At 66.9% G+C, this 45,478-nt stretch carries 31 protein-coding genes and 2 pseudogenes; 19 read left to right on the forward strand and 14 right to left on the reverse strand.

Translation table 11 applies throughout. The features are described 5' to 3' along the window. The 3 genes from AB4Y92_RS23950 to AB4Y92_RS23960 all read right to left on the reverse strand — a co-directional run. Positions 1 to 1,595: pseudouridine synthase (locus AB4Y92_RS23950; RefSeq protein ID WP_441821903.1), on the reverse strand; the 1,595-nt coding region annotated here is incomplete at its 3' end. Then, positions 1,592 to 2,593 (reverse strand): SMC-Scp complex subunit ScpB, encoded by a 1,002-nt coding sequence (gene scpB / locus AB4Y92_RS23955; protein WP_441821904.1) that lies wholly within the window; start codon positions 2,591 to 2,593, stop codon positions 1,592 to 1,594. The genes scpB and AB4Y92_RS23950, both read right to left, overlap by 4 nt. A gap of 177 nt (positions 2,594 to 2,770) precedes the next feature. After that, a complete protein-coding gene (locus AB4Y92_RS23960) occupies positions 2,771 to 3,691 on the reverse strand; it encodes a segregation and condensation protein A (protein ID WP_441821905.1) in 921 nt (306 codons plus the stop codon). A gap of 706 nt (positions 3,692 to 4,397) precedes the next feature. Between AB4Y92_RS23960 and AB4Y92_RS23965 the strand changes: the two genes are divergently transcribed. The 10 genes from AB4Y92_RS23965 (at position 4,398) to AB4Y92_RS24010 (ending at position 16,384) form a co-directional block, all read left to right on the forward strand. Then, on the forward strand, positions 4,398 to 4,982 hold the full coding sequence (locus AB4Y92_RS23965) for a hypothetical protein (RefSeq protein WP_441821906.1): 585 nt from the start codon (positions 4,398 to 4,400) through the stop codon (positions 4,980 to 4,982). Between the two features lie 24 nt (positions 4,983 to 5,006). Continuing rightward, on the forward strand, positions 5,007 to 6,338 hold the full coding sequence (locus AB4Y92_RS23970; protein ID WP_441821907.1) for an XVIPCD domain-containing protein: 1,332 nt from the start codon (positions 5,007 to 5,009) through the stop codon (positions 6,336 to 6,338). A 152-nt stretch (positions 6,339 to 6,490) separates the two neighbouring features. Continuing rightward, positions 6,491 to 6,790, forward strand: a complete 300-nt coding sequence (locus AB4Y92_RS23975) for a YciI family protein (RefSeq protein WP_441821908.1) — start codon at positions 6,491 to 6,493, stop codon at positions 6,788 to 6,790. Then, on the forward strand, positions 6,787 to 7,083 hold the full coding sequence (locus AB4Y92_RS23980; protein WP_235114552.1) for a BolA family protein: 297 nt from the start codon (positions 6,787 to 6,789) through the stop codon (positions 7,081 to 7,083). The genes AB4Y92_RS23975 and AB4Y92_RS23980 overlap by 4 nt, the downstream gene beginning before the upstream one ends. 189 nt (positions 7,084 to 7,272) lie before the next feature. Then, positions 7,273 to 8,328, forward strand: a complete 1,056-nt coding sequence (locus AB4Y92_RS23985) for a LacI family DNA-binding transcriptional regulator (protein ID WP_441821909.1) — start codon at positions 7,273 to 7,275, stop codon at positions 8,326 to 8,328. Between the two features lie 201 nt (positions 8,329 to 8,529). Continuing rightward, positions 8,530 to 11,457 carry a TonB-dependent receptor gene (locus AB4Y92_RS23990; RefSeq protein ID WP_441821928.1) on the forward strand — a complete coding sequence of 976 codons (2,928 nt, stop codon included), beginning with the start codon at positions 8,530 to 8,532 and terminating at the stop codon, positions 11,455 to 11,457. A gap of 122 nt (positions 11,458 to 11,579) precedes the next feature. Continuing rightward, complete coding sequence (locus AB4Y92_RS23995; RefSeq protein ID WP_441821910.1) at positions 11,580 to 13,241, forward strand: glucoamylase family protein; 1,662 nt, start codon at positions 11,580 to 11,582, stop codon at positions 13,239 to 13,241. 4 nt (positions 13,242 to 13,245) lie between these two features. After that, positions 13,246 to 14,676, forward strand: coding sequence for a sugar ABC transporter substrate-binding protein (locus AB4Y92_RS24000; RefSeq protein WP_441821911.1), 1,431 nt, complete (start codon positions 13,246 to 13,248; stop codon positions 14,674 to 14,676). Beyond that, positions 14,673 to 15,551: a carbohydrate ABC transporter permease gene (locus tag AB4Y92_RS24005; RefSeq protein WP_057943143.1), complete on the forward strand. Its 879-nt coding sequence runs from the start codon at positions 14,673 to 14,675 to the stop codon at positions 15,549 to 15,551. Before AB4Y92_RS24000 ends, AB4Y92_RS24005 begins: the two co-directional genes overlap by 4 nt. Next, positions 15,548 to 16,384, forward strand: a complete 837-nt coding sequence (locus tag AB4Y92_RS24010) for a carbohydrate ABC transporter permease (RefSeq protein WP_441821912.1) — start codon at positions 15,548 to 15,550, stop codon at positions 16,382 to 16,384. The genes AB4Y92_RS24005 and AB4Y92_RS24010 overlap by 4 nt, the downstream gene beginning before the upstream one ends. Positions 16,385 to 16,436: 52 nt before the next feature. On the opposite strand, the pseudogene AB4Y92_RS24015 reads toward AB4Y92_RS24010, so the two are convergent. Next, positions 16,437 to 16,526 (reverse strand): annotated as a pseudogene (locus AB4Y92_RS24015) (DUF6053 domain-containing protein); the annotation flags it as partial. A 127-nt stretch (positions 16,527 to 16,653) separates the two neighbouring features. Between AB4Y92_RS24015 and AB4Y92_RS24020 the strand changes: the two are divergent. Next, positions 16,654 to 19,860, forward strand: coding sequence for a discoidin domain-containing protein (locus AB4Y92_RS24020; RefSeq protein WP_441821929.1), 3,207 nt, complete (start codon positions 16,654 to 16,656; stop codon positions 19,858 to 19,860). 48 nt (positions 19,861 to 19,908) lie between these two features. On the opposite strand, the gene pgl is transcribed toward AB4Y92_RS24020, so the two are convergent. The 4 genes from pgl to AB4Y92_RS24040 all read right to left on the reverse strand — a co-directional run bounded on the left by pgl (position 19,909) and on the right by AB4Y92_RS24040 (position 25,147). Further along, positions 19,909 to 20,655 carry a 6-phosphogluconolactonase gene (gene pgl, locus AB4Y92_RS24025; RefSeq protein WP_441821913.1) on the reverse strand — a complete coding sequence of 249 codons (747 nt, stop codon included), beginning with the start codon at positions 20,653 to 20,655 and terminating at the stop codon, positions 19,909 to 19,911. Positions 20,656 to 20,886: 231 nt separating this feature from the next. Next, positions 20,887 to 21,870: a glucokinase gene (glk, locus tag AB4Y92_RS24030; RefSeq protein ID WP_441821914.1), complete on the reverse strand. Its 984-nt coding sequence runs from the start codon at positions 21,868 to 21,870 to the stop codon at positions 20,887 to 20,889. Beyond that, on the reverse strand, positions 21,867 to 23,306 hold the full coding sequence (gene zwf, locus AB4Y92_RS24035; protein ID WP_441821915.1) for a glucose-6-phosphate dehydrogenase: 1,440 nt from the start codon (positions 23,304 to 23,306) through the stop codon (positions 21,867 to 21,869). The genes glk and zwf overlap by 4 nt, the downstream gene beginning before the upstream one ends. A gap of 452 nt (positions 23,307 to 23,758) precedes the next feature. Further along, positions 23,759 to 25,147 (reverse strand): GH1 family beta-glucosidase, encoded by a 1,389-nt coding sequence (locus AB4Y92_RS24040; protein ID WP_441821916.1) that lies wholly within the window; start codon positions 25,145 to 25,147, stop codon positions 23,759 to 23,761. Positions 25,148 to 25,307: 160 nt separating this feature from the next. Between AB4Y92_RS24040 and AB4Y92_RS24045 the strand changes: the two genes are divergently transcribed. The 6 genes from AB4Y92_RS24045 (at position 25,308) to nudK (ending at position 31,161) form a co-directional block, all read left to right on the forward strand. After that, complete coding sequence (locus AB4Y92_RS24045) at positions 25,308 to 26,402, forward strand: ABC transporter ATP-binding protein (RefSeq protein ID WP_441821917.1); 1,095 nt, start codon at positions 25,308 to 25,310, stop codon at positions 26,400 to 26,402. 389 nt (positions 26,403 to 26,791) lie between these two features. Beyond that, positions 26,792 to 27,331, forward strand: a complete 540-nt coding sequence (locus AB4Y92_RS24050) for a hypothetical protein (protein WP_441821918.1) — start codon at positions 26,792 to 26,794, stop codon at positions 27,329 to 27,331. 67 nt (positions 27,332 to 27,398) lie between these two features. Continuing rightward, positions 27,399 to 28,832, forward strand: coding sequence for a phospholipase effector Tle1 domain-containing protein (locus AB4Y92_RS24055; protein WP_441821919.1), 1,434 nt, complete (start codon positions 27,399 to 27,401; stop codon positions 28,830 to 28,832). Between the two features lie 20 nt (positions 28,833 to 28,852). Beyond that, positions 28,853 to 29,419, forward strand: coding sequence for a hypothetical protein (locus tag AB4Y92_RS24060; RefSeq protein WP_441821920.1), 567 nt, complete (start codon positions 28,853 to 28,855; stop codon positions 29,417 to 29,419). A 64-nt stretch (positions 29,420 to 29,483) separates the two neighbouring features. Continuing rightward, positions 29,484 to 30,521: an SDR family oxidoreductase gene (locus AB4Y92_RS24065; protein ID WP_441821921.1), complete on the forward strand. Its 1,038-nt coding sequence runs from the start codon at positions 29,484 to 29,486 to the stop codon at positions 30,519 to 30,521. A 64-nt stretch (positions 30,522 to 30,585) separates the two neighbouring features. Further along, a complete protein-coding gene (gene nudK, locus AB4Y92_RS24070; RefSeq protein ID WP_441821922.1) occupies positions 30,586 to 31,161 on the forward strand; it encodes a GDP-mannose pyrophosphatase NudK in 576 nt (191 codons plus the stop codon). A gap of 42 nt (positions 31,162 to 31,203) precedes the next feature. On the opposite strand, the gene AB4Y92_RS24075 is transcribed toward nudK, so the two are convergent. The 5 genes from AB4Y92_RS24075 to AB4Y92_RS24095 all read right to left on the reverse strand — a co-directional run bounded on the left by AB4Y92_RS24075 (position 31,204) and on the right by AB4Y92_RS24095 (position 40,271). Continuing rightward, complete coding sequence (locus AB4Y92_RS24075; RefSeq protein ID WP_441821923.1) at positions 31,204 to 32,460, reverse strand: MFS transporter; 1,257 nt, start codon at positions 32,458 to 32,460, stop codon at positions 31,204 to 31,206. 287 nt (positions 32,461 to 32,747) lie between these two features. Beyond that, positions 32,748 to 35,132: a TonB-dependent receptor gene (locus tag AB4Y92_RS24080; RefSeq protein ID WP_441821930.1), complete on the reverse strand. Its 2,385-nt coding sequence runs from the start codon at positions 35,130 to 35,132 to the stop codon at positions 32,748 to 32,750. Between the two features lie 137 nt (positions 35,133 to 35,269). After that, the gene (pgmB, locus tag AB4Y92_RS24085; protein WP_441821924.1) at positions 35,270 to 38,296 is read right to left on the reverse strand and encodes a beta-phosphoglucomutase; all 3,027 of its coding nucleotides are present in this window, start codon (positions 38,294 to 38,296) and stop codon (positions 35,270 to 35,272) included. A gap of 560 nt (positions 38,297 to 38,856) precedes the next feature. Further along, entirely contained in the window at positions 38,857 to 39,138 is a 282-nt protein-coding gene (locus tag AB4Y92_RS24090; RefSeq protein WP_441821925.1) for a hypothetical protein, read from the reverse strand. Positions 39,139 to 39,257: 119 nt separating this feature from the next. Then, a complete protein-coding gene (locus AB4Y92_RS24095; RefSeq protein ID WP_441821926.1) occupies positions 39,258 to 40,271 on the reverse strand; it encodes a LacI family DNA-binding transcriptional regulator in 1,014 nt (337 codons plus the stop codon). Positions 40,272 to 40,611: 340 nt separating this feature from the next. Between AB4Y92_RS24095 and smc the strand changes: the two genes are divergently transcribed. Beyond that, on the forward strand, positions 40,612 to 44,115 hold the full coding sequence (gene smc / locus AB4Y92_RS24100) for a chromosome segregation protein SMC (protein ID WP_441821927.1): 3,504 nt from the start codon (positions 40,612 to 40,614) through the stop codon (positions 44,113 to 44,115). A 184-nt stretch (positions 44,116 to 44,299) separates the two neighbouring features. After that, positions 44,300 to 45,067, forward strand: coding sequence for a cell division protein ZipA (gene zipA / locus AB4Y92_RS24105; protein ID WP_057943128.1), 768 nt, complete (start codon positions 44,300 to 44,302; stop codon positions 45,065 to 45,067). A gap of 289 nt (positions 45,068 to 45,356) precedes the next feature. Here the strand turns inward: zipA and AB4Y92_RS24110 are convergent. After that, a pseudogene (locus AB4Y92_RS24110) lies at positions 45,357 to 45,478 on the reverse strand (IS1595 family transposase); the annotation flags it as partial.

A 45,478-nucleotide genomic window follows, 5' to 3' on the forward strand; every position in this document is an offset into this window, starting at 1 on the left:
CCGTTCGGGCGGGCGGTGTTGCCGCCCGGACGCGGGGCGCCGCCGGGGCGTCCGCCGGGCTTGCCGCCGGCCGGACGCGGCGCGTTGCCGCGCGCGGGGCGTTCGCTGCCGTAAGGATTGAAGCCCGGGTTGGCGTGATCGGACGGGAAGCTCGGGGCGTTGCCCGGGTGGCCGTAGGGACGCGTGCTGCGCTGGCCCTGACCTTGACCCTGGCCTTGGCCCTGACCGCCGCCGCCGCGGCGTTCGCCGTAGGGGCCGTTGCCGGTGCTGTTGCCGTTGCGATCGCCGCCGAAACCGCCGCCTTGCGGACGGCCGCGACCGGCGCCGGCACCGGCGCCCGGACCGCGATTGCCGCCGGCGCCGCCGCCGGGCTTGCCGGCGTAGGGCTTCTTGGCGCGGCCGTCGGGATTGCGATGGCCGCTGGGGCCGGTTTCGACGCCTTCGGGCACGTACCAGGTGCGGAACGCGGCCGGATTGCCGTCGGGCAGGGGCTTGACGCCCTTTTCCTTGCGCTGCTTGAACGGCTTCTGCGACTGGCGGGCGGCGGCTTCGCCGCTGACGGTCAGGCCGCCGGGCTTGCGCGGACCGCCGCGGCCGCGACCGCCGCGATCTTCGCGGACGTGGTCGAAGCGGCGCAGTTCGCGGCCTTCATCGGCGGTGTTGTGGCCGCTGACGTAGCCGGCCGAGCGCTCGCCGCCGGACAGGTGCACGGTGGACTTGGCCGCCTTGCGCTGGCCGATCACCGGCTGCAAGGTCAGCGCCGACGGGGTGCCGTCTTCCAGGCCCAGTTCGGTGCGCAGGGCATCGACCTTGTCGTTGACCAGTTCCTGCGACTGGCCGCGCAGCAGTTCGCGCGGCAGCGAAACGGTGCCGTAGCGGATGCGCTTGAGCCGGCTGACCTGGCAGCCCTGCGATTCCCACAGGCGGCGCACTTCGCGATTGCGGCCTTCCTTCACCACGACGCGGAACCAGTCGTGCGAGTCGGTGCCGCCGATGCGTTCGATCTCGTCGAACTTGGCCGGGCCGTCTTCCAGCGAGACGCCGCGGGCGAGGCGATCGACGAGGTTGTCCGGCACCGTCTCCTGGCCTTCGGGAGCGCGCACGCGGCAGACGTACTCGCGCTCGACCTCGAAGGAGGGATGCATCAGCGCATTGGCCAATTCACCGTCGGTGGTCAGCAGCAACAGACCGGTGGTGTTGATGTCGAGACGGCCGATCGCGATCCAGCGCGCGCCCTTGAGCGCGGGCAGGGAATCGAAAATGGTCGGACGGCCTTCGGGGTCTTCGCGGGTGGTGACCTCGCCTTCGGGCTTGTTGTACATCAGCACGCGAGACGGTTCGGTCAGCGCGCTGGCGACGAAGCTGCGGCCGTCCAGCTCGATCTTGTCGCCGCCCTTGATGCTCATGCCGATCTGCGCGGTCTCGCCGTTGACCTTGACCAGGCCGTCGGCGATGCGCTGCTCCAGCGCCCGGCGCGAGCCCAGGCCGGCTTGCGCGAGCACTTTGTGCAAGCGTTCTTCCAAGCGCGGCGCTTCGGGGGCCGTGCTGTCGCCGCTGCGCTTCAATGAGAGCTTGCGGGGTTTTTCGTCAGTCATTTCTGTTGCTCCGGCTGGTCGTCTTCGGACTCAGCCTCAAGTTCCGGAACGGTCGTCGTCTCGACGGCGTGTTGGTCTTGCTCGTGATCGTTCGCGTCCGCCGCGCGCTCGCCCGGCGCGGCTTCGGGGTCGTCCGAAAGGACGGTTTGTTCGGTGTGTTCGGTGTCGTCTTCGCTGTCGGCGGTTGCGCCGGCGGCTTCGGATTCGGTGGGTGCTTCATCGCCGGCTTCGGCATCGGCCGGAGCGTTTTCGGCGGCGGCGATTTCTTCATCGCCGTAGTCGTCGTCGTTGACTTCGCCGCGCTTGCCGGCCGGTTCGTCGGCGTGGCGGGCGGCGGTTTGCGCATCGGCGTCGCCGGTTTCGGAATCGCCCGGCGCCTGCTCGTCGCCGCCGTCGGCGTCTTCGTTACCGTGGCCGATGCCGCCGGCGGCGATCGCTTCGCCGCCGAACGAGAGCTGCGGTTCGAGCTCGCCGATGTCCTTGAGTTCCGACAGCGGCGGCAGTTCGTCCAGGCGCTTGAGGCCGAAGTAGTCGAGGAAGGCCTTGGTGGTGCCGAACAGGGCCGGCTTGCCGGGCACGTCGCGGTGGCCGACGACGCGGATCCACTCGCGCTCTTCCAGCGCCTTGATGATGTTGCTGCTGACCGCGACACCGCGGACCTGTTCAATCTCGCCGCGGGTGATCGGCTGGCGGTAGGCGATCAGGGCCAGGGTCTCGAGCGTGGCCCGGGTGTAGCGGGTCTGGCGCTCGGTCCACAGGCGCGCGACCCAGGGATGGACGTCGGCCTGGACCTGGAAGCGGAAGCCCGAGGCCAGTTCGACCAGTTCCACGCCGCGCTCGGCGCAGCCTTCGGCCAGCGTCTGCAGCGCGGTTTCCACGCTGTCGGCCGGGGCCGGCTGGTCTTCCGGGAACAGCGCGTGCAGCTGCGCCAGCGTCAGCGGCTGGTTGGCCGCGAGCAGGGCGGCTTCGACGATGCGGGTGACTAGGTGTTGGTCCATGTAACCGGGATTCGGGAATGGGGATTCGGGATTCGTAAGGGCGTGTAGCGGTTCAACCGTAGCGGAGAGCGGCGCGGCGCGATCGCCCCCGCGGCCGCGGATTTCGGAGACTGACTGACAGCGATGGCGCGCCGGGCGCTTGCAAGGTCCGGGTCGCGGACGGTCCGGCGCAGGCGCTCACAGGGCGCGATCGTCGTTGGCGGCGTCGTCGAACTCGCTGCTGAGCTCGATCTCGTCGGGGTCCTTCATCAGCGCCAGCGACTTGACGTAGATCGGCGCCAGCGGCCCGTCCTGCAGGATCTCGATCAACTGCTCCTTGGCCAGGGTCAGCAGCCCCAGGAAGGTCACCACCACGCCGAGCCGGCCTTCCTCGACCGTGAACAGCGTTTCGAAGCGGTGGAACACGCCGTCGTTCATGCGCGTGAGCAACTCGCCCATGCGCTGGCGCACGCTCAGCGCGTCGCGCTTGATCGCATGCTGGGTGTACAGCTCGGCGCGCTTGAACACGTCGTGCAGGGCCAGCAGCATTTCCTTCAACTCCACCGGCGGCGGCAGCTTCACCGAGGCCCGGTCCGGCACGTAGGCCTGCACCGGCACGGTGTCGCGGTCCTGGCGGGGCAGGCTGTCGATGTCTTCGGCGGCCTTCTTGAAGCGCTCGTACTCCTGCAGGCGGCGGACCAGTTCGGCGCGGGGGTCTTCCTCGATGCCTTCCTCGTTCGGCGCGCGCGGCAGCAGCATCCGCGATTTGATCTCGGCCAGGATCGCGGCCATGACCAGGTATTCGGCGGCCAGCTCGAAACGCATCTCGTGCATGGCCTGGATGTAATCGACGTATTGCCGGGTGATCTCGGCGACCGGGATGTCCAGGATGTCCAGGTTCTGCCGGCGGATCAGGTACAGCAGCAGGTCCAGCGGGCCTTCGAAGGCTTCGAGAATGACTTCCAGCGCGTCCGGCGGGATGTACAGATCCTGCGGGATCTGCAGCACCGGCTGGCCGTGGACCACCGCCAGCGGCATTTCCTGCTGCTGAGGCGTCGTCGGGCCGGGTAAGTGCCCCGTAGCGGGTTCGGTCGCGGCGGGCGCGGGGTCGTTGGTCATTCGGAACCGGCCCCTCCGGGCCGTGGGCACTGCAGTTGCAAGGATGCGTACGGCACAAGGCCGCATCGGGAATGCCGGACCGGTTGCGTACCAACCGGAATCGGAGCGTCCCTACGGGTGCTACGAACCACTCATTAAAGGCGTGTGCTTGGCCCGAACGATCCCGGCCTGCGCGACACGCGGGGCGTGGCGGCTAAGGCGTCGAGGGTTGCGGGCGCGGGCCGGTGGACTGCAGCGATGCAAGCGTACTGGCGCACCGATGGTGTGCGGGAGAGTACGGGTGCGGACGTGGCGACGGTGTGGGGTTCCGGTCGCGACGGGTTTGCTGCATCCGGCCTGACGGCAATTGAGGTTTAGGGTAAGGGCTGGGGGCGGCAGTGTCCAGCACCGGTATGAATGCCGGGTGGGGCGCGGTTCCCGGTTCAGACAAGCCGGGCCGCCCGCGCGCCGGTCCGGCCGGGTCGCCGGCGGCGGCTGGGCGGGGCGGATTAGTGCAATTGATCGGCGCGGCCGGGACACATTGCCCGGGGTTCGATCGCCTGCGGCGATCGGATTCGGTGGTCCGGCACATTGCAGGTGCCGTGCGGAGCGGGAACTCGCGGGCGATATCGCCAGGCCGTCCGCGCCGCTAAACTGCCGCGAGGGACTTTCATCCGCCTATATGGAATCGGGGATACAGATGAATCAAGCAAGGATCGCGGCCAGTTTGCTGGTCGTCGTGTTGTCGGCCTGCAAGGCCTCGGCTCCGGCCGAGAGCGCCGCTGCGGCGCCCGCCGCTACCCCGGCAGCCGCGCCGGCTCAGGCCGCCGCCGTCTCTCAGAGCGCTGCGCCGGCGGAAGCGAGCAAGCCGCAGCCCGCGGTTGCGACGGGCAAGATCGAGTTGACCGAAGGCGCGTGCAACAAGACCGAAGACGATTTCTGGTCGTTCTTCCAGGATTACGTGAACCGCGAGGACGTGCGCGCCCGCTACACCGCGCCGACCATCGAGATCCGCAGCTACGCAGACCCCAAGAAAGTGCTCGGCAGCGAGGCCGTGCAAGGCAACGGAGCGTTCAAAATCGGATTGGTCGACAATATGTGGTCCTACATCGAGCCTTCGCGTGCGGACGATGACACGCCCTACGATCGGGTCGAGCTGGACCTGCGCAACCAGGGCGATTTCATGCGCATGAATTTCTCGAAAGCCGAATATGCGCCGAACGACGATCTGATCAAGAAATTCGGCGCCCCGGGCGCCTATGTATTCCAGCACAAGGACAATTGCTGGCAATTGGTCCAAGAGCTGCGCTGACATTCATCCACAAGGAGAAGTGCGATGCCTAAGTACACGATTGTCGAATCCGTCGACAAGAAAAACACGATCGAACACATCCACGATCTGGGCGACATCGAGCGCCACCATCCCAGCCGCGGCAACGAATCCGGCCGCGTCTATGGAACGGTGAACGGCGAACGCGAAGAGTTGTTGGGCAACTACGCCGGCAAGGCGACGGTGTCCCGCGACGGCGATCACTATGTGTCGAAGGACTTTATCCTGCAGTCGGGCAGCATGAAGAGCGTGCCCGTTCCGGCGGTGGCCAACGGCTATATCGGCAAGATCGATCCGGCCAACGGCATCGTGCAGTTGTACGACAAGCCGGCCACCGATCCCAGCCGCGAGATGATCGCCCAGTACCGTCATCTGGATCTGCGCGGGACCAAGCTGGAAGTCGGCGACAAGGTCGAATACGGCCAGCCGCTGGCGCCGCAAGGCGGCTTCAACAAGGGCAATCCGAAAGCCTTCGGCGAGCACGTGCATATCGACATCAACACCGGTTACCTGCCGCAGATGGATCGTTACATCCGCGACATGGACAACGGCACGATCAGCACGGACAAGCGTCCCCCGCATTCGGAAAGCCTCACCGCCCCGGCCAAGGTGACCGATGTTTCCGGCAAGGGCACCGTCACCCATACCGGTCCCGGCGGCGGCGCGCATCACGACAAGCCGCATGCCGCCCCCATGGCCGACGGCACCCTGCGCAAGGACGAGCACGGCCCGGAAGTGAAGGCGCTGCAGGAAAAGCTCAGCCAGCTCGGTTACAAGGATGCCGACGGCAAGCCGCTGGTCGCCGACGGCAAGTTCGGCCAGCGCACCAAGGACGCGGTCGAAGCCTTCCAGCGCGATCACCATCTGAAGGAAGACGGCATCGCCGGCAAGGACACGCTGAATGCGTTGAAGACCGCGCAGCCCAAGCATGCCGACGCCGAGCCGACCCGTTCGGCCGATCCGGCGACGCGCGGGCCGCTGCTGTCGGACGCCGCGCATCCGGACAACGCGATGTACAAGCAGGCGGTCGGCGGGCTGGAAAAGCTCGGCGGCTTCAAGAACCATCAGGAGCTCGAACGCGCCGCGGCCACGCTGACCTACGACGCCCGCGTCAGCGGCCTGACCAAGATCGATCACGTGGTGCCCAACGCCAGCGGCACCGGCCTGTTCGCGGTGCAGGGCGGGCTCAACGATCCCAGCCACCAGCGCGCCTTCGTCGATCGCGCCCAGGCGACCCAGCAGAGCGTCGAGCAATCGACCCAGAAGCTGCAGCAGGATGCGCCGAAAGTGGCCGAGCCCGCGCAGGCTCAGCAGCAGGCGCGCTCGATGGTGGCGTAAGGCCCCCATTGCGCTGAGCTCGGCACGACGGCCCGCATCATTGATGCGGGCCGTCTTGTTTTCGCCAATCACCGCAAGCGGCATCGCCGTGCGCCGCGCGGCCGCCGCTACAATGCGCGTTCCCTACGTAGCTACGAAGTCGAGGCTTGGCCATGTGGTATCTGATCGAAGGTTATGACGTCGCCGACGCGCTGCCCAAGCGTGGCGAGGCGCGTCCCGCGCACCTGGCGCGCCTGCACGAACTGCGCGATCAGGGCCGCCTGCTGCTGGCCGGCCCGTGCCCGGCGATCGACGCGGAAGACCCGGGTCCGGCCGGTTTCAGCGGCAGCCTGATCGTGGCCGAGTTCGAATCCCTGGACGCCGCGCGCGTGTGGGCCGACGCCGATCCGTATGTCGCCGCCGGCGTGTATTCGCGCGTGGACGTGCGGCCGTTCCGCAAGGTCCTGCCGTGAGCGCAGGCCCGTTGCCGCGCGAGCAGCGCGTGGAAGCGATCCGCGTCGCCATCGAAGCGGCGCTGGCGCCGTCCGCGCTGGAGATCGAGGACGAAAGCCATCGCCACGCCGGCCACGCCGGCGCCCAGGACGGGCGAGGGCACTTCCGCGTCGCGGTGGTCAGCGACGCGTTCGCAGGTTTAAGCCCGATCGCGCGCCATCGCGCCGTGTACGCCGCGGTCGGCGATCTGATGAACACCGACATCCACGCCCTGGCGATCAGCGCGAAGACGCCGGACGAAGCCGCGCGCTGAAGCCGCCGTTGCGATGCGCGCGACCGGCGTTGCGATGAGCTGCGTCGTTGCGCACTGCAGCATGATTCGCCGGGCGAATTCGGCGACGCTGACGGCCTAACCGGTTTTCATAACAAGCGCTTTACACTCGTTCCTGAAAACGTTTACAGTCGTCCCACTTTCCAACCGCGAGGGGCGGCCAGGACAGTGGTGAGCGTGACGATCAAAGATGTCGCCCGCGCGGCCCAAGTGTCGGTGGCGACCGTATCGCGGACCTTGAACGGCCACGGCAACGTGGCCGAGGACGTGCGTCGGCGCGTGCTGGCCGTCGCCAACGACCTGCGCTACACCCCGCATGCCGCCGCGCGCAGTCTGAGCAGCCGGCGCACCCAGACCCTGGGCGTGGTGCTGCCGGATCTGCACGGCGAATTCTTCTCCGAACTGGTGCGCGGCGTCGATCAGGTCGCGCGCGAACACCGGCTGCATCTGCTGGTGTCGAGCTACCACGGCCGTCCCGACGAGCAGGTCGCCGCCTTGCGCGCCATGCGCGGGCGCGTCGATGGCCTGCTGGTGATGTCGCCGTACGCCGCCGCGCATGCCTCCATCGTCGAGGAACTGGCGCCGGCGCTGCCGATCGTGCTGATCAACGCGCAAAGCGACGCGCCCGACGTGCTGTCGCTGAGCGTGGACAACTACGGCGGCGCGCAGGCGATGGTCGAGTACCTGATCGCCAGCGGCCATCGCCGCATCGCCTTCATCGCCGGCCCGGAAGACAATTTCGACGCCCACGAACGCCTGCGCGGCTATCGCGAGGCGCTCGCGAGGCTGCTGCCGGATGCGAGCGAATGGGTGCTGCCCGGCGCATTCGACGAAGCCTCCGGCCATGCCGCGGGGCAGGCCTTGCTCAGCGCCGCGCAACGGCCCGACGCGGTGTTCGCGGCCAACGACATGATGGCCCTGGGCTGCCTGTTTTCATTGGTGCAGGCCGGCTTGAACGTGCCGGGCGACATCGCCGTGACCGGGTTCGACGACATCCCGCTCGCGCGCTACGTCCACCCGACGCTCACGACCATGCGGGTCAATATCGCCCAGCTGGGAGCGCGCGCGGCGCGCTTGCTGATCACGCGCCTGGGCGTGGATTCCAATGCGCCCGACGCGCAGCAACACGAAGTGCGGGAAGACGAGGTAAAGCAGCGGCGCAGCGAACCGCTGCGGCCGGAATTGATCGTGCGCGAGTCGGGAGTACGCCGGGGGGGCGGTGCCTGATCGCGTCGAAAAAAAATTTGGTCGCGCGTGTAAGCGATTACAGAACGAAGCCGCAACATCAATGCAACTTGCTGTACGTGCTCCTTGGAGGGAGGAACGCCGATGAACCCCAATAACAATCGACACAATCGCCGCCCCATAGCCGCTTTGCGCACCGGCGCCGGCCGCAACCTGCTGGCCTGCGCGCTGGCCAGCTGCCTGATGGTCGCCGCGCCGGCCGCGTTGGCGCAGAGCACGGCCGCGACCATCCGCGGCGTGATCAGCGGTAACGCAGGGCCCGCCGCCAACGCCAGCGTCACCGCGACCAATATCACCAGCGGCCTGAGCCGCAAGGCACAGACCGGCGCCGACGGCAACTACACCCTGGCCGGCCTGCCGCCGGGCACCTACCGCATCGAGGTCAACGCCGACGGCCAGACCAATACCCGCAACGTGACCGTGGCCGTCGGCCAGGCCGCGACGCTCAATCTGTCCACCGGCGGCGTGGCCGAGACCGCGCCGGCGGGCGAGGCGACCGATCTGGATAAGGTGACGGTGACGTCCACCGCGCTGGTCGAAACCAAGACCTCGGAAATCGCCACCTACGTCAGCAACAAGCAGATCGCCGCGTTGCCGCAGGCCTCGCGCAACTTCCTCGCCTTCGCCGATATCGTCCCGGGCGTGCAGTTCACCACCGGCACCGAAGGCTCGACCACGCTGCGCAGCGGCGCCCAGCTCAGCAACGGCATTAACGTCTATGTCGATGGCGTGGGCCAGAAGGACTACGTGCTCAAGGGCGGCATCACCGGCCAGGATTCCAGCCGCGGCAACCCGTTCCCGCAGTTGGGCATCGCCGAATACAAGGTGATCACTTCCAACTACAAGGCCGAGTACGACCAGCTCAGCAGCGCGGCGATCACCGCGGTGACCAAGTCCGGCGGCAACGACTACCACGGCAGCTTCTTCTGGGATCGCACCTCCGACCAATGGGCGTCGAAGACGGTGCGCGAGGAAAAGGGCGAGGTGCCTAAGGCCGAGCAGAAGCAAGAGCAGTACGGCGCGTCCTTCAGCGGCCCGCTGATCCAGGACAAGATGCATTTCTTCGTGACCTACGAGGCGAAGGAATACAACTCGCCGCGCGCGATCACGCCCGGCCGCAACTACCGCATCGAGGATCTGCCCGCGCAGTTCCAGGACATGGCGCGCCAGTCCATCAGCGCGCCGTTCAAGGAAGACCTGTACTTCGGCAAGATCGACTGGACCCCGGGCGACGCCCACCTGATCGAGTTCACCGCCAAGTACCGCAAGGAAGACGAGCTGACCAACATCGGCGGCGCCCGGCTCGCCGATTACGGCACGCTCAAGGCCGGCGAAGAAACCCGTCTGGACCTGCGCTACCAGTACAGCGCGGCCAACTGGCTCAACGACGCCCACCTGACCTATGAGGACACGACCTTCGGTCCGCGTCCGGCGACCCTGGCCAACGGCTTCCAGCTACGCGTGCCCAAGCAGGGCCAGGAAGCGCGGAACAACCCCGACATGGAAGAAGTGCTGTTCTTCGGCGGCGGCGGCGACTTCCAGGATAAGGGCCAGAAGGGTTACGCGCTGCAGAACGACTTCACCTGGAACGGCTGGGAAGGCCACACGATCAAGGCCGGCGTGAAGTACAAGGTGATCGACATCACTGCGATGGAGAAGCAGCCGTACTCGCCGCAGTTCCGCTACGACATCCGCAACTTCGCCACGCCCTACGAGGTGAACTTCTCCGGCACCGCCGGCGATTTCCCGCCCAGCGTGAAGTCGCGCAACAAGCAGTTCGGCATCTACCTGCAGGACGACTGGGAGGTCAACGAGCACCTGACCTTGAACCTGGGCCTGCGCTGGGATTACGAGACCACGCCGAGCTACGAGGATTTCCGCACGCCGGCCAATCTGGTCGCGGCCTTGAACGGCTTCTCCAACATTCATCAGCCCGGCGTCGACTACAACATCAACGACTACATCAGCACCGGCAACAACCGCAAGGCGTTCAAGGGCGGCTGGCAGCCGCGTTTGGGCTTCTCCTACGATCTCAACGGCGACGAGCGCCATGTGATCTTCGGCGGCGCCGGTCGCTCGTATAACCGCAATCAGTTCGACTACCTGTCGTTCGAGCGTTACCGCCTGGCGTTCCAGCAGATCACCTACCAGTTCAACTCGCCGAACCACAGCTGCACAGTCACCCCGACCGGCAACTGCTTCAACTTCGATCCGAGCTTCTACGATCCCGAGACCCTGGCCGCGTTGGCGCGGCAGCGTCCGAACGCGGGCAGCGAAGTGTTCCTGCTCAACAACGATCTGAAGACGCCGTATTCGGATCAGTTCAGCCTCGGCATGCGCAACGGCTTTGCGATGTTCGGCCAGGAATGGAATTCCTCCGCGACCTTGGTGCACGTGCGCAGCCACGACGGCATCTTGTTCGCGCTGGGCAATCGTCGCCCGGACGGCAGCTTCTATCCGCCGGGCGTGAGCTTCGGCAGCGCGCCGTTCGGCGAGAATCTGCCCGGTTTCGGCAAATTCTTCCTCGGCAATAACGCCGTGGAGACCAAGACCAATCAAGTGCTGCTGTCGCTGGACAAGCCGTTCTCGGAAGAGTCGGGCTGGGGCGTGAGCTTCGCCTACACCTATACCGACGCTAAAGAGAATCGCAACAACTCCGACATCTTCACCTTCGACTATCCGAACTTGGATAACGTGGGCTACACCCGTGCGCTGGGCGTGTCGAAGCATCGCTTCGTCGCCACTGGCATCATGGATTTCTACGGCATGACCTTGTCGGGCAAGCTGACCTTGGCCAGCCCGGAAGCCGAGGAATCGTTGAATTGCGTCAAGTACGGCGACAAGGCCTGTTTCTTCGATCCGTACACGCCGGGCAACACTATCGGCTTCAAGCAGTTCGACCTGGCCTTGCAGAAGGAATGGGACACCGGCGCGGGCTTCAAGATGTGGGCGCGCGGCGATGTGCTCAATGTCTTCAACTGGCGCAACTACATCGACTTCGACACCTACCGCGGCACTCAGACCGATCCGAACGAGAAGCTCGGCGAACGCCGCGACAACATCGCTCTGCCGACGCGCATGTTCAAGCTGTCGATGGGCTTCAACTGGTAAACCGCCGGCGCCGGCCGTCGCTGGACGGCTGGCGCCGCATCGCTGGGGCGCAATCGCGCCGGCGGATGTTGTTTGGTTGTATCGATACCCTCCATACGAAGACACAGGGGTCTTTGGTTTTCATGCGACGCGTCAAAACGACAACACGTGCGGTTTCTTTCGCTGTCCTGGGCACGCTGTTGCTCGTCCTGTCCGCCTGCAAGAAGCCGGAAACGCAATCGCAGACGCAACCCATCGTGAGTCCGGAGCCCGTCGTGGTCGAGCCGCTCAAGCAGGAGCGGCTGGAACTGCCACCGCTGTTCCGCGACATCGAAAAACGCACGTTCCAGTTTTTCTGGGACACGACCAATGAGCAGAACGGGCTGACGCCGGATCGATATCCGTCCAGGCCGTTCGCGAGTATCGCCTCGACCGGGTTCGCGTTGACCGCGTATCCGGTTGGTATCGAGCGCGGCTGGGTCAGCCGCAATCAGGCGGTGGATCGCACCTTGACCACGCTGAAATTCCTGCGCGATCTGCCGGCCGGGCCGCAGGCGACGGGCAAGGGCAGTTACAAGGGCTTTTACTACCACTTCCTCGACATGCAGAAAGGCCAGCGTTACGACAGCTGGGTCGAGCTGTCGAGCGTGGACACCGGCCTGCTGATGATGGGCGTGCTGTTCGCGCAGTCGTACTACGACCGCGACGAGCCGCGCGAGAAGGAAATCCGCGAGCTGGCCGACACGCTGTACAAGCGCGTGGACTGGACCTGGCTGCAGCAGAACAAGCCGCTGATATCGATGGGCTGGTTCCCCGAGAGCGGCTTTATCAAGCACGACTGGATGGGCTACAACGAAGCCATGCTGCTGTACGTGCTGGCGCTGGGCTCGCCGACCCATCCGGTCGGGCCGGAGGCCTGGACGGTGTGGACGCGCACCTACAACGACGTGTGGGGCGTGTACCAGGGCGAGGAGTTCCTGGCCTTCGGTCCCTTGTTCGGCCATCAGTACAGCCATGTCTGGATCGATTTCCGCGGCATCCAGGACGACTACATGCGCGAGCGCGGCATCGATTACTTCGAGAACAGCCGCCGCGCCGCCTACGCCCAGCGCGCCTACGCCATCGCCAATCCGATGAAGTGGGAGGACTACGGCCCGGAGGTGTGGGGCCTGACCGCCAGCGACGGGCCGCAGCAGACCTTGCAGGAATATCACGGCGAGCAGCGCCAGTTCCGCCATTACTCCGCGCGCGGCGCCGGCCTGCGCGAGAACTTCGACGACGGCACCATCGCGCCGACCGCGGCGATCGCGTCGCTGCCGTTCGCGCCGGAGATCGTGATCCCCACCACGGTGACCATGCACGAGCGTTACGGCGAATACATCTATTCCAGCTACGGCTTCCTGGATTCGTTCAATCCCAGCTTCAAGTACGACATCCCGCTGAAGACCGGCCGCGTGGTGCCCGATCACGGCTGGGTGTCGAGCGATTACATCGGCATCGACCAGGGCCCGATCCTGGCGATGATCAGCAACTACCGCAACGAGTTCGTCTGGAACGTCATGAAGCGCAATCCCTACGTCCGCGCGGGTCTGGAACGCGCCGGATTCAAGGGCGGCTGGCTGGCGCCGGCGGACGACAAGGGCAAGGACGGCGGCAAGGACAAGAAGGCGGCCGAAGAGGCCAAGCCCGAGGTGAAGCCGGCCGGCACCATGGACCCGGCCACGGCGCGCGCGCTGGGCGAGGCGGAATCGCGCGCCGGCCGCACCAACGCGCCGGCGAAGCAGACCGCGCCGAAGCCGGATTGACGGCATGAGGCGAGCCGGCAGTAACGCGCGCAGGGCAGGCGAGGGCGCCGAACCGGCGCCGCGCGCATGGGCGCTGGCGGCGATCGCGCTGTGCGCGGCGTTGTTGCTGAGCGCCTGTTCGCAGCGCGACGACGGCCGCGAGCGCGTGCGCTTCTGGGCGATGGGCTACGAAGGCGAGCAGGTGCTCAAGCTGATCCCGGAGTTCGAACGGCGCAATCCCGGCATCCGCGTGGAAGTGCAGCAACTGCCGATCAGCGCCGCGCACGAGAAATTGCTGACCGCCTTCGCCGGCGACGCCTTGCCCGATGTCGGCGCGATCGGCAACACGTGGATTTCCGAGTTCGCTTTGCTAGACGCGTTGACGCCGCTGGACGCGCGCCTGACCGATCCCGCCGCGCCGCAGCGCCAGGATTATTTCTTCGGCGCCTGGGACACCGGCGTGATCGGCGGCACCACTTTCGCGGTGCCGTGGTACGTGGAAACGCGCTTGCCGTATTACCGCCGCGACCTGCTCGAACAGGCCGGCATCCAGCGCCCGCCGACGACCTGGGACGAATGGAAGGTCGCGATGGCGGCGATCAAGCGCGAGGTCGGGCCCAAGCGTTACGCGACGTTGTTTCCGCTCAACGAGGCCGAGCCCTTGCTCAACCTGGGCATCCAGGCGCCGGAGCCGCTGCTGCGCGAGGACGGCCGCTACGGCAATTTCCGCAGCCCCGGGTTCAAGCGCGCGCTGAGTTTTTACCGCGAAGTCTTCGACAAGCAGTGGGCGCCGCTGGCCAGCAACACCCAGATCGCCAACGTCTGGAACGAGTTCGGTCGCGGTTACTTCAGTTTCTACGTCAACGGCCCGTGGAATATCGCCGAGTTCCGCAATCGCCTGCCGGCCGATCTGCAATCTTCATGGATGACCATGCCGCTGCCGGGCGAACACGGCCCGGGCGCCTCGGTCGCCGGCGGCGCCAGCTTCGTGCTGTTCCGCGGCGCCAAGCGCGAGGACGCGGCGTGGAAGTTGATCGCCTATCTGTCCGAGCCGGAGGTGCAGGCGAAGTTCCACGAGATCACCGGTGATCTGCCGCCGCGGCGCAGCGCCTGGAACGCACCCAAGCTCGCCGGCGACGTGTATGCGCGCGCGTTCCGCGATCAGCTCGAACGCGCGCGGCCGGCGCCGAAGGTGCCGGAATGGGAGCGCATCGCGACCGAGGTCAAGCTGGTCGGCGAACAGCTCGCCAATGGCCGGGTCAGCGTGGATGAGGCGGCGGCCGAGCTGGATCGCCGCGCCGATCGGATTTTGGAGAAGCGGCGGTGGATGTTGGATCATCAGACGCTTAAGCCTGCAGCGGGGGCGGCGAAGCAGGCGGCCGGCGCGGATCGGAGTTTGCGGGCTTCGGATACGGCGGTTGGGTCTGCGCCGGCTTCGGTTGGAGAACGCGGATGAAACCTGCCACCGCCGGCTGGGTGTTCGCCGGGCCCGCCGTCACCGTCATCGGCCTGTTCTTCGGCTTGCCGGTGCTGGCCGCGCTGGCGCTGAGCCTGACCGACTTCGATATCTATTCGCTGGCGCATATCGACAACCTGCGCTTTGTCGCCTTCGACAACTACATCAACCTGCTGCGTAATCCCTTGTTCTGGAGCGCGCTGGGCAACACCTTGTACTTCGTCGCCGCCGGCGTGCCCTTGTCGATCGCGGTGTCGCTGGGCGCGGCCTTGCTGCTGCATTCCAAGCTGGGTTTCTTCAAGCCGTTCTTCCGTACCGCGTTCTTCGCGCCGGTGGTGACCACGGTGGTCGCGGTCGCGGTGATCTGGCGCTATCTGTTCCACACCCGCTACGGGCTGGTGAACTGGGGCCTGTCGTGGGTCGGCATCGATCCGGTCGATTGGCTCGGCGATCCGCACTGGGCGATGCCGAGCATCATCTTGTTCGCGGTGTGGAAGAACTTCGGCTACAACATGATCATCTTCCTCGCCGGCCTGCAGGCGATTCCGGAAGACCTGTACGAGGCCGCGCGCATCGACGGCGCCAGTCAGGCCCGCCAGTTCCGCTACATCACCTTGCCGATCCTCGGGCCGGTGCTGCTGATGGTCAGCATCCTGACCCTGGCCGGGTATTTCCAGTTGTTCGCCGAGCCTTACGTCATCACCCAGGGCGGGCCGCTGCAAAGCACGGTCAGCGTGCTGTACCTGATGTACGAGGAAGGCTTCAAGTGGTGGAACCTCGGCAACGCCTCGGCGGTGGCGTTCTTGTTGTTCGTGCTGATGACGGCGGCGACCAGTGGCCTGATGTGGATCGCGCGCCGCAAGGGGATCGAATGAACGACTCGGGCATGCCGGCCTGGTTGGCCAAGGCGATCGTCAACGGTCTGTTGATCGGGCTGGCGGCGTTGAGCCTGGCGCCGCTGCTGTGGATGTTCGCGGTCTCGCTGATGCAGCCCGGCGAGGCCAGCGCGTTTCCGCCGCCGCTGTGGTCCTCCAACCCGACCTTGCACAACTACCATGAGCTGTTCTCGCGCATGGGCATGGGCCGGTATCTGTTCAACAGTTTTCTGATCTCGATCCTGGTCACGGTGATCGCGGTGTTGCTCAACACGCTGGCCGGCTACGCCTTCGCCAAGCTGGATTTCCCCGGGCGCGAGCGGGTGTTCCGCCTGCTGCTGGCGGCGCTGGTGATTCCGGCGCAGGTGTCGATGATGCCGCTGTTCCTGATGCTCAAGCAGATGGGTCTGATCAACAGCTATGCCGGCGCGGTGGTGCCGGGCATGGCGGGGATCTTCGGCATCTTCCTGGTGCGGCAGTACGCGCGCTCGATCCCGGACGAATTGCTGGAGGCGCCGCGCATCGACGGCGCCGGCGAGCTGCGGATCTTTTTCCAGATCGTGCTGCCGGCGTTGCGGCCGATCCTGGTGACCCTGGCGATCTTCAGTTTCCTCGGCGCCTGGAACGATTTCATGTGGCCGTTGATCGTGCTCAGCGACGAGAACCTGCAGACCTTGCCGGTCGCGCTGGCGTCGCTGTCGCGCGAGCACGTGCAGGACAACGAGATGATGATGGCCGGCTCGGTGGTGACCGTGGTGCCGGTGTTGCTGTTGTTCCTGGTGCTGCAGCGGCATTACCTGCAGGGCCTGCTGGTCGGCAGCGTCAAGGGCTAGAACACTCAGCCGCGATGCGCGGCGCGGACAAGGTGGAAGGAATGTCGGAACGCTACCTCTCGGTCGTGGCGCGCGTGCTCGCCGCTTGGCGACGCGCGCTGAGCTTGGCTGTTGTGGGAGGGCCTTCAGGCCCGATGCTTTTTTCTCAGATCGCTGAGAACCCTGAGCTTGTGTCCACAACTGGCTTGGCAGTTCGGCGATCTGAGACGAAAGCATCGGGCCTGAAGGCCCTCCTACAAAAGACTTCGCGGCGCGCGTCGTTGCTGTTGGTGCTGGCGGCGGCTCATGGCCATGCGTTCGCTGCGCAGCCTCAGGTACTCGACGATTTCGAATCGGCAACACCGTGGAAGGTCGTGGTCTCCGATCAAGTCACCGCCAGCCTGCGCAAAGTCGAAGGCGCGCAAGGCAGCGGCTTGTGCCTGGACTACGATTTCAACGGCGTATCCGGTTACGCCGGCCTGCAGCGCGAGTTGCCGCTGGAATACCCGGACAACTATCAATTTGCGTTTCAGCTGCGTGGCGATTCGCCGGCCAACGATCTGCAGTTCAAGCTGGTCGATGCCAGCGGCGACAACGTGTGGTGGGTCAACTCGCCCAAGTACGATTTCCCGAAACAGTGGACGCCGGTCGTCTACAAGAAACGCCAGATCGGCCGCGCCTGGGGCCCGGCGCCGGACCCGAGCCTGCGCCGCAGCGCCAAGCTGGAGTTCACCGTCTACAACAGCGCCGGCGGCAAGGGCTCGGTGTGTTTCGATTCGCTGAGCCTGCAGGCCTTGCCACTCGATCCGAGCGGGCCGTACACCGGCACGGCGAGCGCCTCGACGGCCGATGCGAACGGCGCGGCGGCGAACGCGGTCGATGGCAAGCCCGACACGGCTTGGCGCGCGCGCTTCGATGCGGCGCAGCCGCCGCAACTGGTGTTCGACCTGGGCCGCAAGCGCGAATTTGGCGGCGCGATCCTGCGCTGGGCCGACGATGCATACGCCTCGGTCTATCGGTTGCAGTTGTCCGACGACGCCCGCCAGTGGCGCGACGCAGCGGCGGTCGGCGATGGCGACGGCGGCGCGGATTATCTGGCCTTGCCTGAGTCGGACGCGCGCTATCTGCGCCTGCAGCCGCAGGCCGGCCCCGGCGCGTCGTTCGCGCTGGCCGAATTGCAGGTGCAGCCGTTGTCGTTCGCGGCGACGCCGAACGATTTCGTGCGTTCGATCGCCGCGCAGGCGCCGCGCGGCCGCTTCCCGCGCGGGTTCAGCGGCGAACAGCCGTATTGGACTTTGATCGGCGTCGATGGCGGCAGCGACCAGGGCTTGATCGGCGAGGACGGCGCTGTCGAAGTAGGCAAGGGCGGTTTCAGCCTGGAACCGATGTTGATCAGCGACGGCCAGCTGGTCACCTGGGCCGATGTGCAGACCTCGCAATCCCTGCAGGACGGCTATCTGCCGATGCCGTCGGTGCATTGGTCGCATCCGCGCTTCAAGCTCGATGTCAGCGCGTTCGCGTCTGGCGATCGCGCCCGCTCGCGCCTGACCGCGCGCTACCGCCTGCATAACGACACCGCGCAACCGCGCAGTTACGTGTTCGTGCTGGCGCTGCGGCCGTTCCAGGTCAATCCGCCGACGCAGTTCCTCAGCCAGGTGGGCGGCGTCAGCGAGATCCGCGCGCTGCGCAGCGACGAACACGGCTTCAGCGTCGAAGGCGCCGCCGCCAGCGGCTCGGCGGAGAAAACCCGCAGCCGGCGCGTGCAGGCCAGCGCCGCCGATGCGGCCTACGCGATGAGCTTCGATCACGGCGAAGTGGTCGAACGCCTGGCCCGCGCCGACTGGAATTCACCGTGCGCGAATTGCACGCCGGCCGGCGAGATTCTGCGCCGCCTCGGCGGCAGCGCCATGAGCGCGGTCGCCAACGATCGCAACGCGCTGGCATCCGGGGCCTTGTTCTACCGGGTCGAACTGGCGCCGGGGCAGTCGCGCGAATTCACCTGGAGCACGGCGCTGTCGGGCGCGGACGAGGCCGGCTTCGCCGATCTGGCCGAAGTCGATGCCCTGCAAACGCTGGTCGCACAACAGTGGCGCGACAAGCTCGACCGCGTGCAACTGCGCGTGCCGCGCGTCGGCCAGCGCGTGGTCGATACCTTGCGCACCGGGCTGGCGCATATGCTGATCAGCCGCACCGGCCCGCGCCTGCAGCCGGGCACGCGCTCGTATGCGCGCGCCTGGATCCGCGACGGCGCGATGATCGGCGAAGGCCTGTTGCGCATGGGTCGCGAGGACGTGGCGGAGGAGTTCCTGCGCTGGTATGCGCCGTATCAGTTCGGCAACGGCAAGGTGCCGTGCTGCGTCGATGACCGCGGCAGCGATCCGGTGCCGGAGAACGACAGCCACGGCGAGCTGATCTTCACCATCGCCGAGGTCTATCGCTACACCCACGACCGCGCCCTGTTGGAATCGATGTGGCCGCACGTCGAGGGCGCGATGCGCTACATGGACGGGCTGCGCCAGAGCGAGCGCACCGCGGCCAATCGCGAACGCGACCCGGCCTTCTACGGGATGATGCCGGCCTCGATCAGCCACGAAGGCTATTCGGCCAAGCCGATGCATTCGTACTGGGACAATTTCTGGGCGTTGCGCGGTTACAAGGACGCGGTCGAGATCGCGTCCTGGCTGGGCAAGGACGCGCAGATCAAAACCTTCACCGCCTCGCGCGATCAGTTCCGCGAGGATCTGTACGCCTCTATCGGCCACGCCACCGGCCGTCACGGCATCGACTACATTCCCGGCGCCGCCGAACTCGGCGATTTCGACGCGACCTCCACCACCATCGCGCTCGCGCCCGGCGGCGAGCAGGGCCTGCTGCCGCAGGCGTTGTTGAACAACACTTTCGAGCGTTACTGGAAGGAATTCGTAGATCGCCGCGACGGCCGCCGCGAGTGGAAGGACTACACGCCGTACGAGTTGCGCACCATCGGCAGCTTCGTGCGCCTGGGCTGGCGCGAGCGCGCGCATGAGGCCCTGGCGTTCTTCTTTAACGATCAGCAGCCGCGCGGCTGGAATCAGTGGGCCGAAGTGGTCTCGCGCACGCCGCGCAAACCGTTCTTCGTCGGCGATCTGCCGCATGCCTGGGTCGAGTCGGACTATGTGCGCTCGGCGCTGGATCTGTTCGCCTATACGCGCGATGTCGATCAATCGCTGGTGATCGCCGCCGGCCTGCCGGCCTCGTGGCTGGACGGCGAGGGCGTGACAGTCGCCGGCCTGCGCACGCCGTATGGCGCCTTGGGCTATCGGTTCAAGCGCGAAGGCGCGAAGGCGACGCTGGAGATCGGCCCGGGGCTGCAAGTGCCGGCCGGCGGCGTGATCGTGAAGTGGCCGTTCGACGGCAAGCCGGGCGCAACCCGGGTGGACGGACGCGAGCGTGCGTGGAAAGACGGCGAGCTCAGGATCGAGCGGGTGCCGGCGAAGGTTTCGATTCAGTTGCCGTAAGCGGTCGGCGCGCGCTGCGATGGATCGAACGCGCGCCGCGCTATCGCGTTACGGGCACCAATGCACGTCGAGGCCGACGTCGCCTTCCATGCCGATCAACACCGGCCAGCGCTTGATGTCGCCGCTGGCCACGGCCTGGCGAAAGGTCTCGCGCTTGGCCTTGCCCTGGATCAGCAGGAAGCGCGCTTGCGCGTAAGCCAGCCCGACCGGGGTCAGGCTGATGCGCTTGCTCCATTGGCGCGCGCCGGGCGCGCCGCTGGCGTCGATGGCGACGTAGGGCTGCTTCGAGGCCAGCACCCGGTCCAGCGCCGGCAGGCCGGGAAACAGCGAGGCGGTGTGGCCGTCTTCGCCCATGCCCAACACCGCGGCGACCGCGCTCTGGCGTGCGTGCGCGTTGGCGAAGGCGACGGCTTCCTCCAGCGTGCGGCCGGGCTGGGTCAATGATTCGAAACGCGCGGCGGCGGCGTTGTCGCGCAGCAGGTGCTGGCGCACCAGCCAGGCGTTGGCGTCGGGATCGTTCGGCAACAGCCAGCGCTCATCGACCAGGGCGACATCGACCCGCGCCCAGTCCAGCGGCGCGCGCGCCAGGGCGCGGTAGACCGGCGCCGGCGTGGTGCCGCCGGACAGCAGCAGGCGCGCGCGCGGACGCCGCGCGAGTTCGCGGCGCAAGTCGGCCGCCAGCGCCACCGCGCAGGCCCAGGTCCAGGTGTCGAGGCTGCGGTGTTCGTGCCAGCGGTACGGCGTGGCCTGAGGTTGCGCCGGATCGTGCGGGACGGGTGAGGAGTCGTCGAGCATGCGGCGATCTTCGCACGCCGGGGTTTAAGGCGGTGTGCTCGCCGGCTGTGACTTATGCCTCATGCGCTTGGTTGATTGGCACACGAATTGATTGCGTGAGCGTCGGTCGCGCCGCCGCGACGGCGAGTCGCGGCGTGCGGGCGCGCGGTGTGCGCGCCTGATTCAGCGATGAGATTCGAACGGTCTGATGCGAACGGTTCGCTTGCGGCGATCCGACCGATCGTGCAGGACTCAGGCGACCGGCCCGAGCCGCGACGCCAGCGCCGCCGCGCCGAGCAGGCCGGGCTGGGCGTGAGTCACCGCCAGGGTCGGCACCCGCGCCATCGTCGGCGAGAACCGGCCCTTGTGCTCGAAGCGTTGGCGGAAGCCGGAACGGGACAGCCACGGCATCAGCTTCGGCACCAGTCCGCCGGGCAGGAACACGCCGTCCCAGGCGCCCAGGGTCAGCACCAGATCGCCCGCGGCCGCGCCGAACACCGCGCAGAACACGTCGATCGCGCGCAGGCAGCGCACGTCGCCTTCGCGCGCCATCGCGGTGATGTCCTGCGGCTGCAGCGGGCCGGGGTCTTCGCCGGCGATCTGGCTCAGCGCGCGATGCAGGTTGACCAGGCCGCTGCCGCTGAGCAGGCGCTCGTTGGAGACGCGGCCGAACTCGCCCGACAGGCGCTGCAGCACTTCGATTTCTTCCGGCGTGCCGGGGGCGAAGCTGACGTGGCCGCCCTCGGTCTGCAACGGGTAGTAGCGGCCGTCGCGGCGCAGCAGCGCGCCCACGCCCAGGCCGGTGCCGGCGCCGATAATGGCGTAGGTGCGGTCGCCGCTGTCGTTCCAACCGTTCCAGCGCACGCCACCGATCGGCACCACGTCGGCCGGCTGCAGCAGCGACACCGCCATGGCCTGCGCGGCGAAATCGTTGACCAACTCCAGCCGCGACAGCCCCAGCGCGATGCGGGTGCGTTCGGAGGAGATCACCCACGGATGATTGGTGATCCGCGCCTCATCGCCGTCCACGCGGCCGGCCACCGCGAACACGCCCTGGTCCGGCGTCGCGCCGGTGCGGTCGAGGTAATGCCGCGCGGCATCGGCCAGCGACGGAAAGTCGGCGACCGCGAACACCTGCACGCTGTCGGGCAGCAGGGCGGGGGTGGACGGGTCGGAAGAGGCGAGGGCGAAGCGGGCATTGGTGCCGCCGATATCTGCGAGCAATGCACCGCTCATGCGTGGCCTCCGCCGTTGCTGTTGCCGGGCCGGTAGCCGTTGGTGGGCGGCAGGTAGCGTTCGGCCTCGCTGGGGCCCCAGGAGCCGGCCGGGTATTCGAGCGCCGGCTGGCCGGTCTGGGTCCACGCGGTTTCGATGCTGTCGATCCAGTGCCAGGCGGCTTCGACTTCATCGTCGCGCACGAACAAGGTCTGGTTGCCGCGCAGCACGTCCACGATCAGGCGCTCGTAGGCGATGCGCCGCTGCGGCGAGCCCGACATCGACAAGTCCAGCGACATCGGCTTGAGTTCCATCGCGCCCCATTCGGGCGCGGCCAGACTGCCCATCAGGCCCAGCTCGATGGTTTCGTCCGGTTGCAGGCGCATGCGCAGGCGGTTGGGGCGCTCGCGGCCGCGGCGCGGGCGTTCGAACAGCCAGTGCGAGGTCGGCCGGAACGAGACCACGACTTCGGTCGCGCGTTCGGCCAAACGCTTGCCGGTGACCAACCGGAACGGCACGCCGGCCCAGCGCCAGTTGTCGATATAGGTTTCCACCGCGACGAAGGTCTCGACCGTGGATTCGTGCACGAAACCCTTCACAGCGCGCCCTTCGACCACGCCGGCGGCGTAGCGGCCGCGCACGGTGCGCGAGGCGACATCGTCGTTGCTCATCGGCCGCAGCGCGCGCAGCACTTTGCGTTTTTCGTCGCGGATGCTGTCGGCGTCGAGCACCGACGGCGGCTCCATCGCGATCAGCGCCAGCAGCTGCAGCATGTGGTTCTGGACCATGTCGCGCAGCGCGCCGTAATTGGCGTAATAGCCTTCGCGCCCGTCCACGCCGGCGGTTTCGCCGACGAAGATGTCCACCGACTCGATCCAGCGATGCTCCCACACCGCTTCCAGCAGGGTATTGCCCAGACGCAGCGCGAGCAGGTTCTGCACCGCGGCCTTGCCCAGGTAGTGGTCGATGCGGAAGATCCGCGATTCGTCCAGGCAGGCCTTGAGCGCGGCGTTGATCTCGCGCGCCGAGGCCAGGTCGCGGCCGATCGGTTTTTCCAGTACCAGGCGCGATTCGCCTTCCAGCAGGCCGGCGGCTTTCAGGCCTTTGGCGCAAGGCACGAACAGGTCGGGCGGGGTCGCCAGGTAGCTCACGCTCGGGCGGTCGGCGTAGGAGGCCAGGGCCGTGGAGATGGCCGCCTCGTCGCGCAGATCGACCGAGACGTAGGCGATCTTGCCCAGCAGTTCCTCGACCACGGTCGGGTCGTCGGCGACCTCGGAGGCCATGCGCTCGCGCAGCCAGGCGCGGAAGTCGTCGTCGGACAGCTCCTGGCGGCCGACCGCGACGATCCGGAACGCCGGCGGCAGCAGCCGGTCGCGCCACAGATGGACCAGCGACGGGAACAGATAGCGCTGGGAGAGATCGCCGGTGGCGCCGAACAGCAGCAGGGTGTCGTGCATGGAACCGCGAGCTCTGAAAGTGGGGGAAACAGCGATCGAGCGCGGCAGCTGCGTTCGGTCGTGCGCCGGGAAGGCTCCCGGCTCGGGTCCCAAGCATATCGCCGCTCGGGGTCAGGGCGAATATTCGTTGCTATGGATGTCGGTTGGTGCGGGGTTTGGGGGTGCCGGCAGTAGCAGTCTTGGTGGGCGGGGGGCGTGATTTGGGGCGGCAAGGTGTCGCCTCACCAGTGCTTACCCGCGAATCCACCCGTCCGTCATTCCCGCGAACGCGGGCTCCGCTTTACTTCGGCGTAGCCGAACATCCAGTGCCTTTGTCGCGACCTGCACGAAAGTCGCTGGATCCCCCGCGTTCGCGGGGATGACGTCATTGAGGCAGCGGCGTCGAGTGTCGGATTCGTCTTGCCTCGGCCTTCGAATCTTGAATCTCAAATCCCGAATCCCGAATCCCCGCCTCAATAAGGCAACGGCTCGCTCAAATGCTTGCCGTTGCTGGCGATCACCTTCGTATACCAGCGCGCACTGTCCTTGGGCGTGCGGTCCTGGGTGGCGTAGTTCACGTGCACCACGCCGAAACGCTTGGAATAACCCAGCGACCATTCCAGGTTGTCCAGCAGCGACCAGACCATATAGCCGCGGATGTCGCAGCCGGCCTGGATGGCGTCGTGGATCGCGCTGATGTGCTTTTGCAGATAATCCATGCGCAGCGGATCGCGCACGCGGCGCGCGCCGCTGACGTCGGGCTCGGCCACCGGCGGGTCGAAGAAGGCCGCGCCGTTCTCGGTGATGTACATCGGGATGTCGCCGTAGCGGTCCTTCACCCAGGTCAGGGTGTCGGTCAGGCCCTGCGGGAACACTTCCCAGCCGGTTTCGGTGTAGGTGCCCGACGGCTGGCGCACCACGCCGGTGTTGAGCGGGTAGCTGACCGCGTCCTTGGTGACGCTGCGGGTGTAGTAGTTGACGCCGATGAAGTCGAGCTTCTGCTTGATCAGGTCGAAATCCGCCTGCGGCCATTCCGGCCAGGCCTCGCCGAAGATTTCGCGCAATTCCGGCGGATAGCTGCCGAGCAGGGCCGGATCGAGGTATTGCTCGTTCATGTAGGCGTGCGCGCGCTTGACCGCGGCGGCGTCTTGCGCCGAATCGGTGGCGGCGTACTTGGGCTCGATGTTCACCACCAACCCGATCTCGTGCTTGCCTTCGGCGCGATAGGCCTGCACCGCCGCGCCGTGCGCGCGCATCAGGTTGTGCGAGGCGATCGGCGCTTCGAAGCGGCTGCGATGGCCCGGGGCGAGGGCGCCGTGCAGATAGCCGCCGTCGGTGATCACCCACGGCTCGTTGAGCGTGACCCACTTCTTGACCCGGCCGTCGAGCGCGCGGTACATGACCTGGCCGTATTCGGCGAACCAGTCGGCGCAGTCGCGGTTGAGCCAGCCGCCGCGGTCGTCGAGCGCGGCCGGCATGTCCCAGTGGTACAGGGTCAGCAGCGGCTCGATGCCGTTGGCCAGCAGCTCATCGACCAGGCGCGAGTAGAAATCCAGCCCGGCCTGATTCACCCGGCCGGTGCCTTCGGGCAGGATGCGCGACCACGACACGCTGAAACGGTAGGCCTGCAGGCCCAGCTCCTTCATCAGCTTGACGTCTTCCTTCCAGCGCCGGTAGTGATCGCAGGCCACATCGCCGGTGTCGCCGTTGAGGGTCATGCCCGGCGTATGGGCGAAGCGGGTCCAGATGCTGGGACCGGCGCCGTCGGCCATCGGCGAGCCCTCGATCTGGTGCGCGGCGGTCGCGGCGCCCCACAGGAAGCCCTGCGGAAAGGTACGGTCAGCGGTAGTGCGGTCGGTCATTGCGTCGTGGCCTCCGGAGCCATTCGGGCCTGCGGTTTGGCCGGCGGATCGAGGCCCGCCGGCAAAGCCGCAAGTGGGACGTGCATGAAAACGGTTACATGGCAGAATAGCCCAGGGCGCGGCCAAATGCATCGCCCCGATCGCATTGTCGGGAGAATTCATGGCGAAGGTCACTCTGCAGCATCTGCGCAAGGTTTATCCGAACGGCTATGTCGGCGTCGCCGACGCCAGCTTCGAAATCGCCGACGGCGAACTGCTGGTGCTGGTCGGTCCCTCCGGCTGCGGCAAATCGACCCTGTTGCGCATGATCGCGGGCCTGGAAACCATCAGCGACGGCGAGCTGCGCATCGGCGAGCGCCGGGTCAACGACATGCCGCCGAAGGATCGCGATATCGCGATGGTCTTCCAAAGCTACGCGCTGTATCCGCACATGACCGTGGCGGAGAACCTCGGCTTCGGCCTCAAGCTGCGCGGCATGAGCAAGGCCGATGTCGCCAAACAAGTCGGCGAAGCCGCGGCGATGCTGGAACTGGAACCGCTGCTGGAACGCAAGCCGGCGGCCTTGTCCGGCGGCCAGCGCCAGCGCGTCGCGCTGGGACGCGCGCTGGTGCGCAAGGCGCAGGTGTTTCTGCTCGACGAGCCGCTGTCCAATCTCGACGCCAAGCTGCGCATGACCATGCGCGTGGAGATCGCGCGGCTGCATCGTCAGCTGGGCACCACCATGATCTACGTGACCCACGATCAGGTCGAAGCGATGACCCTGGGCCAGCGCATCGTGGTGATGAAGGACGGCAAGATCCAGCAGATCGACACGCCGATGGCTTTGTACGAGCGCCCGATCAATCTGTTCGTCGCGACTTTTCTCGGCAGCCCGAAGATGAACATCTTGTGGGGCCCGGTGCTCGAACGCGACGGCGGCCTGCATCTGCGGATCGGCGAGGGCGTGGAGCTGCGCCTGCGGCCGCAGGGCGAGATGCTGGAGAAAGTGCGCGCCTACATCGGCCGCGAACTGATGATCGGCCTGCGCCCGGAAGACATGCATCTGGCCGAAGCCGGCCCGGATACCTTGCCGGCCAAGGTCGAAGTGGTCGAACCGGTCGGCAACGAAGCCTTCCTCAATCTGGGCTGCGGCGGTTGCGATCTGGTGCTGCGGCTGCCGCCGTTCCATCTGCCCGCGCCGGGCGAGACCGTGCACTTGTCCTACGCCGCCGAGCGCATGCATTTCTTCGATCGTCAGAGCGAGTTGCGCCTGTAGTCGCGGCGCGCGGCGGCGCCGAAATCCTCGCGTCGCGATCGCGGCGACGCATCGGGCATGCACGTCGATCAGGCCGCCGCATGCGCAGCGGCCCGGCATGCGCGCAACCCGCGAGTTGAGTCCGATCGCCGCTTGAGTGCACACTTCATGCGTGTGTTCCGCCGCCTGCGCAGTACGGAAGGGGACGCGCCCGTACGGTGGGCGCGACCGGCCTGCGATGTTAGTGTGCCGGGGCACCCGGAGGGATCCAGATGGACAGTCAGTCCGCGACCGGCCGCCGCCGTCCCGCGGCGATACCTTGCGCCGCGCAACGTATCGCCCGTGTTCGCCGGCTGCGCGCCTTGGCCGCGATGCTTGCCCTATTCGCCGCAACAGGATGTCAAACCGCCATGTCCAGTTCCGCCGCAACCGACTCTTCCGCGCAGCCCGGGCCCGGCGCCGGCACCACGGCCGAGTGGCCGCTGCGCTTTCAGCGTCACCGCTTCGGCGGTTTTTGCTTCGACACCTACGGCTGCAGCATCGTCTACAACGGCTTCCCGCACGGCAAGGACGATCCGGACCAGCTCAGCGCCGCGGCGTCCTCGTTCGGCGCCAATTACCAGCAGCGCATGAAGGCCGCGCACCTGGACATCGCCAATTTCCCCGCGCCGGCCGAAGTGAAGTGGCGTTCGAAGGACAAGAGCGAGCACCACGCCAGCATCGACATCGCGGCGATCTTCAACGACCAGCTGATCCGCCATGAGGTCGCCCGCGAGGATGTCGCCGTGGGGGTGAGCGTCAACGATCCGGAAATCATCCTGGAAGTGGACGACCGCACCGTCAACGTCTACATGCGCTGCATGATTCCGCTGAAAAAGCCGCGCGACCCGGCCAATGCGCACAGCGATTTCCGCGCCGACCTGATCCGGGTCTTCAGCCAAACGTATTGATCGACCTGACCGGGCGCGGCCGCCGCAGGCGCGCAGGCCCGGACCGCAGTGCTAAGGAGAGTTTGCGATGGGCGGTGGCAAGAATCCCGACGGCGTCAAGACCTATCCCGCCGACGAGCACGACCTCAACAGCTACGTGGAAGCCGGCGAAAAGCTCGCGCAGTTGCGCGCGCCGACGCTGCTGGATTCCGCCGATCCGCATGCGCGCCTGTTCGTCGCCGCCTTCGACGGCAGCGGCAACAGCATGTACGGCGATGAGCCGAAGAATCACACCAACGTCGCCGAAGTCGTCAAGCAGCTGCAGAACGGCATGCACGACAACATCGGTGTGGGCTACGTCGAGGGCCCGGGGACCCAGAGCGGCTTTTTCAAGAGCACCGTGGACCTCGCCACCGGCCGCACCTTCGAGCCGCGCGTGGAGAAGATGTACGCGCAGTTCATCGAGCAGTCCAAGCAATGGAAGGCCGAAGACCCGGACGCGAACATCAGCCTGGCCGGGATCGGCTTCAGCCGCGGCGCCGAGCAGGAAGCCGCGTTCGCGCGGCTGGTGCACGAGCGCGGCATCCAGGACCCGACCGGCGCGGTCTACAGCAAGGACCGGGACGGCAACATCACCGATGTGAGCTACTCCAAGCCGCCGCTGCAGGCGCCGGGGCAGGTGCCGCAGGCGGTGGGTCTGTTCGATCCGGTCGGCACCGGCGAGCCGCGCAATCACGACCGGCGCCTGCCGCCGACGGTGATGTCGGCCTTCCAGATCACCGCCGAGGACGAGCGCCGCGACCAGTTCAAGTCCACCAATATCCTGCACGACGGCTTCGCCGAGGATCGGCGCTTCCTCAACGTCACCGTCGGCGGCGCGCACAGCAACATCGGCGGCAGCTACGAGCTCAACGGCCTGTCGGTGCGCAGCGGCAACTTGATGGTGGACTACCTCAACGGCCTGAGCGACCGGCCGTATCTGGAAAAGCGCGCCGAGTCCGACGATCCCAAACTCAACGTCGTGCATCGCTCGGACAAACACCAGTTCTTCTACACCACGCACGGGTTCCGCGACGGCGTGCGCGACCGTGTCGATGAGGTGGCGAGCAAGGATCAGATCAGGCACGGCTCGGTCGCCGATCCGCGCAACAAGGAGCCGATCGATCCGGCCATGGACGCGCGTTTCGAGCGTCATCCGGTGCGCATCGGCCCGACGCCGGGCAACGAGCGCGGTATCACCGCCGGCGGCCACGCGGCCGCGGGCGACGATATCGACCGCACCTTCGCCCGGCTGGTCGATGCCGCGCGCAATCGCGACGACGGCGCGTTCCGCGCGGCCACGCAGGACCACGCCCGCACCGAAGCCACCCAGGCGTGGCTGCAGAGCGGGCGCGATCGCTATCAACTCAATCAGGCCGATCAGGCCACGCAGCAACACGGTACGCGCCCGCAATCGCCGGAGCAGCCGCTGTTGCCGCCCGAGGCGCCGCCGAACCCGCAGTCGCGGGCGACCGGGCCGTAACTTCAACGGAGAGCCAAGCAGTGCAGGACGCGCAAGACCTAAAACGATTGGCCGCCGATCTGGCGGTATTCGCTCAGCACCTGCAGGAGCAGAGCGAGCGCGCGGTGCAGCACGTGGACCGCAGCGCCGACGAATTGCATCGCGCCGCCATGGGCATGGGCGCCGGCGCGCAGGAACTGGCCGAGCAATTGGTCGGAGCGGTGCAGGGGCAGGCACGCGACGCCATCGGCCGGGCCGTGGAGCAATCCTTCGGCCCGATCGGCGCGCAGCTGCGCGAAAGCGCCGAGGTCGCCACCCGCGCGGGCAAGGCGCTGGAGGATCAGCGCCAGGGCCTGGAACGCGCGCAGCAGATGTTGATCTACAAGGCCACGCTGGCCCTGGTGGTGGGCTCGGCGGTCGCGGTCGGCGGCAGCTGGTTTTTCATCAGCAAGTCGATGCGCGAGATCCAGCGCGCCAAGTTCGGCCGGGACATCATGGAAGCGACCCGCACCGGCGCCTTGACCCGCTGCGACGGCCAGCTGTGCGTGCGCGCCGGCAAGCGTTTCGGCAGCAAGGGCGAGTATGTGCTGATCGAGTCGCAGCAGTAGCGCGGCATCGGGATCGGGCGGCGACGGACCTGCGACTTTGGCGAACCGGTGATTTATCGACCTTATGAATAAAGCGGCGACGACGGTGCTGGTGACCGGCGGTTCGGGTTTCCTCGCCAGCCATTGCATCGCGCAACTGCTGGCCGCCGGCTACCGCGTGCGCACCAGCGTGCGCGATCTTCGGCGCGAGCCAGTAGTGCGCGCGATGATCGCCAAGGCCGCGGTCGAGGCCGGCGATCGCCTGTCGTTCGCCGTCGCCGATCTGGAGCGCGACGCCGGTTGGGCCGAGGCCGTCGCCGATTGCGATTACGTGCTGCACGTGGCTTCGCCGTTTCCGGCTGGCGTGCCCAAACACGAGGACGAACTGATCGTGCCGGCGCGCGACGGCGCGTTGCGGGTGCTGCGCGCAGCGCGCGATGCGCGGGTCAAGCGGGTGGTGCTGACCTCGTCGTTCGCGGCGATCGGCTATGGCCACCCGGCGCGTACCGCACTGTTCGACGAAACCATGTGGTCCGATCTGAGCGGCGAAGTCGCCGCCTACCCGAAATCCAAGACCCTGGCCGAACGCGCGGCCTGGGACTTCATCGAGCGCGAAGGCGGCGGCCTGGAACTGTCGGCGATCAATCCGGTCGGCGTATTCGGCCCGGTCCTCGGCCCGGATTATTCGACGTCCATCGCCTTCATCAGGCGCATGCTCGACGGCAAGCTGCCCGGCTGCCCGCGACTCGACTTCGGCACCGTCGACGTGCGCGATGTCGCCGATCTGCATCTGCGCGCGATGATCGATCCGGCCGCCAAGGGCGAGCGCTTCCTCGCCGTCGCGGGCGATTTCATGCCGGTGATCGAAATCGCGCGGACGCTGCGCCGCGGCCTGGGCGCGGAGGCGAACAAAGTGCCGACGCGGCAACTGCCCGACTGGCTGGTCCGCGCCACCGGTTGGTTCGATCCGATGGTGCGGCAGATCGTGCCCGATCTGGGCAAGAAGAAAAACGCGAGCAGCGCTAAGGCCCGGCGCGTGCTGGGGTGGACGCCGCGTTCGAACGAGGAAGGGCTTATCGCCGCCGCGCGCAGTCTGATCGAACTGGAACGGGCGAGCGCTTGATCCCTTGTTCGGACTTGACGCATGTCTGCTATGAAATCTGAATCGAACCTCATGGAGACAGAGGATGAATGAGCGCATTCGCGTAAAGGACGTGCGGCTTCTTTCGGACAACTGGTACGTGCTGAAGACGACGACGTTCGAATACCTGCACGCCGATGGGCAGTGGAAGACCACCAGCCGGGAAACCTACGATCGGGGCAACGGCGCCACGATCCTTCTGTACAACCGCCAGCAGCGCACGGTCGTGCTCACCCGGCAGTTCCGCTACCCGACCTACGTCAACGGCAACGCCGACGGGATGTTGATCGAGACCTGCGCGGGCTTGCTGGACGACGACGACCCCGAGACCTGCATCCGCCGCGAAACCGAGGAAGAGACCGGATATTCGATCGGCAATGTCCGCAAGGTGTTCGAGGCCTATATGAGCCCGGGCTCGGTGACCGAGAAGCTGTTCTTTTTCGTCGGCGAGTACAGCCAGAAAGATCGAGTCAGCGATGGCGGCGGTGTGGACAGCGAGGATATCGAGGTCTTGGAGTTGCCCTTCGATGAGGCCTTGCGGATGGTCGCCTCCGCTGAGATCAAGGACGGCAAGACCATCATGTTGCTTCAGTTCGCCAAAACCAGCGGATTGCTGGATTGAGCTTGAATCAATTCACGCAGGGCCCGGCCTGACGACTGGCGCTCAGGTTGCGGCGACCTCGCGCTCGGCGCGGCCGGACTGCCGCTTCAGCATCGCGATCGCCAGCAGCAACAGCGCCATCGGCAGCAGCGACAGATAGAACGCGGTGCCGCCGCCGATGCGGGCGAACAACTGCCCGGTGATGAACGAACCGGTGGTGCCGCCCAGCGCGGAGAACACCACGATCAGCCCGGTCATCGCCGCGTGCCGCGATTTCGGCAGCGAGCTGAGCACGACCGAATTGATCGCCGGATAGATCGGCGCCATGAACAATCCGATCAGCGGGAACACATACGCGGCCAGCGGCGCGCGCATCCAGTTCATGTCCTCGTGCGGCTGCACGTCGCGCGCCAGCGGCAGCGCCAGCAGCACCAGCATCGCCATCGCGATCACGCACACGCTCAACAGCCAGTGCCACGGCACCCGCCGCAGCGCCACGCCCGCCGCCAGCCGCCCCAGCGCCAGCGACACAGCGAAGATGCTCGCCGCCTGCACGCTCATCTTGGTCGGCAGGTGCAGGATTTCGCGGTTGAACGTCGGCAGCCAGGTGCCGACGCTTTGTTCGATCAGTACGTACAGGAACGCCGACACCAGGAAGGCGGCGACCAGCGGCTGGGCGATCAGGCGGAACATGTCGAGGAAGGATTCGCCCGCGGCGTGGCCGTCGCGCGCGGCCGATTCGTCCATGCGCGAACTGGCCAGCAGGATCACGATGGCGGCGGCGAGGGCGGCGAGCAGCCAGTACACGTGCAGCCAGACCGGATCGCCCGGCGACTGCGGATTGATGAACCAGGCGAAGACCCAGTAACCGGCGAGCACGCCGACCATGAACCAGCCTTCGATGATGCTGGTCAGGCTGGCGTGCGCCTGCTTGCCTTCGGTGAGCAGGCCGATGGAGGAGTACACGGAGACTTTCGCCAGGGCGAAGGACGCGCCGGTGGCGATGAACAGCACTTTGGTCATCCAGAACGAAGACAGCACCGGCATCAGCGCGCAGGCGACGCCGACGATGCTCAGGCCCAGCATCATCGCCCGGCGGTAACCCAGCCGCGGCATCAGCGCGGCGGTCAGGAACGAGACCACGGCGATCGGCAGATCCTTGAACGCCTCCAGGACGCTGGCCTCGTTCTTGCTGATGCCGAAGCCCTGGATCGCCTGCAGGATCACGGTGCCCACGCTGTTGAGCAGGATCCCGAACATCATGTAGGTCAGGATCATGGCCGCGATCATGCGACGACGGTTGGCGGCGGTGGAGGGCATCGGGGCTCCGTGAGTGTCGCGGCGTGTAGCGAAGTTTTCGGGCGTTGCGCAACAACTCCCTCTCCCGCTTGCCACCCAAGGTGACTTCCTTCGGGGCGCGGGAGAGGGTTGGGGTGAGGGCGTGCGTGATCGCGACCGCCGGCGTTTGCGTGGATTCTGTCAGAAGGTGGCGCGAAGAGCCTGAGGGCACTGAGCGCAGCGCTTGGCTGAGTTACGCGGCGTTTGCTGATCCGCGAGCCCTCACCCCAACCCCTCTCCCGCGAGGCGGGAGAGGGGCTCCAGTCACATCACCACTTGTAAGCCGCCGAGAACAAGTACTGCCGCCCCGCGATCGGCCGCCCCATGAACACACCGCCGCTGGCCGCGCCCGGCACGCGCACATTGCCTTCGGTCAGACCCAGCTCGTTGGTCACGTTGCTGCCGCTGAGCGCGAACTCCCAGTGATCGCCCACGTGCATGTTCGCGCCGACATCCAGCGTCTCGTACGAAGGCAGCTTCTGGGTATTGGCCAGATCGGCGAAACGGTCGCCGATGCGCGAATAGGTCGCGAAGATCTTCAGGTCGCCGAACGGCAGCGTCCAGAAATAGCTCGGGGTGAAGCGGAACTGCTGCTTGGGCTGGCGCATCACCTGATTGCCGGTGAACTCGCGGTAGTTCTCGTACTTCGCGTCCAGCCACACGCCGGTCAGGGCCAGTTCCAGGCCGCCGATCGGCCGCACCGCGCCTTCGACTTCCACGCCGTAAGCGCGCGAATCGCCGGCGGTGGTGAAGTTGGTGCCGTCGTCGAGGAAGGCCTGGAACGGCGAGTTGGTGAAGCTGTTGTAGAACGCGGTCAGGTACAGGTCGTAGACCGAGTTGCCGGACTTGAAGCCCAGTTCGTACTGATCGATCTCCTGCACCTTGTCGTTGCCGTCGCGCAGGTTGTCGAAGGCCGGCAGCTTGTAACCGGAGTTGGCGCGGGCGAACACGCTGGAACTGTCGGTGAGCTTGTAGTTCAGGCCCAGGGTCCAGGAGAAATGCTTGTCGTCCTGGTCGATGCGGCGCGAGCTTGGCAGCGACACCGAGGTGTTGTTGTCGTACAGCGTGTTCGGATTGCCGTCCAGATCGACCGTGGCGGTGTCGTGCACGGTGCCGTCCACTTGCTGCCACTCGTAGCGGATGCCGCCGTCCAGGCGCAGGCGGTCGTTGATCTGCCATTCGTCGGCGACGAACACCGCGGTGTTCTGGCCGTCGTAGTCGCCGCGCAGGGAGAAGAACGAAGTGCCGGTGAAACCGTCGCGGGTGACCTGACGGCCGTCGGCCAGGGTCAGGTTGATGCGGCGCGCGTTGTTCTGCGCGGTCAGCAGCATGTTGTTGCCCAGGTACCAGGTGTCCTTCGACGAATAACGCGCGAAGTACACGCCCGCCGTCAGCGTATTGCCTTCGAACAGATCCTTGCTGAAACGCAGATCGTTGGTGAAGGATTCGATTTCCTTGTCCACCACCCAGAAGCCCGCGGTCAGCACCTGCTGGTTCGGATCGACCGCGCCGCCGCCGTTGACGTAGGTCGCGGTGCCGGCGCTGCCGAATCCGGCGATGAACGATCCCAGCGTCTGCGGGCTGGCGCCGGTGAACAAGCCGTTGGTCGGGGCGCTGCCGCTGACGAAGTTGACGCGGTCGCTGATGGTCCAGTCGCCCAGATAGAAATCCATCGACGCGCCGAACACGTCGAGGTTGATGCCGCGGCCGTCGGCGAGATCGCGGCTGATGGTCTGCCCGCCCGGGCCGGTTGGAATAGTGACGTGGCGGAAATCGTTGCCGAGCAGGGTGCCGGTCTGCGCATCCAGGCCCGGAAAGCTCGACAGGCTGCTGCCGTTGTTGCGCGACAGCAGCGGGATCGGAGTGAAGAACGCGTTCTTGTCGTTGGTGTGGCGCGCGTACACGGTGATCTCGCCCTTGTCCCAGCTGTGGGTCAAGGTGGCGCTGAACTGGCCGCCCTTGTCGGCCGGGAACTGGGTGTCGCGCACGCCGTCGGTGACGCGATAGAAACCGCCGACGCTGTAGTACCAGCCTTCGGCGAGCTTGCCGCTGTTGAACAGATCGACGCGGCGGAAACCGTCGCTGCCCAGGCCGACGCGGACGCTGCCGGCCGGCTCTTCGCCGCCCTTCTTCTGGATGAAGTTGACCGTGGCGCCGGGCTGGCCGTTGGAGAAGATCGGGCTGGGGCCGCCGCGCAGCACTTCCATGCGGTCGATGGTGTCGTCCATGCGGAACAGCGTGGAGTTTTCCAGGAACGACAGGGTCGGCGGCGGGAACAGCGGCGCGCCGTCCATCTGCACGGTCACGAACGGCGCATCGCCTTCCGACGGCATGCCGCGCACGAAGATGTTCGCGCCGGTGCTGCCGCCGGCCGATTCGGCCCATACGCCCGGTACGACCTTGAGCGCGTCGGCGGTGCTCAGCGGCACGGCTTCCTGCAACTGTTCGGCCGATGCGGTGGTGATCGAGAAACTCGCGTCGCGCTTGCGCAGGCCCTTGAAGCGGGCGGTGCCGCTGACCACGACCGCGTCGAGCGTGGTCGCCGATTCGTTGGCGGGCGCGGCGGCCTGCGGCGCCGGGGCGGCCGCGTCCTGGGCCAGCGCGAGGCCCGGCGCAAGGGCGACGGCGATCGCCGCCGACAGCGCGTAACGCATCAGCCGGGTTTGTTCGACGCCTGCGCGTTGGCCGGCTGCGTGCTTGAAAGTGGTCTGTTGCATGGTGTTCTCCCCACCCATCGTTATGGATTGTTGGTCAGTGGCGGTCCTGCCGCGGCGGTACGTGCCGCGCGCGGTCAGGGCGAAACGAAAGCGTTCAGATCGAAAGAGGCGATATCGGGCAGGCAGGCGTCGGCGCGCGCCAGCGTGGCGGCATCGCCGATGCCGACCGCGGCCATGCCGGCGGTCTTGATCGAAACCACGCCGGCCGCGGCGTCTTCCAGGCCGATGCACAGCGACGGCGCGACGCCGAGCGCGGCGGCGACATCCAGGAAAATGTCCGGCGCCGGCTTGGCGCGGGCGATCCGCGCCGCGTCGGCGATGTAGTCGAAGCGATCCGCGATGCCCAGGCGGTCGAGCAGGGCGGCGGCGTTGCGGCTGGCCGAGGCCACGCCGAGCTTGAGCCCGCGCGTGCGCGCCTGTTCGAGCACGCGCGCCACGCCCGGGAACAGATCCTTCGGCGTGACCTCGGCGATGGCGTCGACGTAGTAACCGTTCTTGCGCTCGGCCAGCGCCAGTTTCTGCTCGGCGCTGAGCACCTTGCCGGCGTGGCGCAGGATGATCTCGAGCGAACTCATCCGGTCCACGCCCTTGAGCTGCTCGTTGACGTGCTGGTCGAACGGCAGGCCTTCTTCGTCGGCCATGCGCTTCCACGCGCGGTAATGGGTTTGCGCGGTGTCGGTGAGCACGCCGTCGAGATCGAAGATCAAGGCCTGCGCCGGGCGCGGAAACGCCAGTTTGGCGTCGTCGCCGGGCGTGGCCAGCGGCTTGCGCACGGGCGCGCCGGTGCGCAGTTCGATGCGTTCGCCAGCGTGTTCGATGCTCAGCGGCGCGCCGTCGAGCAGAACGTATTCGACGCCGTCGCGGCGCAAGTTCACCCGCAGGCGCCGGCCCTGCCAGCGCAGGCCGAAGCCAAAACCACGCCATTGCCGCGGCAGAGTCGGCGAAAACTTCAGCTCGCCGTTAGAAACACGCAAGCCGGCGAACCCCGACACCAGTCCCAACCACGTCCCAGCCAACGCCGCCATGTGCACGCCGTGATCGGTATTGCCGTGCAGATCGTCCAGGTCCACGCGCAGGTTGTCGTGGAAGAAGCGCTCGGCCTGATCGGCCAGCCCGACTTCGCTGGCGAGAATGCCGAACACCGACGCCGACAACGTCGAGTCATGGGTCGTCACCGCTTCGTAGTAGTCGTAGCTGCGGCGCTTGACCGCGGCCGGAATATCGTCGCCGGCCAGCACCAGCGCCATCACCACGTCGGCCTGCTTGCAGATCTGGTGGCGGTACAGGGTGATCGGGTGGTAGTCGAGCAGCAGCGGGCGGTGTTCGCCCTCGTGCTTCGGGAACGGCCAGCGCGGTTTGTCGAGGAAGGTGTCGTCCTGGGCGTAGATGCCCAGCGCCTGATCGAAATGCAGGAACATGCGCTCGCCGGCGCGGCGCCAGGTGTCGATCTCGTGCGTTTCCAGTTGCAGGCGCTGCGCCAGCGCCTGCAACTGCTGCGGGCGTTCGCGCTGCAGTTGTTCCCACACCCGCACCGCACGCAGCAGATGCTGCTGGGCCATGCGGTTGGTGTAGAAGTTGTTGTCGACTAGGGCGGTGTATTCGTCCGGACCGGTGACTTCATGGATGCAGAACGCGCCCCCGCGGCGCGGGTTGAAGTGGCCGATCTGCGGCCAGATGCGCGCGGTTTCGAACAGGATTTCGGCGCCGCATTCGAGCAGGAAGTCGATGTCGTCGGATGCGTCCAGATACAAGCCCAGTCCGTACGCGACCGCGGCATTGATGTGATACGCGGCCGAACCGGACGGGTAGTGCGCCGAACATTCGCCGCCGGTGATCGTGCGCCACGGGAACAGCGCGCCGCGCGCATGGTTCATCTCGCGCGCGTGCTTGCGCGCCGGCTCCAGTGCCAGGAAGCGCGCGTGCAGCATCGCGCGTGCGACCTCCGGCGCGGTGTAGGCCATCACCGGCAGCATGAAGGCCTCGGTGTCCCAGAAATAATGGCCTTCGTAACCTTCGCCGGTGAGGCCCTTGGCGGCGGTGCCGTTGATGCCGTCGCGACCGGCCGATTGCAGCAGATGGAACAGGTTGAAACGCAGCGCCTGCTCGGCGCCGGCATCGCCGTCGATGAACAGTTCGGCGCCGTCCCAGAACTGCGCCAGCGAAGCGGCCTGGCGCGCGGCGATCGCGTCGAAGCCTTGCGCCGCGGCCTGATTCAAGGCCTGGGCGGCGTGCGCGGGCAGGTCGGTGGCGTGCGGATTGGTGTCGGTGGCGTAGACCACGAACTTCTCGATCGTCGCCGTCTGCCCGGGCTGCAACTGCGCGAGGTAGCGCTGGGCGACGTGTTCGGCGCCGATCACGGCCTCGCCGAAGCTCAGCCCTTCACCGAGGCGATGGGCCTGGCTGCAGACCACGCGCACGCCGCTGCGGCGGGTCGCCTGGACCACATCCGCGCTGCGCTGGTCGGCCTGGCGCGACAGCAGTTGCAGGCCTTCGGCCGAAGCCACGCCGATCCGCGGGTCGTCGCCTTGCTCGGCCGCGGCGTGGCCGCATTCGATCGCCGAGACCAGGGCGAGCGGGCCGCTGTAGTCGATGGAGGCGACCGTGTAGCGGATCGCGAGCAGGTCCACCCCGGCCGCGCCGCTGTCGAACGGCAGCACGCGCTCGGCGCGGATTTCGATGCTGTGTCCCTGCGCGGTCTTCAGGCGCAGGCGCCGGCGCAGCAGGCCGCTGCGCAGATCGAGTTCGCGTTCGAAGTCCAGCCATTGCGCCGCGTCGATGTCGAGCCGTTGCGAGCCCAGCCACACCGCGATGCGCTGGCCGTCGGCGACCGGCAGGCGGGTGTCGGTGCTGCGGGCGAAGCCGGGGAAGCGTTCGTGATAGTGGATCGGGTGTTTCTCGAACACCGCGGCGAGGAAGCTGCCGTCGCTGCCGCCGTCGGCTTCTTCGAAACCGCCGCGCACGCCGAGCGAGCCGTTGGCCAGCGCGAACAAGGTCTGGTCGCGGCGCGCGCGGGCCGGGTCGAAGGCGTCCTGGCGCAGGCGCCAGGCGTCGGGCGCGTCGGTCGAAGCGGTGTCGGAGGCGAGGGGTTGAGGCTGGATCACGCGAACGGGGCCCTGGATCTGGACGCCGCGGCGGGTATCGCGGCGGCTTGGAGGCGGACCCTAGGGATTCATTGTTATCGATGTCAAGTTATCGATAACAGTCGGTACACCCGATGCCGGCGCGGGGTGCTGACCACCGGCGCACGGCGCGCCGGATCACGAAACCTTAACCCCTTCGAATCAGCCGCTTAGCCGATTGTTGCGATGCGCAAACCGGCGTCGCCCGAACGCTGCAACGCAGCCCGGCCGCGCTGCGTTGCAGCATGTTTCAGCGGGCCGGCTGCGCGAACGCCGCCGCTACCGCCGTCACGGATTTTCAGAACGCATCGCCATGCGGTTTATGGATGTGTAGCGGCGTAGGGATTCAGATCCAGGCGCAAGGAATCGAAGTACTGCAGGCGATACGGCACCGTGGTCAGCACGCGAGCGTCGCGGTGACTCACGCTAACGGCACTGGCGATGCCGAGTACACGCGGAAACCGCGCGGTTTCAAAACGCGAATGGCGACTGTGTCGCTGTTGTGCGAATCGGCTTAAGTCCTCCGCGTTCGGACAGCGGAATTACAGCCAGGTGAACATCGTGATGAGCAGCGCGATCGCCCAACCGCCGAGCCAGGCCCGCAAGGTCCGGGTCACCGCGGAATAAATCAGCGTGGCGATCAGGAACACGCCGGCCACGATCGGGCCGAGGAAGATCAGGAGGTAGGCGTGGCCCAGGTTGTCGCCCTGGAATATCCACGCGGTCAGCAGATTGATGACGACGGCAAACCCCAGCGGCAGACCGAAGCTGATGTAGGCCTGTTGCGAGATGGGCTTGGGCGGGACGGGTTGCGGGTCGGTCATGTCGAGTCCTTTCGTGCGCTGCGCGCGCGCATCTGCGCGATCGGCATTGTCGGCGATAGCGGCCGCATGCGCCGCATCGCGATGCGCCGGCTGAATCCGCATCATCGCCAAGCCAACGCTCAGGTGACGCGCGCCACCAGATGGGTGGGCAGAATTTCCGACTGCGCCGGCTCGCCCTCGATCATCGCCAGAATCTTGCGCGCCAGCGACACCCCGGCATCGACGAAGTTCTGGTGGATCGAGGTCAGCGGCGGCAGGTAGGTGGCGCCCAGCGGCGTGTCGTCGTAGCCGATCACCGACACGTCCTCGGGCACGCGCCGGCCGCGTTCGATCAGCGCGCGGATGGCGCCGATCGCCAGCAGATCGCTGGCGGCGAACAAGGCGTCGAACTGCGGATGCTGGTCGAGCAGGGCGTGCACCGCCTGGGCGCCGGCGCTGACGGTGAAATTGGCCACGGTCGGGGTCAGCGGCACGATGCCGTGTTCGGCCAGGGTCTGGCGGTAGCCCTGCAGGCGTTCGGCGAACTCGCCGTGGGCTTCGTCGCCCAGAAACACCGGCCGGCGCCGGCCCAGGGCCAGGAATCGTTCCGCCGCCAGCTTGCCGCCCCGATGGTTGTCGCTGCCGACCACGACCTGCGATTCGTGCCGGCTGACCGCGCCCCAGACCACCATCGGCCGGCCCCAGCGCCGGACCTCGTGCATGGCGTCCTCGTGCGCGCCCTGGCCGAGCAGGATCACCCCGTCGGCGGCCTGCACGCTGGGCAGCGCGCCGCCCTGCAGCGAGGTCAGCAGCACGCTGTAACCGGCCGAGGTCAGTTCCTGGCTGATGCCGCCGAGCAGGTCCAGCGGGTAGGGGCCGGACATCTGCCGCTCGACGGTGGGTTTCATCTCGACCACCACCGCCACGGTCATGCTGCGGCGCAGGCGCAGGTTGCGCGCGCTGATGTTGAATTGATAACCCTGGCGTTCGGCCAGTTCCTTGATCTTGGCCCGGGTCTCGGGATTGACCAGCGGGCTGTCGCGCAGGGCGCGCGAAACGGTGATCGCCGAGACCCCGGCCAGTTCGGCCAGATCGGCCATGGTCAGGTGTTCGCCGGCCTTGCGGGCGGGGTTGGATGCGCGCGGTCGGCTCATGCGGGGCGTGTCGCTCCATGTCACGTTGGCGACGGCGAGTATTCGCGACTCGGGTCGGATGGGCCGTGCATGTTTACCACGGCCGGGCCGTGGGCCGCATGGTCGCGGGCCGATCGCCGTCCCAGGATGGGACGCCGGCGGGTCCGGGCCCGGCGGCCCTGCCGCCGCGGCCGCCACGGCAAAACCGCGGCGTCGACGGCGGGCTCGGCTCCGGCCCGCTATACTCGCGAGGAAGCACGGTTTGGAACCGCGTCCTGCCCATACGATTCAATCACTTGGGCGTACTGTCTAACCTAAATTCACGGTCGCGCCCCGGCGCGCCAAGAGGCCACACCGCCGCATGCGTCTGTCCACGATCAAGCTGTCCGGTTTCAAGTCCTTCGTCGATCCGACCACGCTGCACCTGCCCACCAACATGACCGGCGTGGTCGGTCCGAACGGCTGCGGCAAGTCGAACATCATCGACGCGGTGCGCTGGGTCATGGGCGAGAGCTCGGCCAGCCGCCTGCGCGGCGACTCGCTGACCGACGTGATCTTCGCCGGTTCCTCGGCGCGCAAGCCGGTGTCGCAGGCGATGGTCGAGCTGGTGTTCGACAACTCCGACCACACCATCACCGGCGAATTCGCCGCGTTCAACGAAATCTCGGTCAAGCGCACGGTCAGCCGCGACGGCACCAGCCAGTACTACCTCAACGGCGGCAAGTGCCGCCGTCGCGACATCACCGATCTGTTCCTCGGCACCGGCCTGGGCCCGCGCAGTTACTCGATCATCGAGCAGGGCATGATCAGCCAGATCATCGAGGCCAAGCCCGAAGACCTGCGCGTGTACCTGGAAGAAGCCGCCGGCATTTCCAAGTACAAGGAACGCCGCAAGGAAACCGAAACCCGCATCCGCCACACCCGCGAAAACCTCGACCGCCTGAACGACCTGCGCGAGGAAATCGGCAAGCAGCTCGAACACCTGCGCCGCCAGGCCCGCCAGGCCGAGCAGTACCAGGCGATCCAGGCCGAGCGCAAGATCAAGGACGTGGAGTGGAAGGCGCTGGAATACCGCGCCCTGGATCAGAAACTGCAGGTCCAGCGCGAGAAGCTCTCGCAGCAGGAAACCCGCCTGCAGCAGTTGATCGCCGAACAGCGCGAAGCCGAGCGCGAGCTGGAAACCGGCCGCGTCGGCCGCGAGGAAGCGGCTTCGAGGCTCAACAAGGCCCAGGCCGCCAGCTATGAAGTCGGCGGCGCGCTGGCGCGCATCGAGCAACAGATCCAGCACCAGCGCGAGATGTCCAGCCGCCTGCTCAAGGCGCGCGACGAGGCGATGGCGCAGTTGGCCGAGATCGGCGAGCACATCGGCAGCGATCAATCGCGCCTGGACGTGCTGATGGCCGCGGTCGCCGACGCCGAACCGCGCATCGAAGCCATGCGCGAGGACGACGAAGCGCGCCAGGACGCGCTGCGCGACGCCGAAAACAAGCTCAGCGACTGGCAGCAGCGCTGGGACGCCCACAGCCGCGAACAATCCGAAGCCGCGCGCGCGGCAGAAGTCGAACGCACCCGCATCGAAGGCCTGGACCGGCAGACCCTGGACGCCGACCGCCGGCGCGAATCGCTGAGCAGCGAACGCACCGGTCTGGACGTGGCGGCGCTGGCCGACGCCTTCGAACAATTGCACAGCCAGCACGATCTGCAGAAAGAATCGCTGGACAGCCTCAGCGAAGAACTGGAAGTGCGTAAGTCGGCGGTGTCGGACCTGCAGGAACAGCAGCGCTCGACCCAGAACCAGCTCGCCGAAGTGCGCAAGCAGGCGCAGACCTCGCGCGGCCGCTTGTCGTCGCTGGAAACCCTGCAGCATGCCGCGCTTGGGCAAGAACAAGGCGCGGCGCTGACGTGGCTCAAGGCGCGCGGCCTGGATTCGGCGCAGCGCGTCGGCGAAACCCTCACCGTCGAGCCGGGCTGGGAAAACGCGGTGGAAAGCGCGTTGGGCCAGTTGATCGAAGGCGTGCTGGTGGAAGCGCCCGAAGCCCTGGTCGATGCGATCGGCGAACTCGGCGAAGGCCGTTTGACCCTGGTTTCGCCCGAGCGCGACAGCGCCACGTACGCGGCGACTTCGCTGGCCTCGAAGGTGCAGGGACCGGCGGCGATCCGCCGGCTGCTCTCGCGCCTGCACGGCGCCGAGGATCTGGCCGCGGCGCGCGCGCTGCAGCCGAGCCTGGGCGCGGAAGAAACCGTGATCACCCGCAACGGCGAGCGCCTCGGCGCCGGCTGGGTGCGGGTGCTGCGTTCGGGCGCGGCCAAGCAGGGCGCGCTGCTGCGCGAACGCGAAATCCAGACCCTGCGGGTGGAGATCGAAGAACTGCAGACCCGCGAGCGCGAGCTCGAACAAAACCAGATTCAACTGCGCGACCGCTCGCTCGCCGCCGAGCAGCATCGCGAAGACGCGCAGCGCACCTTGTACATGGCCCATCGCGGCGTGTCCGAACTCGCCGGCCAGTTGCAGAGCCATCAAGGCCGCCTGGATTCGGCGCGCAGCCGCATCGAGAAAATCGACGCCGACCTGGAACAACTGCTGATCGGCCTGGACGCCGGCCGCGAGCAGGCGCGCGAGGCGCGCATGCGCCAGGAAGCCGCGGTCGAACGCATGGGCGAGTTGGAAGACACGCGCCTGCAGCTGGAATCCGAGCGCCGTTCGCTGTCGGAAGCGCGCGACGCCGCGCGCAATGCCGCGCGCGAATCGCGCGACGCCGCCCACGCCTTGAGCCTGACCCTGGAAACCCAGCGCGCGCAGATCGCCGGCCTCAGCCAGACCCTGCAGCGCATGGGCGGCCAGCGCGGCCAGCTCGATTCGCGTCTGAGCGAACTGTCGGCCCAGCTCAACGACGGCGATGAGCCGGTGGTCGAGCTGGAACAGCAGCGCCAGGTCGCGCTGGAGCAGCGCGTCATCGCCGAGCAGGATCTGACCGCCGCGCGCAGCGCGCTCGACGGCATCGACAACGATCTGCGCAAGTTCGAGCAGACCCGCCAGCAGCGCGACGAACAAGCGCTGCAGCAGCGCGAAGCCATCGGCTCGCGGCGCCTGGAACAGCAAGCGCTGGTGCTCAAGGCCGAAACCCTGACCGAGGCCATCGCCGAAGCCGGCGCGGTGCTGCAGGACGTGGTCAATTCGCTCGACGAAAACGCCGAACCGCAGACCTGGGAACGCACGGTCATCGAGCTCGACAACAAGCTGCGCCGCCTGGAGCCGGTGAATCTGGCCGCGATCGCGGAACACGCCGAGTCGCAGCAGCGCAAGGATTATCTGGACGCGCAGTTCCTCGACCTCAACACCGCGCTGGAAACTCTGGAAGAAGCGATCCGCAAGATCGACCGCGAAACCCGCGGCCGTTTCAAGGACACCTTCGACCGGGTCAATTCCGGCGTGCAGGAGCTGTATCCGCGCCTGTTCGGCGGCGGTCACGCCTATCTGGAACTCACCGGCGAAGACCTGCTCGACACCGGCGTTGCGATCATGGCCCGCCCGCCGGGCAAGCGCGTGTCGAACATCTCGCTGCTGTCCGGCGGCGAGAAGGCGATGACCGCGGTGGCGCTGGTGTTCGCGATCTTCCGTTTGAATCCGGCGCCGTTCTGTTTGCTCGACGAGGTGGACGCGCCGCTGGACGAAGCCAACGTCGGCCGCTTCACCGCGATGGTCAGCGAGATGAGCGAACAGGTACAGTTCCTGTTCGTGAGCCACAACAAAGCGACGATGGAAGCCGCGCAGCAACTTTCGGGCGTGACCATGCGCGAACCGGGCGTAAGCCGCCTGGTCTCGGTGGATTTGGCCGAGGCGACGCGGTTGGCGGGTGCGGCGTAGCCGCACGGGAAACGGGAATAGGGAATCGAGAATGGTCAAAGCATTCCGGCCGAGCCTGTCACCATTAGTCTTAATTCGATCATTTGGAGTTTGGAACTGGAGGTAGAGAATCGATGGCCGACACGGCGCTTTTTCACGATTCCCGATTCCCCATTCCCGATTCCCGCAGCAAGAGGAGCAACGAATGTCCGACGTGACCCTGATGAGGATCGGCATCCTGATCGCCGGCCTGATCCTGATCGGCGCCATCGTGTTCTTCGGCCGCCCGCGCAAACCCGGGCAGGGCAAGCGCGTCGCGCGCGAAGACGAAAGCCGCGCCGGCGAGCGCAAGCCCGGACCGCGCCAGGAGCCGACCCTGGGCGAGCAGATCGAAAGCGAGCTGGGCCAGAACGGCGCGCCCGGTGAGGCCACCACCCAGGCCGAGCTGGAGCTGTTCGACAAGACCCTGGAAGGCGGCGTCAACGCCGCCAACAGCGAACTCGGGCGCCGGGTCAGCGAGGAGTTCGACAAGATCGTCACTCTGTACCTGGCCGCGCGCGCCGGGCAGAAGCTGCACGGTCCCGACATCGTGGTCGCGGCGGAGAAGGCCGGCCTGGTCTACGGCCACATGGGCGTGTTCCATCGCCTGGTCGAAGGCCATCCCGAGCGCGGCCCGGTGTTCAGCGTGGCGAACATCATGAAGCCCGGCAGCTTCGACATGGCCACGATCCAGTCGCTGGAGACCCCGGCGGTGGCGTTCTTCCTGACCTTGCCTGCGCCGGTTCCGGCCTTGGACGCATGGGAAACCATGCTGCCGACCGCGCAGCGCATGGCCGAACTGCTCGACGCGGTGGTGCTGGACGAACAGCGCAACGCGCTCGGCCGCCAACGCATCGCTCACCTGCGCGACGAACTGCGCGCCTACGACCGCCAGCGCGAAGCGCCGCCGCTGAGCAAGCCGACGCGGTGGTAATCGACGCGGCGGCTACGCCTTTCTAGCCGCACCGCAAACACCCGAGCCTCCCCGAAGTCTCTTCCCCCCTTTGAAAAAGGGGGGCAGGGGGGATTCGCTTTTGCTGTTCGCACAGTCCAAAGCAAATCCCCCGCGCGCCGATTGTCGATACAGACCTCCGAGCCCCGCAGCGCGCAGCCCCCTTTTTCAAAGGGGGCATATTTCCGCGCCCGCATTCGCGCCAGCACATCCCCGCGTCCCCCGAAGTCTCTTCCCCCCTTTTAAAAGGGTCTTAGGAAGCAAACGCCCCTCAGAGGGGGTTGGATCGTAGCAACTTAAGGGTCGCCCGATAGAGGTCGTCGTGGCGATGGTTGAAGCGAAACTCGCACTCCTTGAGGTGCAGGTAGAAGGTGGTCTTGGCCAGGCCGTTGA

It is taken from the genome of Lysobacter sp. TAB13 (genome assembly GCF_052113885.1).
Classification (GTDB): Bacteria; Pseudomonadota; Gammaproteobacteria; order Xanthomonadales; family Xanthomonadaceae; genus Lysobacter; species Lysobacter gummosus.

What these genes read in the sequence shown, in the direction of transcription:
- AB4Y92_RS23995 (WP_441821910.1), top strand. Translation starts at nt 11,580, where the DNA reads ATGCGACGCGTCAAAACGACAACACGTGCGGTTTCTTTCGCTGTCCTG.
- AB4Y92_RS24065 (WP_441821921.1), top strand. Translation starts at nt 29,484, where the DNA reads ATGAATAAAGCGGCGACGACGGTGCTGGTGACCGGCGGTTCGGGTTTC.
- pgl (WP_441821913.1), bottom strand. Translation starts at nt 20,655, where the DNA reads ATGCTCGACGACTCCTCACCCGTCCCGCACGATCCGGCGCAACCTCAG.
- AB4Y92_RS24090 (WP_441821925.1), bottom strand. Translation starts at nt 39,138, where the DNA reads ATGACCGACCCGCAACCCGTCCCGCCCAAGCCCATCTCGCAACAGGCC.
- AB4Y92_RS23960 (WP_441821905.1), bottom strand. Translation starts at nt 3,691, where the DNA reads ATGACCAACGACCCCGCGCCCGCCGCGACCGAACCCGCTACGGGGCAC.
- zwf (WP_441821915.1), bottom strand. Translation starts at nt 23,306, where the DNA reads ATGCACGACACCCTGCTGCTGTTCGGCGCCACCGGCGATCTCTCCCAG.
- AB4Y92_RS24055 (WP_441821919.1), top strand. Translation starts at nt 27,399, where the DNA reads ATGGGCGGTGGCAAGAATCCCGACGGCGTCAAGACCTATCCCGCCGAC.
- AB4Y92_RS23970 (WP_441821907.1), top strand. Translation starts at nt 5,007, where the DNA reads ATGCCTAAGTACACGATTGTCGAATCCGTCGACAAGAAAAACACGATC.
- smc (WP_441821927.1), top strand. Translation starts at nt 40,612, where the DNA reads ATGCGTCTGTCCACGATCAAGCTGTCCGGTTTCAAGTCCTTCGTCGAT.
- scpB (WP_441821904.1), bottom strand. Translation starts at nt 2,593, where the DNA reads ATGGACCAACACCTAGTCACCCGCATCGTCGAAGCCGCCCTGCTCGCG.
- AB4Y92_RS24040 (WP_441821916.1), bottom strand. Translation starts at nt 25,147, where the DNA reads ATGACCGACCGCACTACCGCTGACCGTACCTTTCCGCAGGGCTTCCTG.
- AB4Y92_RS24080 (WP_441821930.1), bottom strand. Translation starts at nt 35,132, where the DNA reads ATGCGTTACGCGCTGTCGGCGGCGATCGCCGTCGCCCTTGCGCCGGGC.
- AB4Y92_RS23990 (WP_441821928.1), top strand. Translation starts at nt 8,530, where the DNA reads ATGGTCGCCGCGCCGGCCGCGTTGGCGCAGAGCACGGCCGCGACCATC.
- zipA (WP_057943128.1), top strand. Translation starts at nt 44,300, where the DNA reads ATGTCCGACGTGACCCTGATGAGGATCGGCATCCTGATCGCCGGCCTG.
- AB4Y92_RS23975 (WP_441821908.1), top strand. Translation starts at nt 6,491, where the DNA reads ATGTGGTATCTGATCGAAGGTTATGACGTCGCCGACGCGCTGCCCAAG.
- AB4Y92_RS24000 (WP_441821911.1), top strand. Translation starts at nt 13,246, where the DNA reads ATGAGGCGAGCCGGCAGTAACGCGCGCAGGGCAGGCGAGGGCGCCGAA.
- glk (WP_441821914.1), bottom strand. Translation starts at nt 21,870, where the DNA reads ATGAGCGGTGCATTGCTCGCAGATATCGGCGGCACCAATGCCCGCTTC.
- AB4Y92_RS24010 (WP_441821912.1), top strand. Translation starts at nt 15,548, where the DNA reads ATGAACGACTCGGGCATGCCGGCCTGGTTGGCCAAGGCGATCGTCAAC.
- AB4Y92_RS24075 (WP_441821923.1), bottom strand. Translation starts at nt 32,460, where the DNA reads ATGCCCTCCACCGCCGCCAACCGTCGTCGCATGATCGCGGCCATGATC.
- AB4Y92_RS24045 (WP_441821917.1), top strand. Translation starts at nt 25,308, where the DNA reads ATGGCGAAGGTCACTCTGCAGCATCTGCGCAAGGTTTATCCGAACGGC.
- AB4Y92_RS24095 (WP_441821926.1), bottom strand. Translation starts at nt 40,271, where the DNA reads ATGAGCCGACCGCGCGCATCCAACCCCGCCCGCAAGGCCGGCGAACAC.
- AB4Y92_RS24050 (WP_441821918.1), top strand. Translation starts at nt 26,792, where the DNA reads ATGTCCAGTTCCGCCGCAACCGACTCTTCCGCGCAGCCCGGGCCCGGC.
- AB4Y92_RS24005 (WP_057943143.1), top strand. Translation starts at nt 14,673, where the DNA reads ATGAAACCTGCCACCGCCGGCTGGGTGTTCGCCGGGCCCGCCGTCACC.
- nudK (WP_441821922.1), top strand. Translation starts at nt 30,586, where the DNA reads ATGAATGAGCGCATTCGCGTAAAGGACGTGCGGCTTCTTTCGGACAAC.